A 56,349-nucleotide genomic window follows, 5' to 3' on the forward strand; every position below is an offset into this window, starting at 1 on the left:
ATCCGCCGCCGTGCGGCCCATGCGCGCGACGTGGACGTCGGCGGCGGCGATCGTCTGGTCCGCCGCCGCCGGCGCCGCCGCGCACCAGGCCAGCAACGCGGCGACGAGCGGCCGGCGCATCAGGCGCCTTTCTTCTTCAGGCGCAGCAGCAGGACGCCGTGCGAGGGCACGGTCGCGTCGAGGCGGCGGCTCGTGTCGCCCGTCTTGCCGGTCCACGCGTCGGTCCAGCGCCAGGTGGCCTTGCCGAAGTCGAGTTGGTGCTTGAAGACCTCGTCGTCGATCACGTTCTGCTTCCAGTCGTAGTGCAGCGGCAGCGCGGATTCGCCGCGGTTCAGCACCATGAACGCCCACTCGTCGTTGGCCAGCGGCTTGGCCCACAGTTCGACGGCACCCTGCTTCCAGAAGCGCAGCGCCGGCACGCCCAGCGGGTCCTGGTTGATGGCGATGACCTCGCGCCGGCCGATGATCTTCTCGACCGAGTCCGGCATCGAACGCAGGTCGTTGCCGAGGATGAGCGGGGAGTTCATCATCGCCCAGATCGAGAAGTGGGCGCGGTCCTCGTCTTCCGTCATGCCCATGCCGACTTCCAGCATGTCCATGTCGTTCCAGTGTCCCGGCCCCGCGTATTTGCGCAGGCCCGCCTGCATGTCGAGGATGCGCATCACGCCCCACCTGGACCAGGTATCGGCGCTCTTTTCGCAATCCCAGCACGGATAGATGTCGCCCGTCGTGCGCCACGAGTGGCCGACGTTGGCGCCCCACTCCCACGGCTTGTTGCTGCCCCACTCGCACATGCTGAACAGGACGGGGCGGTTCGCGGCGCGGATCGCGTCGCGCATCGTCGTGTAGGCGCCGACGGCACTCAGGCCGTCGCTTTCGCACCAGTCGTACTTCAGGTAGTCGACGCCCCAGGCGGCGTAAGTTTTCGCATCCTGATATTCGTGGCCGCGGCTGCCGGGACGGCCGCCGCAGGTGTGGTTGCCGACGTCGGAATAAATGCCCAGCTTGAGGCCGCGCGCGTGCACGTAATCGGCCAGCGCCTTCATCCCGGACGGGAAGCGCTGCGGGTCGGGGCGGATGTCGCCGTGTTCGTCGCGCGTACCTTGCCAGCAATCGTCGATGTTGATGTACTGGTAGCCGGCATCCTTCAGGCCCAGCTTGACCATCGCGTCGGCCGTTTCGCGGATCAGCTTTTCGTCGATGTTGCAGGCGAATTTGTTCCAGCTGTTCCAGCCCATCTGCGGCGTGGCCGCGAGGCCGTCGAATTTCTGCGCCCACGCGGCGGCGGGAGACACCGCGATGGCTGCGGCCAGGATCAGGTTCGCGCTACGTTTCATTATTTCTTGGCTCCTATCGTCTTCAGTCGTTTATCGTGGTCGGCGATCAACTTGAGTGTGCTCGCATCGCTGTCGAACACCGAATACAAGCCCTGCTCTTCCTGCGGCGGATCGCCGACGAAATCGTTCCCCGGCTTCCACCAGTAATCCGCATTGGCCGCGCGGCCCGCGCCGCCCCAGGCCCAGAAATTCCAGCCGGCGACCGGGTCGCCCGCGGCCGCGCGCTTCTCCAGCGTCGTGAAGACCGCGTCATAAAACCGGTCGCGCACCTTGGTCGACGCCTTGATGTCGAACGCGCCGCCGTCGCGGTTCAGGCCGAACTCCTCCAGCACGATCGGCTTGCCCAGCTGCTTGGCGTAGTCGACGTGCACGTTCAGGTAGTGGCTGGCCTTCTCCATCATGCCGTCCCACGTGGCGTCCGGCTTCTTCGGGTCGAACCAGCCCCAGTTCGCGGGCCACAGGTGGAACGTGAGGTAGGCGATGTCCGGCGTGCGGTGCGCGTCGAGGTAAAGCTGGGCGTCCTGCGCGGAGCCGGCGAGGCCCTCGCTGCCCGTGCTGACCATGTGGTTGCCGTCGAGCGAGCGGATGTAGTGGGCGGTGTCCGCGACCCACTTCACGTACGTCGCCTTTTCCTGCGGCGTCGCCTTGCTGTTGCCCGGCCGCGGTTCGTTCGCCAGCTGCCACGACAGGATGGTCGGGTCGTCGCGGTACGGCTTCTTCGTCACGGTGTTCGTGCGCTGGACGATCCTGGCGATCACGTTGCGGTATTCGTCCTGGGCGCGCGCGTTCGTGTAGAACGTCGCGTTCTCCGCCATGAAGCGCTCATAGTCCTTGCTCACGTTCGGGTCGTGCGCGGGCGAGCCCGTGAACCAGTTCAGGTACTGCGTCATCCCGCCGGACCACTGCCAGAAATTATTCAGGTAGAGCACGGCCGTCATGTCGCGCTTCGCCAGTTCGGCCATCAGGAAGTCCAGGCCCTGCAGCAGATGTTCGTCGTAGTGGCCGGGCGCGCTCGTCGTGGCGGGGCTGACGGCGCTCTTCATCGCGGTCTTTTCCGACACCGCCAGCACCCGCACGTTGTTGATGCCGAGGGCCTTGAGGCGGTCGAGCTCCTTCACGAGCCGGGCACGCTGCCCGACGCCAGTCGGCGCGCCGAGATAGCCGCCGTACCAGAAGTTGGCGCCGGCGATCATGTAGCGCTGGCCGTTGCGTTCGAAATGGCTGTCCTTGACGGCCACGAAGCCGCTCTTCCTGGCGCCGGCCGCGTGGGCCAATCCGATGGTGCCGGCGGCCAGCAGGGCCGCGGCCACGGCGATTTTGCCGAACTTGCGTTGCATGTAGTCTCCTCGCGCCTCTCGGGAAGCGTCGTTATGGTCGGTCATGCGCCGCCCGCCGGCACGGCGGGCGGCGGGAAGGTAACACTCAGCGCTGCGGGCGGCCGCGCACGTCCAGCACGGACGCCGGCAGGTCGACCGTCACGCTGGTCGCGTTCGTGCCCGCGGCGTCTTCGGCCAGCACCAGCTTGTACTTGCCCTTGGCGATGCGCCAGGTCTTGGACTTCTCGTCGAACATGCCGAGGATGCGCGGCTCGACGACGACGTCGATTTCTTTCGACTCGCCCGGCTGCAGCGCGACCTTGTCCCAGGCGGCGAGGCGCTTCGGCGCTTCCCACTTGGCGGCGAGCGGCGCCACGTACACCTGCGGCACGTCCTTGCCCGCGACATTGCCCGTGTTGGTGACCTTGAAGCGCACGTGCACGCGGCCGCCCTTCACCTGGCTCGCCAGGCCGGAGTACGAGAACGTCGTGTACGACAGGCCGTGACCGAACGGGAACAGCGGCTTGATGCCCTTGACGTCGAACCACTTGTAGCCGACGGCCGCGCCTTCCTTGTAGTCGACGGTGAAGCGCAGGTCCGGCTGTTTCGGATCGCCGTCCAGTTTCGGGCGCGGCAGCTGCTGCTCGGAGACCGGGAACGTGGCCGGCAAGTGGCCCGACGGATTCACGGCGCCGAACAGCACGCGCGCGATGGCTTCGCCGCCGCTGGTGCCCGGATACCAGGCTTCCAGCACGGCCGGCGTCTTCGCGACCCACGGCATGGCGACCGGGCCGCCCGTTTCCAGCACGACGACGGTGCGGGCATTGGCGCCGGCCACGCTGTCGATCAGCTTGTCCTGGTTATCCGGCAGCGACAGCGACGTCGCATCGTTCGCCTCGCCGATCCACTGCGTCGCGAACACGAGCGCGACGTCCGCCTGCGCGGCCACGCGCGCGGCGCGCGCGGGGTCAAGGCCGTCGTCGTACACGACCTTCGCGTTCGGCGCCAGCGCCTGGATCGAACGCAGCGGCGACGACGGGTGGTACACGACCGGGCCCGGCCAGGACTTCGGCTCGAGGCCCTTCACGGCCATGCCGCCGACCGGATACACCTGCGACGAACCGCCGCCCGACAGCACGCCCACGTCGGCATGGCCGCCGATGATGGCGATCGTCTTGACGTCCTTGGCCAGCGGCAGCACGCGGTTGTCGTTCTTCAGCAGGACGATGCCCTCTTCCTCGGTCGTACGGCTGACGGCGCCGTTCTTCGCGAAGTCGATGTGACCGCCCTGCGTCACCGGATTGTCGACGACGCCCTTGGCGAACATGGCGCGCACGATGCGCGTGGCCATGTCGGTAAGGCGCGCTTCCGACACGTGGCCGTTCTCGACGGCTTCCGCCAGCGCGGCGCCGAAGTACGGCGACTTGTCGAATTCCTGGCCCGACTCGCGGTCCAGGCCGTGGTTCGCGGCTTCCACGGTGCTGTGGGTCGCGCCCCAGTCGGACATCACGTAACCCTTGAAGCCCCAGTCCTTCTTGAGGACTTCGTTCAGCAGGTAGTCGTTCTCGCAGGCGTAGGTGCCGTACACGCGGTTGTACGAGCACATGACGGAGCCGGCGTCGGACTGCTCCAGCGCGAGCTGCATCGCGAGCAGGTCGGACATGCGCGACGCGGCCTTGTCGATGTGGACGTCCAGTTCGTTACGGCCCGTTTCCTGGTCGTTCAGCGCGTAGTGCTTGACGGTCGAGATCACGTGGTTCGACTCGATGCCCTTGACGGCATGGCCCACGATCGTGCCGGCCAGCAGCGGATCCTCGCCCGCATATTCGAAGTTGCGGCCGTTGCGCGGGTCGCGCATCAGGTTCACGCCGCCCGCCAGCATCACGTTGAAGCCGGAGGCGCGCGCCTCGGAACCGATCATCGCGCCGCCGGCGTAGGCGAGTTGCGGATCCCACGACGACGCCGTGGCGAGGCCCGACGGCAACTGCGTGCGCTCGCGCGGGGTCGGCGTGGCCTGGGTGGCGACGCCGAGGCCGGCGTCCGTTTCCCACAGGTCCGGCAGGCCGAGGCGCGGGTTACCCGGCACGTAGCCGGCGGAGAAGGGGATCGCGGCTTTCGGCGGCGTCGTGCCCTTGGGGGCGAACGCGGTGCCGAAATAGCCGAACACCCAGCGCAGTTTTTCCGCGCGGGTCATGGCTTTCACGGCGAGTTCGGCGCGCTGGTCGGCGCTCAGCGAACGGTTCATCCACGGCTGCTGGGCCGGGGCCGCGGCGTCTGCGGCGGATGCGAACAAGGGGAAGGCGGCGGCCAATGCCGCAACGAGGGTGAGGTGACGGAAACGCATGGACGGAGCTCTCTAGGGGGTCAATCGTTATAGTGTGCGATGCAACGCCGCCGCGTGGCAAGCACGCGGCGGCACGGGTCGGGTCAGACGGCCTTGACGTCCACGTACATGCGGGCGTATTTCGCGCCGAAGTACAGGATGTAGGCGTAGCAGACGGCCGGGATCAGGAACGACGGCTGCAGGCCGATGGCGTCCGCGGCCTGGGCCTGGATCACCGGCACGACGGCGCCGCCGGCGATGGCCATCACCAGCAGGCCGGAGCCCTGGCTGGTCTGCGGGCCCAGTTCATGCACCGACATGCTGAAGATGGTCGGGAACATGATCGAGTTGAACAGGCCGACGGCCAGCACGGCCCACATCGCGAAGTGACCATGGCCGAACGTGGTCGCGGCCAGCAGCGCGATGCACACCGCGGCGTTGAACGCGAGGACCTTGCCCGGGCTGACGGTGCGCATCACGGCCGAACCGATGAAGCGGCCGACCATCGCGCCGCCCCAATAGTAGGCGACGTAGTTGGCACCGACTTCGGGCGTGAAGCCGGCGATGGACGCATCGCCCATGTAGTTGATCAGGAAGCTGCCGATGCTGACCTCGGCGCCGACGTACACGAAGATCGCCAGCACACCCAGCATCAGGCGCTTGCGCTTCAGGATCGAACCGCCGCTCACCGAGCCGGTGTCCTCGTCGCGGATGATCGGCAGGCGGATCACGGCGAACAGGATGGCCAGGATCGCCAGCGTGGCGGCCAGGCCCAGGTACGGACCCTGCACGGCCTGCGCCTGCGCCAGTTTCTCGGCGGCGGTCATGTGGTTCGGATCGGCGACCGTCGAGATGTGCGACAGGATCAGGTAGCCGCCGATCGGGGGTCCAACGAAGGTGCCGAACGAGTTCAGCGCCTGGGTCAGGTTCAGGCGGCTCGACGCGGTGGCCGGCGCACCCAGTACGGTGACGTAGGGGTTGGCGGCCACCTGCAGGATGGTGATGCCGCCGGCCAGCACGAACAGCGCGAACAGGAACAGCGCGTAGACGCTGGTCGCGGCCGGGTAGAACAGCGCGGCGCCGACGGCGCACACGGCCAGGCCGACCACGGCGCCGGCCTTGTAGCCGATGCGGCGGATCAGCGCGCCGGCCGGGACCGACAGCAGGAAGTAGCCGCTGAAGAAGGCCAGGTTCACCATCATCGCCTGTACGTACGTCAGGTTGTAGACCGATTTCAGGTGCGGGATCAGGATGTCGTTCAGCGACGTCAGGAGGCCCCACATGAAGAACAGGGCGGTGACGACGGTGAGGGGAAAGGTGTAGTTCGTGGGCTGGGCCCGGTCGGCAGGCTCGATTGCGGCCGGTGATGCACGTTCCATGCAGGTCTCCTTGAGATGTTACCGCTAACTTATAAAACAGTAACTTTTTTGTAAAAAACATTCTGCATAAGCAGACTGGAAGGGTCAAACGCGACGAGCGATTCCGGGACGAGTTTAGTCGGTCGTCACTAAACACGCCCCTCCCTCTTATGAAATCGGTTTCTTAAATTGAGAATATACCGGTCAAACCGCTGTTTAGTAAAGCCGACTAAACTTGACTTGAAGTGCAAGTTCGCGTTTGACCAAGGCGATTTCGATATGCAAGACTCCAATCAGACAAGCGACGCCACTGGCGCTCGCGGCAACGATATCGGAGACAGTGTGAACCCCGACACCTCACTCACCCCAGCGGGCGGCAGCCCCGCGCCGGTCACGATCCGCGACCTGGCCAAGTATGCCGGCGTCTCGGCCGGGACGATCTCGCGCGCCCTGAAAAACGAGCCGGGGCTCACGGAAAGCACGCGCCAGATGGTGTTGTCGGCAGCCCACGAATTGGGGTACGACTTCTGCAAACTGCGCCGCAAGCGCATCCGCCGCCTCACGTTCCTGTTGCACCGCCAGCACAACACGGCCGCGAGCAGCCCGTTCTATTCGCCCGTGCTGCACGGCGCCGAGGAAGCCTGCCGCAAGCAGGGCATCGTACTGTCGTTCATGGCGGTCGGCCCGGCCGACGGCGTCACGGAGCAGTTGCGCATGCACGCGCCGGACGCCATCGTGTGCGCCGGCTTCTTCGAACCCGAGCTGCTGAACGCCCTGCGCGCCAGCGGCAAGCCCCTCGTCCTCATCGACATGAAGCTGCGCGGCTACAGCTCCGTCAATCCGGACAACCACATGGGGGGTTATCTCGCCACCCGGCACCTGATCTCGCTGGGCCGCGAGCGCATCGGCATGATCTCCGGTTCGCTCGGCCACTACAGCATCCGCGAGCGCAACCGCGGCTACCGCCAGGCGCTGTTCGAGGCTGGCATGCTGGCCGATCCGCGCCTGGAGACGTGCCTGCCGGACGGCATCGACCTCGAGACGGGCGCCTACGAGGCGATGCAGGCCCTGCTCGACCAGCCGCACCCGCCCGACGCCGTGTTCTGCTACAACGACGCCGCCGCCCTCGTCGCGATGCGCGCCTGCCTCGCGGCCGGGAAGACGGTGCCGCACGATATCTCGATCGTCGGCTTCGACGACATCCCGGGCGCCGTGCTGGGCCACCGGCCGCTGACGACGCTGCGCATCAACAAGAAGGAGCTGGGCGCGCTGGGCGTCGAGCTGCTGCTGCGCGGCCCGCAGGACCCGCCGCTGGAACAGGTGGCGCCCGTCGAACTGATCGTGCGCGCCAGCACCGTGTGCGAGGACTACCGCATGCGCAAATAACGCTCCAGCGTCATCCACCGATTCACTCATCACGACCGACCCATGCTTCCCGACTTCCATTCCCGCGCGACGCTGCTGCAGCACATCCGCCACACCCGCCAGTTCTACGATCCCCGCTGCGTCGACCCGAGCGGCGGCTTCTATCATTTCTACAAGGACAACGGCACGGTCTACGACGCGCGCACGCGCCACCTCGTGAGCAGCACCCGCTTCGTCTTCAATTTTTCGACGGCGTGGCGCCAGTTCCAGGAACCGGCCGACCGCGACCGCGTGCTGCACGGCCTGCGCTTCTTGCGCGACGCGCACCGCAATCCGGAGACGGGCGGCTATGCCTGGACGCTGGACTGGAACGACGGACAAAAACGCGTCACCGACGACACCAACCACTGCTACGGCCTCGCCTTCGTGCTGCTGGCCTATGCCCACGGGCTCATGGCCGGCGTCGGCGAAGCGCGCGCGTGGCTGGACGAAACGTACGACCTGATGGAGCGCCGCTTCTGGGAACCGGCGCACGGCCTGTATGCCGACGAGGCGAGCGGCGACTGGTCCACGCTGTACCCGTACCGCGGGCAGAACGCCAATATGCACGCGTGCGAAGCGATGCTGGCCGCGTTCGACGCGACGGGCGACACCAAATTCCTGTGGCGCGCCGAGACGCTCGCCCACAACATCACCGTGCGCCAGGCCGCACTGTACGGTAACCTGATCTGGGAACACTACCGCAGCGACTGGACCGTCGACCCGGACTACAACCGCGACGACAAGACCAACATCTTCCGCCCGTGGGGCTACCAGCCCGGCCACCTGACGGAATGGGCCAAGCTCCTGCTGATCATGGAACGCCACAAGGACAAGATGGCCGGCCCGTCCGACTGGCTGCTGCCGCGCGCGCGCCAGTTGTTCGACGCCGCGCTGGCCAAGGCGTGGGACGCGCAACACGGCGGCATCCACTACGGCTTCGGTCCGGAGGACGAGATCTGCGACGCCGACAAATACTTCTGGGTGCAGGCCGAGAGCCTGGCCGCCGCCGCCCTCCTCGGCGCGCGCACCGGCGACGCCGCCTACTGGACCTGGTACGACCGCATCTGGGCCTACAGCTGGGAGCATTTCGTCGACCACGAGCACGGCGCCTGGTATCGCATCCTCGGTCCGGCCAACGAGAAGCTCACCGACGAAAAAAGCCCGGCCGGCAAGGTCGACTACCACACGATGGGCGCCTGCTACGAGGTGCTGACCGTTCTGACCAAGGATTGACATGGCGGACTTTCCCGTATTCGTCGCGGCCGGTGAAGCCCTGACCGACATGATCGTCGACGACGCTGGCGCCACGCGCTGGCACAGCGTGACGGGCGGCTCGACGTGGAACGTGGCGCGCGCGATGGCGAAGCTGGGCGCGCCCAGCGCCTTCGCCGGCGCCGTCAGCCGCGACGTGTTCGGCGACCAGCTGTGGCGCGCCACGCTCGACGCGGGCCTGGACGAGCGCTTCCTGCAGCGCCTGGACAAATCGCCGCTGCTCGCGATCGTGCACCGGCTCGACCCGCCCAGCTATTTCTTCGTCGGCGACGACAGCGCCGACCTGCACTTCGACGCGGCGCAGCTGCCGCAAGGCTGGACGGCCGGCTGCCGCTGGGCGCACTTCGGCGGCATCAGCCTCGCGCGCCAGCCGCTCGCGGGCAAGCTCGTGCTGCTGGCCGAAACGCTGAAGGCGCAGGGCGTGCGCATCAGCTACGACCCGAACTTCCGCGCGCTGATGGACGAGGACTACGACCCGACCCTCAAGCGCATGACGGCGCTGGCCGACGTCGTGAAGGTGTCGGAGGAAGACCTCGTCGGCCTGCTGCGCACACACGACGCCGACGCGGCCTTTGCCACCTTGCGCGGCTGGAACCCGGATGCCAGCTACCTGTACACGAAGGGCGCGGCCGGCGCCTCGCTGCATACGCCGGACGGATCCTGGCAACAGGCGGCGCCGCGCATCACGCCCGTGGACACGGTCGGCGCCGGCGACGCCAGCATCGCCGCGCTGGCCTGGAGCATGCTGCATGCGCCCGAGCGCGACGGCCGCACCCACCTGCGCTTCGCCGTCGCGGCGGGCGCCGCGGCCTGCCTCGCGGCCGGCGCCACGCCGCCCACGCTGGCGGCCATCGATACGCTGCTGGCGGGGATGCACGCCTGACTCACCAGCAGTTTTCGAACGTGAGGCCGACCGTGTAGCCGGACAACGCCGTGCCGAAGACGCCGTTCGCGGCCAACGGATCGTTCGCGCGCGCGGCCGCGCGGGCCGCCTCGTTCCAGTGCGCGTGCGTGAAGAACAGGCGCAACTCGGGACGGTCGAAATAGCCGGGCGCGGTCGTCAGCGCGACGGCGGCCGTGAACTTGGTCAGCCGGCGCACGTCGCCGTTCTGCGGCGCGACGCGGTCGTGGCCCACGTCGGCCAGCAGCTTCACGTGGTCGGCCAGCGCATACGACAGCCTGCCGCCGGCCGACGCCCACGTCTTCACTTTCGCAGCGTCGTGCGCGGTATCCCGCTGCCAGACGCCGACGAGCTCCCCGCCGAAGCGCCGCGTGACCTGCGCGAACCAGCTCTCGACGACGCGCAGCCGGTGCACATCGCGGCCGTTCGTGATGTCGCCCGTCGCCCCGTTGTCCGTCCCCGCGCCCGTCCCCCACTGCACCGCGAGGCGATTCTCGCCGGCGCCGGCCAGGATGCGCTGGCGGTGCTGCACGGTCGCCATCGAACCGCCGTGGTGGCCACGCTCGCCGTCGCTGCGGATCAGCGCCAGGCCCAGTTCCAGCGTGCCGCCCGGGTTCACGGGCACGCCGCGCAATTGAAAGTCGTGGCGGTTCGCGGTGTCGCCGACGCGCATGATCGGCATCGTCTGCTGGTCGTCATGCAGGTAGGCGTAGCTGAATTTCATCGGACCCACCGGCACGTTCTCGATGCCCACGCCCATCCCGGACGGATTCCAGTACAGGAAGTCGTCCGCGTTCACCCCTTCGCGCTTGTAGTAGCGGCGCCCGAGCCACACTGCGGCGTCGCCCAGGCCGCTCACGTGTTCGATGGCGAAGTAGGCCTGCGGCAGCCCGATCTTCCAGCCGCCCTCCGGCCGTTTCGCGTTGTTGGACGCGGCCTCGTTGCCCAGGTTGAGCATCGCATAGGCCTTCACGTCCTCGCCGGCGTCGCCCCGCACCAGGTGCTGGCCCAGCAGCATCTCGCCGTAGACGCCGCACTCGTTACCGAGCCGGTACTTCGCGCCCGCGCCGGCCAGGGCGAAGCAGGTCTGGCCGCCGCCCGCGCTGTTGGCGGCCGCGTTGGCGCGCACATAATTCTGGACGTCCAGGGCGGACGCGGGAAAGCAGAACGCGAGCGCGAGCAGCGCCGGCGCCGGTGCAACGATGTGCATGCGCATGTGTAATCTCCTTTTTCTTTTTTTGGGCAAAGCGGATCCCGTCCGGCCGCGGCGCGATGCCGCGGCAGGTCGATGGAACGGGATCTGTTACTCGTAGGGTGGGCACCCGCGTTTGATGCCCCCGGCATCAAACGCCCACGCGTGACGTATGCGACGTGTTGGCGTTATCCGCCCAAGGCGTCGACTTCTTGCGCCGTGGGCGCATACGGCCCCGCGTGCATCGCGGCCGTGGCGGCCACCGCCGCGATGCGCGCGAGCCGGCGCGCCGGCGCCATCTCCGGATGGAGCAGCAGACCGGTGATCCACGCGGCCATCGATGCGTCGCCGCAGCCGACGGTGTCGACGACGTCCACGCGGCACGCCGGCGCGTCGAGCACGTGGCTGCCCTGGATCAGCGCCAGGCCGTCGGCGCCGCGCGTAAACAAGATCTCGGCGTCGGGCGCCAGCGCGCGCAGCGCGGCCAGCGCGTCATGCGGCGCGAGGCCCAGGAACAGGCCTTCCAGGTCTTCGTCGGACACCTTGATGTGGCTGGCGAGGCCCGCGACCAGCTCGAACGTGGGCCGGTACGCGGCGTCGCGCATCGCGGTGCGGAAGTTCGGATCGAAGGCGATGCGCTTGCCGGCCTGGCGCGCCATCAGGGCCTGCTCGACGAGCCGCCGCGCCAGCGGGCCGCGCGCCAGGGCGAGACTGCCCACGTGGATCACGTCGGCCGCCTCCAGCCAGCCGTCGGGCAGCAACTCCGGGCGGAAGTGCAGGTCCGCGCTGTTCTCGCCCAGGAAGACGTAACGGGGCGGATGGCGCGACGTCACCATCGCGATGAACGGCGGCGCGTCCACGCGCTGCAGGAAGCGCTCGTCCAGGCCCGCCTGCGCGCTCGCCGCGGCGATCTCGTCGCCGAAGGCGTCGATGCTGACGGCGCCCGCATAACCCGTGTGCACGCCGAGCCGGGCACCGACGCGCGCCACGTTCCAGCAGGAGCCGCCGGGCAGCGAGCGCCAGGTACCGTCGTCCTGGCGGATCATGTCGGTCAGCGCTTCGCCGAAGACCACGTAGCGGGGAAGTCGTTGTGCTTGCATGTCAGTTCGCCTGTTGTTGATAACGCCATTTATCGAGCATCACCGCGAGCACGATGACGGTGCCCTTGGCCACGTACTGCCAGAACGACGACAGGCCGAGGATCGTGAGGCCGTTGTTCAGCAGGCCGATGATCAGCGCGCCCGTGACGGTGCCCCACACCGTGCCCACGCCGCCCATCAGGCTCGTGCCGCCGAGGACCACCGCGGCGATCGCATCGAGCTCGTAGCCCGAGCCCCAGTTGCCGTTCGCGCCGTACAGGCGGCTCGCGGACATCGCGCCCGCCGTGCCGGCGCACAGGCCGGAGAACGCGTAGACGAACACGAGGACGAGGCCGACCTTGATGCCCGTGAGCCGCGCCGCCTGCGGATTGCCGCCCACCGCGTACACGTGCATGCCCAGCACCGTGCGGCGCAGGATGAACCACGCCGCCAGCACGAGCGCCGCGGCCACCCACACGAGCCACGGCAGGCCGGCGAACGAATCGTTGCCGATCCATTCGAAGGTCGGGATCTCGCGGTTCAGGATCGTGGTGCCGTCGGCCAGCAGGTACGCGACGCCGCGCAGCGCCGTCATCGTGCCGAGCGTGACGACGAACGGGTTGATCTTGAAGACGGCCACCAGCAAGCCGTTCAAGAGGCCCATGCCCAGGCCCGCGAGCAAAAAGATCGGCAGCGACAGCGCCGGCGCGTGACCGGGCAGCGACGCGATCATGCCCAGCACCGCGGACACCGCCAGCACCGAGCCGACCGACAGATCGATGCCGCCCGTGAGGATCACGAACGTCATGCCGGTCGCCAGCACGAGGTTGATGGAACTCTGGCGCAGCACGTTCATCGTGTTGGCCACCGTCGCGAAGTTCGACACGCCGTCTTCGGCGAAATACCCGGTCAGGAAGTAGAACACGATGTACAGCGCGACGAGCACGGGCAGCATGCCCATGGTCGCGAACATGCGCGAGAACGCCTGCTTGACGCCGCCGTGCGCGCCGGCGCCCGGCGCGGCGGGAAATGATGATTTGATGGTCTGCATGATGGTATCTCCTATGCGGCCTGGGCCTGCGTGGCCAGTGCCATGATGTTTTCCTGGGTGATGCGCTCGCCCTGCAGTTCCCCGGCGAGCCAGCCTTCGCGCATGACGAGCACGCGGTCGCACACGCCGATGATTTCCGCCAGCTCGCTCGAGATGCACAGCACGGCGACGCCGGCGTCCGCGAGCTCGTGGATGATCCGGTAGATCTCGTGCTTGGCGCCGATGTCCACGCCGCGCGTCGGCTCGTCGAGGATCAGCACGCGCGGGCCGATTTCCAGCCAGCGCGCCAGCAGGAGCTTTTGCTGGTTGCCGCCCGACAGGCCGCCGATGATGCCGTCCGGCCCCGCGCCGCGCGCGGACAGTTTCGCGATCGCGTCGCGCGTCACCCGCAGCAGTTCGCCGCGGTTGAGCACCCCGCAGCGCGCGTGCTTGCCGAGGACGTTCATCGTCACGTTGGCGAGCAGCGACTGCTGCAGGAACAGGCCCTGCCCCTTGCGGTCTTCCGGCACGTAGGCGATGCCGAGGCGGATCGCATCGGCCGGCGTGCGGATCGCCACCGTGCGCCCGTCGACGGCGATCGTGCCGCCCGTCATGCGATCGGCGCCGAAGATCAACCGCGCCAGTTCCGTGCGGCCCGCGCCGACGAGCCCCGCGAGGCCGACGATCTCGCCCGCGCGCACGTCCAGCGATACCGGATGCACCTTCGCGCCGCGCACGTCGGTCAGCTTCAGGCGCGCGGGGCCCGGCACGCGCCGCCCGGCATGTTCGTAGAAACCGCCGAGTTCACGGCCGACCATCATCCGCACCACCGTGTCCGGTGTCGCTTCGGCGCGCGTGAGTTCGCCGATCCACGTGCCGTCGCGCAGGACGGTCACGCGGTCGGCCAGCATGCGCACCTCGGCCATGCGGTGGCTGATATAGATGATCGCGATGCCGCGCTCGCGCAAGGTCCGCATCACGTCGAACAGGCGTTCCGTCTCGCGTTCGGACAGCGCGGCCGTCGGCTCGTCCATGATCAGCACGCGGCTGTCGTGCACGAGGGCGCGGGCGATTTCCACCTGCTGCTGGTCGGCGATCGACAGGCCGCTCGCGATGCGCGTGGGCGAAAAGGTCGCGCCGAGGCTTTTCAGGACCTCCGCCGCGCGCCGGTTCATCTGCGCCGTGTCGACGACGCCGAAGCGCCCGCGCGGCTCCGCGCCCATGAAGATGTTCTGCGCGACCGTGAGATTGGCCGCGACGGACAGCTCCTGGTAGATCAGGTTGATGCCGCAGGCGCGGGCGTCGGCCGGACAAGTGATGCGCACAGGCTGGCCGCCCACGCGGATCGTGCCGGCGTCCGGCCGGTACACGCCGGCCAGGATTTTCATCAGCGTGCTCTTGCCGGCGCCGTTTTCGCCCATCAGCGCGTGGATTTCGCCGGCGCGGACGGTCAGCTGGACGCCGTCGAGCACCGTGACGGCCCCGAACCGCTTGCGGATGCCGGCGACCTCCAGCACGGCGGGTGGATCGATTGTTGCCATGTCTCCTCCATCGAGGGAATTTGCGCCGGCCGACGCGGCCGGCAGCCTTTTAGTGGCTGGCCCAGCCTTTGTAGGCCAGTACGTTCTGCTTGGTGATCGCTGGGGTGGGGATCAGCACGACCGGATTGGCCGGCCGCTTGCCGTTCATGATCCCGTAGCCGATGTCGACGGCCATCGCGGCCATCTTGTAGGGGTCCTGGGCGGCGGTGACGGCGAAGATGCTGTTCTTCGATTTGAGCGCCGCCTCCGCGTCCGGCGCGCCGTCGACGGACGCCACCATCTGCACGTCCGCGCGCCCGGCCTGCTTGACCGCGAGTTCGGCGCCGATGGCCGACGGGTCGTTGATCGCGAACACGGCGTCGATGCGGCGGTGCGCGATCAAGAGGTTCGTCATGACTTCCATGCCGCCATCGAGGCTGCCCTTCGCGTCCTGGTTGTCGGACACGACGCGGATGCCCGTGCCGGCGAACGCCCGCTTGCAGCCGGCCACGCGCGCCGTCACGGCGGTGACGGGCGGACCGTTGACGATCACGACGTTGCCCTTGCCGTGCAGGCGTTCGACGATGCGCTTGCAGGATTCCGTGCCGGCCATCGTGTTGTCGGACATGACCGTCGCATCCGCGTTGTCGGCGCCGACGTCGACGGCCATCACGACGATGCCGGCATTGCGCGCTTTTTGCAGCACGGGCGCGATGCCTTTCGGGTCGGACGCGTTGACGATGAGGATGTCGACCTTGTTGGCGATGAAGTTTTCGATCTGGCCGACCTGGATATTCAGGTCGTATTTGCTGGAGACGGTCGTGACCCGGACCTTGTCCCCGCCGATCTTCCTGGCCGCGTCGCCGGCACCCTTGCCGATGGCGACGAAATACGGATTGGCGAGGTCGCTGACGGCCACGCCGACGGATTTCAAAGGCCGCGCGGCCTCGGCCTGGCCACCCAGGGCAAAGGCGAGCGCGCCGATGCAGGCGAACACGGCTGGTCTGTTCATGGCGATGTCTCCGAGCTGTTTTGTGTATTGAATGCTGCGTGATGAAACAACTTTACACGTGTCGACTTTTTGTCGTCAACAGATTTTTTTAAAGATTTTTTAATAGTTGATAGACCACAACAGCCGACTGTGCATGGTGCCGGAGCCGCGCCTGCACTTGGCGTATCGATGCCCTGATTGCACGCAAGTATTTTTGCTATGATGGTGACGCGCCTGCCGGTGGCAAGCCAACTTTACACGAGTCAACAAACTGATGAAAACTGCGCCGAATGCCAACGCCTCTCGTGGCCCCGCCTCTCGTGGCCCGGTCACCATGCACGACGTCGCCGCGCGGGCCGGCGTGTCGCGCGCGACGGTGTCGAAGTATTTCAATGACCGCGAGGGATTGAAGGCGGACACCCGGGCCCGCATCGAACAGGCATGCCGCGAACTCGAATACGTGCCCGACCCGCACGCCGTGAGCCTCGTGCGCGGACGCTCGCGCATGGTCGGCGTCATCCTGCCGGTCGTGAACGAACCCTTCTTCGCCGAAGCCCTGCGCGCGATCGAAGCCAAGGCCAAGGCGCTGGGCATGGACGTGATCATCCAGTGCTCGTACAACGACCCGGCCGAGGAAGCGGCGGCGCTGATGACAATGCGGTCGATGAAGGTGGCGGGCGTGATCCTGACCGCGGTCGCGTCGAAGGCGAACCTCGACCTGTTGCTGCGGCTGGAGCAGGAAATGCGCATCGTCTACATGGACAGCTATGTGCACGAAGACTGCAACTACGTCATGAACGACAACCGGCAAAGCATGGCGATGCTGACCCGCTACCTGCTCGGCCGCGGCCACCGTCCGGCGTATCTGGGGGCGCCGCCCGTCGCGCATCCGTCGCCGGAAGAGCGGCTGGCCGGCTACCTGGAGGCGATGGAGGAAGCGGGCATGGCACCGCACGTCGTGCCCGGCAGCACGCAACCGTCGTGGGATTTCGAAGCGTACGCCTTCCGCCACGTGCTCGACTGGCTGGCGAGCGGCGCCTGGAAGCGCGCCGGCGTCACGGCGCTGGCCTGCGGCACGGACAGGCTCGCGATCGGCGCGATGTCCGCGTGCCGCCGCTTCGGGCTGGAACCGGGCAAGGACCTGGCCATCGTGGGCCACGACGACCTGCCCATTTCCGCCTACCTGTATCCGCCGCTGACGACGTTCCGGCAGGACGTCGCCGCCATCGGCGTGGCGGCGATGGCATGCCTGCAGGCGCAGCTCGACGGCACCGCCGTAACGCCCTACCGCAAGCGTTTTACGGGCGGCCTGGTGCCGCGCGAGTCGGCCTAGCCCGCGTCCGACAAGGACGTCAGCGGCAGGCCCGGCGCCGGGTTGGCGGCCGGCGCGGCGCGTTTGCCGCGGGTCACCAGGAAAATACCCAGGATCGACAGGCTGCCCCCCGCGATCGATGCCGCGCCGCGCACCTCGTGGAACAGCAGGAAGCCGAACAACATCGTGAACACCGGCACCAGATAAAAGTAGGACGCGACCAGCGTGGCCGACTGGCCGCGGATCAGCAGGAACAGCAAGGCCACCGCGCCCACCGACAGCACGACGGCCAGCCAGGCCAGGCTGGCAATGAAACCCATGCTCCATTGCACGGTGAGTTTTTCCGTCATCAGGGCCGCGGTGCCGGTCACCGCGAAGCACGTCAGGTACTGGATCAGTGCCGATGGCAGGATCGCGGCCTGGGCGCTGTAGCGCTTTTGATAAAGCGTGCCGAGCGTCAGTCCCAGCAAGCCGATCACGGCCGGCATCACCTGGCGTTCCACCGACTGCACGCCGGCGATCAGGTTCAGGCCGTTGGACAGCACCGCCACCGTGCCCGCCAGGCCGAGTGCCATGCCCAGCCATTGGCGCGCCGACAACGACTCACGGCCCGTCGCGACGGAGATGACCGCGGTCAAGACAGGCTGCAGGCCGATCACGAGCGCCGTCAAGCCGGCCGGCAGGCCGTTGTGGATGGCGTAGAAGATCCCGCCCTGGAAACACACGTGCATCAGCAGGCCGCTGACGCAAATGTGCGCGTATTCGCTGGCCGTCCTGGGCATGCGCTGGCGGAAGACGGGTATCAGGCAAGCCACGACGACCGCGGCGATCGCCATCCGGATCGCGATCAGCACGAAGGGCTCGGCATAGGGCAAAGCGCCTTTCCCTGCGATGAATCCGGTACTCCATAACAAAACAAATACTAACGCGGCAAATGACATCTTATTCTCCAAAAAATACGAATCGCATCTGCGCGAATCAAGGCAGGGAGGCGGGGAGAACGGAAAGGCGGAGGAAAGGATCTATTTGCCGCGGGGGCGCTTTGCTGTACGAAAAATATGAAATACAGCAAAAACCCGCCTTAACATGCCTGGGAAACGTATTTATAATGACAACGCATTCGATAAGAAAATGCCGTGCCCATCCACGCTTGGGCAAGCCGATTCGATTATTCTTCACCGGGTCTGTTCCGCGCTCCCGCCGATCGCCCTCGGAATTGGTTCGAATATTCTATACCCGGGGTTTCATCAAGAATAATGACAAGTTATGAACGATACGTTCACTTTTAGAGAGGCAATGAAGCGTGGATTTGCACATGCTCAGAATATTCAAGGCGGTGGCGGATGAAGGCGGCGTCGCGCGTGCGGCGGAACGCCTGCATTGCGTCCAGTCGAACGTTTCGACCCGCTTGACGCAATTCGAGAAAAAGCTCGACGTCAAGCTGTTTCACCGCGTGGGCAATCGTCTGATCATTACACAGGATGGCGTACGTCTCCTCGATTACGCGGAGCGCCTGCTGCAGCTGGCGGAAGAGGCGAAGGCGGCCGTTACCGGCAAAGGCGCCCCCAGCGGCCCGCTCCGGATCGGATCGATGGAAACGGCCGCCGCCTTGCGCCTGCCCCCGATCCTGGCCAAGTATCACGAGCAATATCCGCAGGTCAATTTAGAGATACAAACCGGACCGACCCATTTTATGTTGGAGCAAGTGCTCAACCACATGGTCGATATCGGCGTGGTGGCCGGCCCGATCAATTGTCCTGATTTAAACCAGCAGAATATTTTCGAAGAAGAATTGGTACTGGTAACCGAATTGGGCCACGGACCAGTGACCACGGCCGCCGATGTCGCATCGTCGACGATCCTGTCGTTCCGGGCCGGCTGCGCTTACCGCTATCGCCTGGAGCAGTGGTTTACCGAAAGCGGTATTCAACCGAAAATCGTCGAGTTCGGCGCTTTCGAAACGATCCTGGCATGCGTCGGCGCGGGCATGGGGGTGTCGCTGATGCCGGTCGCGCTGCTCATCAAGCGCAATTTGCTGTCATCGGTGCGCATCCATACGCTGCCGCGTCGGCTGGCGCGGGTCGACACCATGCTGATCTGGCGCAAGGATATCTGCCGCCACGCCGCGCGCGACGCATTCATCGCGCATTTCCCGAATGCGCCCGAGGTCCCGGAACACGTCAATTGAGCGGACACATCAACGCCGAAATGTCAGCCATTTGACGGCCGCGCGCGCATTCGCCTTGACCGTGTAATCGATCTTGGCGATCTGCTCTTCCAGCGCCTCGGCCAGCACGCTGCCCGGACTGGGTGGCGGCAGGTGCAGGTTGGCGTCCGCCTCGCCGTAGTCGCGGCGGATCTCCATGCCGGCCTTCTTTGCGATGTGCATCATCGTGCGGTTCGACGACAGGCACTGCATGTACAACGTGTCGACGTCGGAATTGCGGCAGTGGATGGCCGCGCGCTCGAACAGGCGGGTGCCGATGCCCTGCCCCCGCGCCGATTTCGACACGGAGACGCCGAACTCGGCCACCTTTTCCTTGTCCGTGTAATGGAGGCTGTCCGGATGCGCGTCGCGCGACGTGAACGCGAGGTGGCCGACGCCGACCAGCTGGAACACGCGGCTGTAGACGCCGAACACGATGTCCCTGGAAAAATCGAGTTTCGCGACGTACGCCTCGACCTGCTCGTCCGGCAATACGCTGCCGAAGCGCAGCAGGCGGTCGTCCCGGTCGAGGGCCAGGAAGTGGCGCCGCACGCGCCGCCGGTCGCGTTCGCCGAGCTCCTTGACGAGCACGGTCCGGCCGTCCTTCTTGCCGAAGAAGGTGTTCAGCCAGTGGCGGAGGGGATGGTCCTGCATGATGAGTCGATTGTGCGCCGCAGCAAAAAACTCACCTATTGTAACGGATGCGCGCCGGACTCAGCGGCCGTCGATGCCGCTCCGGTCCACCACCGTGTCTTCCGGCCCCAGCGGGCGGCCGTCCTGGGCATGCACGTCCACGGGCCGTAGCGGCTGCCCGCGTGCGCGATCGACCAGCCGGACGTGCGCCTCGCCCGGCGCGAAGCAATACGCCTCGCCCCATTGACGCAGCGCGACGAGCAGCGGGAACAAGGCCCTGCCCTTGTCGGTCAGCCGGTACTCCAGGTGGGCGCCGCCGTCGGCCGCCGGCACGGCCTCGAGGATGCCGTGGTCGACCAGATGGCGCAGCCGCGCCGCCAGGATGTTCTTGGCGAGGCCGAGGCTGCGCTGGAATTCGCCGAACCGCGTCAGCCCGCCGAAGCAGTCGCGCACGATCAACAGCGACCACCCGTCGCCGATCGCGTCCAGCGGCCGCGCCACGCCGCACGGCACGTCCTGGTGGCTGGTGCGCTTGACCATCATCCCTCCTCGCTGATTTTAGGTTGCATCTTAAAACCACATGACGTATAAAGCAAATGGTTTCATTTTAAAACCATACTGACGAACCGATACTGACAACCTGTGAGAGCGCAATGATCCGACCAGACGACACTTTCGACGGCACGTTCCCCTTCCGCCCCCATTTCACCGACGCGCCCGGTTTCAGGATGCACTACGTCGACGAAGGGCCGCGCGACGGGGAGATCATCCTGTGCCTGCACGGCGAGCCCACCTGGAGCTATCTGTTCCGCCACCTGATCGCCAGCCTGTCCGGCACCTACCGCGTCATCGCGCCGGACCACATGGGGTTCGGCAAGAGCGCCACGCCGCGGGAACGTACCTATTGGCTGCAAGACCATGTCGACAATCTCGAGCGATTCGTGCTGGCGCTGGACCTGCGCGGCATCACGCTGCTCATGCACGATTTCGGCGGCCCCGTGGGGATGGGGCTGGCGGCCCGGCATCCGGAGCGGATCGCGCGGATCGTGTCGGCCAACGGCCCCACGCCGTTCGGCCAGGACAGCCTGCCGGCCAGGCTGGCGGCGAACGCGCGGGAATCCCCGTGGTTCCAGTGGATCCTGAAAGCGAACGAAGAACACCGGCTGGAGACGGTGCTCGGCGAACTCGGCTTCAATATCCTCAGCACGCTCAAGCTCAACGGTTTCGAGAACCACGCGCTGATCGACGACACGTGGCTGCGCGCCTACGGGTCCCGCTACGCCACGCCGGCCGACTGCGCCGGCCCGATCGGCTGGGCCAAGGGATTCGCCACCGGCGCGCACCGGTTCGAGACGCCGGATGCGGCGGCCAGGGAAGCGATCCGCGCCAGGCCCGCCCTCGCGATCTGGGGACAGGCCGACCGCACGCTGCATGCGCAGCATTTCCTGCCGCTGTTCCGCGACCTGTTTGCGCGGGCGGACGTGCACACGCTGCCGGGCGTCGGACATTACTGCATCGAAGACGCGCCCGCCGCGATCGGGACGCTGGTGACGGAATTCATGCGCGCCACCTGAGCGGCGGCACCCGGATGGTCAGTCGCCCGCCAGCCGCAACGCGGCCTTGACGGCCGACACGCGGGCGGCATGCACGGCTTCCGGAATTTTTTTGGGATTGTCCGCATGGCGCGCCGCCACCTCGCCCGCGTTCACGGCGCGCGCCGCGTCCAGCGCGCGCAGCAGGTACGGCGCCTGCGGGTAGTCGCGATTGCGCATCTCGTGCCGCTCGTCCCCGCGTCCGCGCGCGTCGCATTCGAACGCCAGCAGCATCTGCGCGAAGCGGTCCGGCTTGCGGAAGGCGTCGCAGCGTTCGAACAACGTGACGATGGTGTTCGCGCGCAGCTCGAGCGCGCGGCTGACGTTGCCGTGCTCGCGCGCCGTCATGACGGCCAGGTCGCGGCACTCCGTCGGCACGCGCAGGCGCTTGGACAGCTCCGTGATCAGGCGCGGCCCCTCGCCTTCGTGGCCATGGTGCCTGGGCCATTCCTCGGGCGGCGTCGCGCCTTTGCCCACGTCGTGCATCAGCGCGGCGAAGCGCACGGGCAGGTCATGGCCCCGCTCGGCCGCGACGTCGATCACGAGCATCGTGTGCACGCCCGTGTCGACTTCGGGGTGATGGGACGGCGGCTGCGGCACGCCCCACAACGCGTCCAGCTCCGGCAGGATGCGCGCCAGCGCGCCGCAGTCGCGCAGCACGGCCAGCATGCGCGACGGCTTTTGCTCCATCAGCCCGCGCGCGAGTTCCTGCCACACGCGCTCCGGCACGAGGGCATCCACCTCGCCCGCCTCGACCATCCGGCGCATCAGCGCGAGCGTCGTGTCGGCCACCGTGAAGTCGGGAAAACGCGCGGCGAAGCGGGCCAGGCGCAGTATCCGCACCGGGTCCTCGGCGAACGCGGGCGACACATGGCGGAACACGCGGTCGCGCAAATCCTGCAGGCCGCCGTACGGATCGACGATGCTGCCGTCCTCGGCGCGGGCCATCGCGTTGATGGTCAGGTCGCGCCGGACCAGGTCGTCTTCCAGCTTGACGTCGGGGGCGGTGTGGAAGACGAAGCCGTGGTAGCCGGGCGCCGTCTTGCGCTCGGTGCGCGCGAGCGCGTATTCCTCGTGCGTGTCCGGGTGCAGGAAGACGGGGAAATCCTTGCCGACGGGCCGGAAGCCTTGCGCGACCATGTCCTCGGGCGTGGCGCCGACGACGACCCAGTCGTGGTCCTGGACGGGCAGTCCCAGCAGCTCATCGCGGACGGCGCCGCCGACGACGAAGGCCTGCATCGTCAATCCGGCAATTCGTCTTCGTGGGCGCCGGCGATTTCCGTTTCGGCCATCGCCTCCTCGATCCAGCGCGCGACGGCCGGATGCGCGAGCACGCGTTCGCAATAGGCTTGCAGCGCGGGCGCCAGCGCCACGCCATACGTCCGGAAACGGCACACGACCGGCGCGAAGAAGGCGTCGGCGATGGAAAAGTCGCCGAACAGGAATTGATGGTGGCCGAAGCGGGACAGGCATTCTTCCCAGATCTCGCAGATGCGGCCGATGTCGGCCTGTGCGCCCGGCGTGCGGCCGCGGCCCGGCAGCCGGGCCTTGATGTTCATCGTCATCGCGGTGCGCAGGTCGGCAAAGCCGGAATGCATCTCGGCGGCGACGGAACGGGCCATGGCGCGGGCCGCCACGTCCTGCGGCCACAGATGCTTTTCCGGGAACTGCTCGGCCACGTATTCGCAGATCGCCAGGCTGTCCCAGATCGTCATCTCACCGGCCAGCAGCACGGGCACGCGGCCGGCGGCCGAATAGCGTGCGATGTTCGCGGACGTGTCCGGCGTGTCGAGCAGGACGCGCACTTCCGTGAACGGGATGCCGGCGGCGGTGAGCGCCACCCACGGCCGCATCGACCACGAAGAATAATTCTTGTTGCCGATGACCAGGGTCAGGCCGGCCTGGCGTGCGTTGTCGAGGGTCTGCGTCAATGTCGGGTCGAGTTCGAGAGTCTGCATGGTGTGGCGTGATCGTTGAGGTCAGCGCCCGGCACGGGCGCGCAGGACGTCGAGTCCGCCGGGCGGCGCCAGGTACTGCGGCGCGACGGCCTCGAGCGCCGTGAGCTTGATTCCCAGCGCCGCTGTTGTCAAGACTTTATTGTCCCTGGACGGCTGGATGACGTTGTCGATCTTCATCGAATCGAGGTTGTCGCGCGTGATGACGGGCTCGCCGGGCAGCAGCTCGAAGAAGGCGGCCTGCAGCCGCGCCAGCGCGTCCGGCAGCGGGACGACCTTGCGCTCATGGCCGGCATAGCGGCCCGCCAGCCGCACCAGTTCCGCCAGCTCATACACTTGCGGCCCGCCCAGTTCGTAGATGAAGCCAGCCGTGTGCGGATCGAGCAACACGCGCACGAACGCCTCGGCCACGTCGCCCACGTACACGGGCTGGAAGCGCGCGTGGGCGCAGGCGAGCGGGACGACGGGCAAGTGCCGCTGCAGGCGCGCGAACATATTGAGAAAATGGTCTTCCGGGCCGAACACGACGGACGGCCGGAAGATCGTCGCCGCGACACCCGGCTGGCTCGCCACGGCCGCCTCGCCGTCGGCCTTCGAGCGCTGGTACATCGACGGCCCGTGCGGGTCCGCCCCCAGCGCGCTCATGTGCAGGTAACGCGGCACGCCTTCGGCCGCGCACGCGGCGGCGATGCGGCGCGGCAGCTCCACGTGGACGCGGCGGAAGTCCGGGCCGTACGGATCGCCGCGGCGTGAATGCAGGATGCCGACGAGGTTGATCACGGCGTCGCGCCCGGCCACGAGACGCCGCAAGGCCGCGTCGTCGTAGGGGTCGGCCTGCACGATGTCGACGCCCAGCGGCATCAGGTGCATCGCATGGCTCTCGTGCCGCGTGGGCACGACGATGGACACGGCGTGCTCGGCCAACCGCGCCGCCAGGTGGCTGCCGATGAATCCGGTCCCGCCGAACAATACGACCGACTGCGCGTGCATATCGTCTCCTCGCTCCGTGTGCGCCGCCGCGGTCACGGCAGGCCGATGCCGCTGCCGCGCGGCGTGATCGTTCCCAGGCGCGCCTTGAGCGATTGCGGGCGCTTCTCGAACAAGGCGGCATAGTTCGTCGCGTTCGACATCACGTTGCGCACGTAGTTGCGCGTTTCCTCGAACGGGATGGTCTCGACGAAGACGGCCCCCTCCATCGGCGCCGTCAACAGGCCGCGCCACGTGCGGATCCGGCTCGGGCCGGCGTTGTAGGCGGCCGTCGCCAGCACCTGCGACCCGTCCGCATTGTTCAGCACCATGTTCAGGTAATTGGTGCCGAGCACGATGTTCGTCCGGATATCGTTGAGCATGCCGTGGCCGTAATCCGTCAAGCCGATCTTTTCCGCCACCCACTTGCCCGTCGACGGCATCACCTGCATCAACCCGGCCGCGCCGACGCCGGACTGGGCATCGGACACGAAACGCGACTCCTGGCGGATGAGGCCATACACCCACGCCTGGTCCAACCCGAGCCCCTGCGCCGTCGGATGCAGGATGTCGTTGTGCGGCGCGGGGAAGCGCTGGGTGTAGTCGAACTCGGTGCGCGTGCGTTCGGACGTGGACAGCATGCGGTCGAGGATATCGTTCTGGCGCGCGAACTCGGCGGCGGCCAGCAGCTGGCGTTCCGTGAAGCCGTTGAGCGCCCAGTTCCACTCGCGCGTACCCTCGAAGCGCATGCGCATCGAAAAGAATTTCAGGGCGCGCTTGAAACCGGGATTGGCGGCCATCTGCGCCAGCTCGGCCGGCGTGGGCGGTGCCGCGCTGGGCGGGATGCTGATCTGCATGCCCAGCTCTTCCATCGCCAACTGGCCATAAAAACTGTTCTGGTCGGCGATGCGGCGGAACAGCACCTGCGCATCCTCGCGCCGGCCCTCGGCCAGCAGGGCGCGGCCCAGCCAATAGGTCCAGACGAGCTCCTCGTGTTGCGGCGTGGACATCGATTCGATCGTCGACCGCACCGTCTTCCAGTCGCCGCGGCGCAGCGCGGTGCGCGTCTTCCACTCCAGCTGGTTCCACGTCAGCGGCGCCCCGGCCGCCTTCTTCCAATCGTCATAGGCCTCCGGCGCCAGGGCCACCGACGCGGCCAGCGCGATGTTCGCCCAGCCGATCGCCCTCTCCTCCGCACTCAGCCTGGACGCATTCCGGTTCAGCGCCACCGTCGCCAGCTTCAGGCTCGTGCGCGCCATGCGGCCGATGGCGACGAGGTAGATCTCATGGTCGGCGCGCGTCTTGCCGATGCCGCGCGCCATCGCCAGGGCCGGCAGGTCGACGGCCTGGGCCGCGCGCGTGTCGGACGCGCCCAGCAGCAGCGCCGTGCGGCGCGACGGGCCGGTCGCGTGCATTTCGCCGGCCAGGCGCAGCTGGACCAGCAGATCGTTGGCCGTGAACTGCCCGGACTGGACGAGCTGGTTGACGAGCGCGGCGCAGGCTTCGCCGTACTGCGGTGGATTGTCCAGCAGCAGGCGCGCCTCCGCGGCCACGTTCTGCCCCTTCGAGGCGCGCGACAGCAGCGCGTAGCACTTGACCTGGTAGTCGTCGTTCTTGACGAACAACGGCAGCTCGCGATCGAAATCGGACCAGTCGCGCTTGCGGCCGAGTTCCAGCAGCCAGTCGTTGCGCAGGCGGTCGGCGATGGCGCTGCCGTCATAGCGCTTCAGGAAATCCTGGATTTCCTCGTTGGAAGCGTCGCGCAGCCGCGGTTTCAGCCGATAATAGTCGACGTAGGACGGGATCGCATAGTTCGGCAGGCGCGCCGCCAGTTCCGCCGCTTTTTCCGCGTCGTTCTTGCGGGCGGCATTGCGCAGCTGCGCAAAGATCTCGTCCTGTTCGCGCATGGCCTCCGACTGCGGCGCGGCAACCGGCGCGACAACGGGCGCGGAGGGCGCAGGCACGCCGGGCGCGACGGCTGCGGGCTGTGCCATGCCGGGCGATGCGGTCTGGGCCGCGGCGCCGGGCGACACGAGGAAGAGCAGGCTGGAAGCGGCGGATACAGTGCCGGCAATCAGTTTCTGCGACATCGATAATGCAATATTCAATGTAGGCTTCATTTCATCCATGACCGGCGAATCAAGAATACCATGCCCCTCGAACCCCAGCGTGGCGGACGAGAAACAGGCGGCGAAGACGGCATTGCGCAAGGCGCTCAGGACTTCACGTGGGGCGCTTGACCCGGCAATCAAGGTCCAATGGGATGCGCACATCGGCGCGCAGGTCGTCGCCTGGTGGCGCCTGCGCCAGGTGAGCGTCCTCGGCGTGTACTGGCCGCTGGCCGGCGAGCCCGACCTGCGCGCGGCCTACGCGGAATTGCACCAGGCCGGCGTACGCCTCACATTGCCTGTCGTCATGGAACGGGATGCCCCGCTGACGTTCACAGAATGGACGCCCGGCGAAGCGATGCTGCCGGACGAGGCCGGCGTACAGGTCCCGGCCCAGCTGCGCTTCATCGAACGCCCGCCGGCCCTGCTGATCCCCTGCCTCGGTTTCAATGCGGAAGGCTATCGCCTCGGCTACGGCGGCGGCTACTACGACCGCACCCTCGAACTGCCGCCGCGCCCGCACACGCTGGGCATTGCCTACAGTAACCAGGAAGCCGTGTTCTCGCACGCGCCGCACGACGTGCCGCTGGATGTGATCGTGACGGAGACCACCAACGTCACTTAATGGCGGAAAGATGTTGACGCTATGCGTAGGGTGGGCACCCCGTGCCCACCTTTGCATGCATATCGATGACGCTTGGTGGGCACGGGATGCCCACCCTACAGCAGGGAGCCATCGTATCGGTTCAGGCGCCCGTGATGCGCTGCCAGATCGCAGTCGTGGCCGCCGCCTGGTTCATGCTATAGAAGTGCAGGCCGGGCGCGCCGCCCGCCAGCACGCGCTCGCACAAGCCGCTGACGACATCCAGGCCGAACGCCTTGATCGACGCGGAATCGTCGCCGAAGCTGGCCAGCTTCAACCGGATCCAGCGCGGAATCTCGGCGCCGCACATGTCGGAGAACCGCATCAGCTGGGTGTAATTCGTGATCGGCATGATGCCGACCACGATGGGCACGTCCACGCCCAGCTTGCGCGCATTGTCGACGAACTGGAAATACGCGTCCGGATTGTAGAAATACTGCGTGATCGCGGCATTCGCGCCGGCCTGCACCTTGCGGGCGAATGCCTGCAGGTCGTCCTGCGGAGAACGGGCTTGCGGATGCATTTCCGGATATGCGGCCACTTCGATGTGGAACCAGTCGCCCGTTTCCTGGCGAATGAACTCGACGAGGTCGCTGGCATAGCGCAACTCGCCGGCGCCACCATAGCCGCTCGGCAAGTCACCCCGCAGGGCCACGAGGCGGCGGATACCCTTGGCCTTGAATTCCTGCAGGATCGCGCGGATCGATTCGCGCGTGCCGCCCACGCACGACAAATGCGGCGCGGCCTCATGGCCTTCGGCCAGGATCTCGAGGACGGTGGACAGCGTGCCGTGCTGGGTGCTGCCGCCGGCGCCGAACGTCACGGAAAAATATTTTGGATTCAGCTCGACCAGCTTCTGGCGAGCCACGCGCAGTTTTTCCGCGCCCTCGGGGGTCTTGGGCGGGAAAAACTCGATGCTGATGTTAGGGGTTTCCATCTTTGTTGAGTAATAAGGTAGAAAGCGCCCACGAAATGACACTGTACAGGATCGCCGCCAGGAAAGCCGACCAGAACCCGGCCACGTGGAAACCCGCGACGAGGTGCGCGACGAGCCAGAACAACAGCGCATTGATCACCAGGATGAACAGGCCGAGCGACACGACCGTCACCGGCAACGTGAGCACGACGAGCACGGGACGGATCACCGTGTTCACGAGGGCCAGGACGAGGGCGGCCACGAGGGCCGCGCCGAGATTGTCGACCGATACCGAGTGCATCAGGTAAGGCAAGGCCATCAGGGCCGCGGCATTGATCAGCCAGGTCAGGAGCAGGCGCATGGTTGTGTCTTTCGTGAGAAGTTATCGGCACCGCCGACGATGGAACCCGGCGGTGCGCTATATCAATTTCACGGAAGAGCTTACCAGATCAATAACGGTAATGTTCCGGCTTGTAAGGGCCTTCCTTGCTCACCGAGATATAGGCAGCCTGCTCTTCGGTCAGCTCGGTCAGCTGGGCGTTGAGCTTCTTGAGCTGCAGGCGGGCGACTTTCTCGTCCAGCTTCTTCGGCAGCGTGTACACGCCGACCGGGTAGGCGGCGGTATTGGTGAACAGTTCGATCTGGGCGATGGTCTGGTTCGCGAACGACGAGCTCATCACGTACGACGGGTGACCCGTGCCGCAGCCCAGGTTCACGAGGCGGCCTTCGGCCAGCAGAATGATGCGCTTGCCATCCGGGAAGATGATGTGGTCAACCTGCGGCTTGATGTTTTCCCACTCGTACTTGCGCAGCGCGGCGACTTCGATCTCGTTGTCGAAGTGGCCGATGTTGCAGACGATCGCCTGGTCCTTCATGCGCAGCATGTGCTGCTCGGTGATCACGTGGTAGTTGCCGGTGCAGGTGACGAAGATGTCGCCGTGTTCGGCCGCCATGTCCATCGTCACGACGCGATAGCCTTCCATCGCGGCCTGCAGCGCGCAGATCGGGTCGATTTCCGTGACCCACACCTGGGCCGACAGGGCGCGCAGCGCCTGCGCCGAACCCTTGCCCACGTCGCCATAGCCGGCAACGACGGCGATCTTGCCGGCGACCATGACGTCCGTCGCGCGCTTGATGCCGTCGACCAGCGATTCGCGGCAGCCGTACAGGTTGTCGAACTTCGACTTGGTGACGGAGTCGTTGACGTTGATGGCGGGGAACGCCAGCTTGCCGTCCGCGTGCATCTGGTACAGGCGGTGCACGCCGGTCGTGGTTTCTTCCGTCACGCCCTTGATTTGCGGCAGGCGTTTCGAATACCACTGCGGATCGCGCGCGAGGCGGCCCTTGATGGCGTTGAACAGGCAGATTTCTTCTTCCGAACCCGGCTTGTCCAGCACCGAGATGTCCTTCTCGGCGCGCACGCCCAGGTGCAGCAGCAGCGTGGCGTCGCCGCCGTCGTCCAGGATCATGTTGGCGTAGACGTCATCGCCCCATTCGAAGATGCGGTGGGTGTAGTCCCAGTACTCGTCCAGGGTCTCGCCCTTGACGGCGAACACGGGCGTACCGACCGACGCGATGGCGGCGGCCGCGTGGTCCTGCGTCGAGTAGATATTGCACGACGCCCAGCGCACTTGCGCGCCGAGGGCTTCCAGCGTGCGGATCAGCACGGCGGTCTGGATGGTCATGTGCAGCGAACCGGCGATGCGCGCGCCCTTCAGCGGCTGGGCGGCCGCGTATTCGTCGCGGATGGCCATCAGGCCCGGCATTTCGGTTTCGGCGATGCGGATTTCCTTCTCGCCCCACGAGGCGAGGCCGATGTCGGCAACGAGGTAGTCCTGGGTGGTGTCTTTGAGTACGGCGCTCATCACGCCCTCCTTTCAAGTTAAGAAAAAAGTAACGTGAGCGCGGTGTTGATATCCGAGCCTGGCGAGATGGGGAATCTCGTCGCAACGCTCCTCGGAATGTAGAGTTTAGCACGGTGGGCATGGTCATGCCCACCGGCTGCAGCGTTTTACAACGCCGTGGGTATTACGCCAGGCCCGCTTCGGCGCGCAGCAGCGCGGCCTTGTCGGTGCGCTCCCACGTGAATTCCGGCTCTTCGCGGCCGAAGTGACCGTAGGCGGCCGACTTGGTGTAGATCGGACGCAGCAGGTCGAGCATCTGGACGATGCCTTTCGGGCGCAGGTCGAAGTGTTCCATCACCAGTTCGGCGATCTTGTCGTCCGGGATGACGCCCGTGCCTTCCGTGTAGACCGTGATGTTGATCGGGCGGGCCACGCCGATCGCGTAGCTGACCTGCACCTGGCACTGGCGCGCCAGGCCGGCGGCCACGACGTTCTTGGCGACGTAGCGGGCGGCATAGGCGGCCGAGCGGTCGACCTTGGACGGGTCCTTGCCAGAGAACGCGCCGCCGCCGTGCGGTGCGGCACCGCCGTAGGTGTCGACGATGATCTTGCGGCCCGTCAGGCCGCAGTCGCCTTGCGGGCCGCCGATGACGAAGCGGCCCGTCGGGTTGACCAGGTAGCGGGTGTCCTGCAGCCATTCGCGCGGCAGCACGGGCTTGATGATCTCTTCGATCACCGCTTCCTCGATCTGGCTGTGGCTGACTTCCGGCGCGTGCTGGGTCGACAGCACGACGGTGTTCACGGACACCGGACGGCCGTTGACGTAGCGCAGCGTGACCTGGGACTTGGCGTCCGGGCGCAGCCACGGCAGACGGCCGTCCTTGCGCAGCTGCGACTGGCGCTCGACGAGGCGGTGTGCGTAATAGATCGCCGCCGGCATCAGTTCCGGCGTTTCGTCGCAGGCGTAGCCGAACATCAGGCCCTGGTCGCCGGCGCCCTGGTCGAGGTCGATACCGGCGCCTTCGTCGACGCCCTGGGCGATGTCCGGCGACTGCTTGTCATAGGCGACGAGCACGGCGCAACCTTTATAGTCGATGCCGAAGTCGGTGTTGTCGTAACCGATGCGCTTGATGGTGTTGCGCGCAACTTGAATATAATCGACGTTTGCGTGCGTCGTGATCTCCCCGGCCAGGACGACCAGACCCGTGTTGCACAGGGTCTCGGCGGCCACGCGCGCGCGCGGATCCTGCTCGAGGATGGCGTCGAGGATGGCGTCGGAAATCTGGTCGGCGACCTTGTCCGGATGGCCTTCCGAGACGGACTCGGAAGTGAAGAGGTAGTCGTTGGAAGACATTGAGGCTCCTGATACTGTTATGAAAATTGCCGCAGCACCAAGGCCTGCGACGCTTTAGCGAGATTTATATTCCGCTTCGCAAGTTGTCATTAACTCCGCGGATGCTACAAAGTGGTATTTTACGCTCCTCCAAAAATTCTGGCACAGCAACTCATCGCTTCTCTACCCTAAATCAATAAATGCTCGTCCTTTTGTTTCGAATCCTGTCGTTTTTGCCGCTGCGCGCGCTCCACGCGCTCGGCGCCGCGCTCGGCTGGATCGTCTACCTCCTGTCCCCATCGCATCGCCGGCGGCTGCGCGAGAACCTCGAACGGGCCGGTTACACGGGCCACCTGCGCGCCGCGATCGCCGAATCCGGCAAGGCCATCATGGAATTGCCGTTCGTCTGGTGCGCGCCGCAGGCGCGCGTCACCCGCCACGTCACCATGGAAAACTGGGAACTGGTCCAGCGCCAGCTCGACGCCGGCCGCGGCATCGTCTTCCTCACGCCGCACCTGGGCTGCTTCGAGCTGACCGCCCAGCAAGTCTCGCTGCGCGTCGAACTGACGGTCATGTACCGTCCGCCGCGCCAGAGCGCCCTGAAACCCCTCGTCGAAGGCGCGCGCGCGCGCCAGCACATGCATCTCGCGCCGGCCAACCTGTCCGGCGTGCGCATGCTCGTCAAGGCGTTGCGGGGCGGCCAGCCGGTGGGCGTGCTGCCCGACCAGGTGCCGCAGGAAGGCGAAGGCGTGTGGGCGCCGTTCTTCGGGCGCGAGGCCTATACGATGACCCTGCCCGCCAAGCTGGCGCAGCTGGGCAAGGCCGACATCCTGACCGTATACGCGGAACGCCTGCCGCGCGGCCGCGGCTTCGCCATCCGCTTCGTGCCGTTCGAAGGCGCGCTGGAGGGCGACGCAAGCCAGCAGGCCGCCGCCATCAACCGCCAGATGGAAAAACTCATCGCCTTCTGCCCCGCCCAGTATTTCTGGAGTTACAACCGCTACAAGAAGCCGCAAGGCGTTGCAGCCCCCCAAGCCGAGACCGTCGCATGAGGTTCCTGATTTTCCTGTTGTGGTTGCTGCACTTCCTGCCGCTGCCTGTCCTCGGTCGCATCGGCAATGCCGTCGGCTGGCTCATGTATTACGCGATCCCCAAGCGCCGGAGAATCGCGCTGATCAACCTGCGCCTGTGCATGCCGGAACTGGGCGAAGCGGAGCGGGTCCACATCGTCAAGCGCCATTTCATGGCCTATTCGCGCAGCATCCTGGAACGTTCGCTGATCTGGTGGGCGCCGTTCGAACGCATCCACGGCCTGATCGAAGTCGTCCCGCAGGTGCCGAAGGCGCAGATGGAAAGCGGTCCGACCATCCTGTTCTGCCCCCACTTCGTCTGCCTGGACGTGGGCGGCGTGGCGGCGCGCGTGGTGCCGCTGTCGAGCATGTATGCGCCGCAAAAGAACAAGGCATTCGACGATTTGTTGCGCTATGGCCGCGAACGCTATGGCCCCGTGCGCCTATTCGCGCGCAGCGACGGCATCAAGCCGATCATCCGCGCGCTGCGCGAAGGCCTCCCCTATTTCATGCTGCCGGACATGGATTTCGGCGAGAAAGATGCGAGCTTCGTCCCCTTCTTCGGCGTCCCGGCCGCCACGTTGACGGCGATGGGCCGGCTGGCGGGCGCGACCGGCGCAAAAGTCATCCCGGTCGTCGCCACTTTCTTGCCCAACTACAAGGGATACCGGGTAGAGTTCTATCCTGCATGGGAAGATTTTCCGGGCGACGACATCATCGCCGCCACCCGCCGCATGAACGCCTTCATCGAGGACCGCGTGCGCGAACATCCGGCCGAGTATTTCTGGACGCACAAACGCTTCAAGACCCGGCCGCCCGGCGAGCCTTCGTTCTACGATTAATGACAGATACCATGAAACTCAAGTTCACCAAGATGCATGGCGCCGGCAACGACTTCGTCGTCATCGATGCGATCAACCAGCACATCGACTTTGGCCCGGAACAATGGCGCCACATTGCCGACCGCCGCTTCGGCATCGGCGCCGACCAGATCCTGGTCGTCGAGCGGCCGGCGACGGCAGGCAGCGATTTCCGCTATCGCATCTTCAACAGCGATGGCGGCGAGGTCGAGCAGTGCGGCAACGGCTCGCGCGCCTTCGTGCGCTTCGTCAGCGACAAGGGCCTGACGGACAAACGCAGCATCCGCGTCGAGACGATGGGCGGCATCATCACCCCGCGCCTGGAAGACGACGGCAGCATCACGGTGGACATGGGTGCCCCGATCCTGGAACCGGCCCGGGTGCCGTTCGATGCGGCCGGCCTGGAAGGCGTCGCCGAAGGACGGGACACGCTGTGGCCGCTCACCGTGTCGCATCAGGGCCAGGAAGAGACCGTGCTCGTGTCGGCGGTATCGATGGGCAATCCGCATGCGGTGCAAGTCGTCGCCGACGTCGACGCGGCGCCCGTGCTCGAAACGGGCCCGCAGATCGAGCACCACCCCCGCTTTCCGCGGCGCGTCAACGTCGGCTACCTGCAAGTGCTGGACCGCGGCCACGTCAAGCTGCGCGTGTTCGAGCGCGGCGTCGGCGAGACGCTGGCCTGCGGCACCGGTGCCTGCGCCGCGGTCGTGGCCGGGATCCGGCGCGGGCTGCTGGACGCGCCGGTGCAAGTCCAGGCGCGCGGCGGCAAGCTGACCATCAACTGGGCCGGCGAAGGCCAGCCCGTGATGATGACCGGTCCGGCCGAGACCGTGTTCGAAGGCGAAATCGAGATCTGATGGTCCGCTGATGCCGCCCTGGCCGCGCCCTTCACGCGGCCAGCGAATAATCCCCGTCCGGCGCCGGGGCGGCCTCGTCGCCCTCGTCCTGCGCAGCTGCGGTCGCCTCGGGCAGCAGGCTGCGCAACCGGTACAGCCGCTGGCGGTAATTCCCTTCCGGACCGCCCGGACCGCAATCGACGTGTTCGAACACGAGTGCGACGCGGTCGAGCAACTGGCGTTCCTGCGCCGTTTCGACCGAGATCAGGCGGCGCCGGCTGCGACCGTAGCTGGCGCGGATGTCGATCACCAGGCAGTGGCCGCGGTCGGCGTTGCGGATGTCCAGCAGCAGCGCCTCGGCCCGGCTCAGGCCGAACGCCACGGCCAGCTCCAGGCGCGCAGCCAGCAGCGGATGCGAGGCCAGGTCCCGTCCCGCCGTCAGCGCAGCCAGGTCGGCCCAGGCGCCGGGCTGGCGCGGCGCCAGCTTGCGCAAGGCGGCCGCCGCCTTGGGACACCCCTGCGCCGCCGCCTTCTGCAGCCAGAACAGGGCGCGCACGTCATTGCTTTCGTTTTCGCGCCGCGCCCGCCATGCCGCGTTCCCGCATTCGAGCTGGGCATCCCGATAGCCCATCTCCGCCGCACGCTCCAGGTATTTCTGCGCTTCCAGGACATTGCGCTGCGAAAACTCCGGTTTTATATAGATGCGCGACAAGGCATACCAGGCCTCGGCCAGGCCCTGCTCGCCCGCCAGCGTCAGCCAGCGCACGGCCTTCTTGAAGTTGGCCGCGCCATGGCTGCCGGGAATGCGCTTGCCGTCGACCCGCATGCGGGCGCACCACAGGCCGAGTGCGAACTGGGCATGGCGGTCCTGCTCGTCCGCGGCGATTTCCCAGAACCTGAGCAATTCTTCCTGGCCGACGTCGTGCGGCGCCTCGTTCCCCTCGACCAGCCGGGCGCAGCGCGACAGCAGCAGCACTTCGTCCGGCGCCAGCCGGGCGGCCGTATGGTCCTGGGCCGCGTCGGAACCGGCCAGGGTGCGCGCCAGCGGGAGCGCGCGTTCCAGCCAGGCGGCCCAGCGGCCCGCCTGCCAGTCCTGTTCGAGCAGCGCGAACTGGGCGGCGCCGACGCCGCTGTCGGCCGCCTGGCGCAGCCAGCGCTGACCGGCCGGGCTGGCCAAGGGCGGACGGGCCGCCGGTGCGTCCGTCTCGGGCGGCGCGGCGCCGTGTTCGCGCGCGAGCAGCCACTGCGCTTCCGGAAAGCCGGCCCGGGCCGCGTCTTCCAGGGCCAGCAAGGCCTTGGCGCGCTCGGCCGGCGTGCACTGGCCGCCGCGCGCCGCGCCCAGCACCAGTTGTGCATAGACGAGTCCGGCGCGCACGAGGCCGCCGTCGTACGCGCGCTCATACCAGCCGGTCACCGGCTGCGGATTGTCACGGGCGAGATCGACCGGGATATGGTTACCGATCAATTGCCACGCTTCGACACAACCTTGCTGTGCAGCACGGTCGAGCCAATGAAGGGCCGTGGGCAGGCTCCTCGGCAGACCGGCACTGCCGAACAGATAGAGCCGCCCCAGGGCCAGTTGCGATTCGGCGCGTCCGGCACGTGCGCCGCGGATGACCGCCAATTCTTCACGATTTGCCATCGTTCTCTTCTGGATGTTGAGACGCCTAAGAAATATACGCAACATAATGCATGCAGATGCACGCAAGATCGCCTGCGATGTGCTACCGATGAGCTCATGTGGCGCGCAATGCGGCAGCAATGGACGTCGGATGGGGCAGAGTCTAAAGCCGCGTCGGCGCGATTCGCCTGCGATTCCAAAGGCCTTTGAGCCAGCACAAACCCTGCCGTGGCACGGGGACAGAATGATGATGTTTGGAAACTTAAACGGGGCTTAAGGTGCGCGCGTGGGGGCCGCAGCCGCGTTTCAAAAATACAACAGCACGATTGGATTTATTGGCTTTCGACCAAGTGCAACAGTCATAATTGACAAATCAAACAATCTTGACGCATTAAGCATTTAAGGTTCACACATCCGAGTGTTCAGCAACTAATAAAAATCTCAATGCTCTCTGGATTCCTCCGATTCACTTTTTAGGATAAAAATAGATGAAAAAAACCCTCGTAGCAGCCGCTCTGCTCGGCGCATTCGCCAGCGTGGCGCAAGCCCAAACCGCTGTGCAAATCTACGGCACGGTCGACGTCGGCATGATCAAGCGCACCGGCGAGACCATGAACATCGGCAAGCGCGCCTCGAACACCCTGGGCTTCAAGGGTACCGAAGACCTGGGCAACGGCCTGAAAGCGCTGTTCCAGGTTGAAATGCGTTACGACCCGGACACCGGCACCACCGAAAACAACGGCCGTCCGCTGTTCCAGGGCCAGACCCGCGTCGGCCTGCAGGGTGACTTCGGTATGGTCCGCCTGGGCCGTGGCCTGACCCCGTTCCAGGAAGTCGTCGGTTCGTTCGAACCGTGGCACGGCCTGGCAAGCCCGGCCGGCTTCTACACCGACATCTCGGTCGCCGGCTACAAATCGGCTCCGCTGGACGTCGGCGGCGTCGGTCCGAACAGCAACCGTATCTCGAACGCGATCTTCTATAACTCGCCGGTCACCAACGGCTTCCAGGTGAACGCTGCCTGGGCCACGAAAGAAGCCAACGGCGGCGGCGTGACCGGCGTCGGCGCCGGCGCTGCCACCTACGCTCCGGGCGCACAGGCTTCGGCCAACCCGTTCTCGATCGCCGGTACCTACAACAACGGTCCGGCCGCCGCGATGCTGGCTTACGAGCGCAACGCCGTCGAATCGAAGGTCTGGTCGGTCGCAGGTTCGTTCTCGGTGACCCCGGAACTGAAACTGATGGGTACCTACTCGCACCAGAACATGGAGCACACCAACACCGAGCGTCCGACCATCAAGGGCGCGGAACTCGGTGCAACCTACGCTGTCGGCCCGGGCAAGGTGCTGGCTGGCTTCGGTCTGAAGAAGCAGGAAGAAAACGTCCGTCTGCACGACCTGATCACGCGCCAGTACTCGCTGGGCTACGAGTACAGCCTGTCGAAGCGTACGTACCTGTACGTCGACGCATCGCGCAAGACGAACATCTTCAACCAGGCGACCGGCGCCTCTGCTGCCAACTCGACCGTCAACCACTACGACGTGGGCCTGAACCACTCGTTCTAAGCTGACACCGCGGGGGCAACCCCGCTTCAGCCTCCGCAAGGGCGGACTCGGGCAACCGGGTCCGCCCTTGTTGCATCCGGCACCGCGATGCTGATGCGGCGACGGTACAGTGCCAACAGGAAATCTGTGCCGACCCATTGCTGTCGGTTAAAATGAACGGTCTACCCATCTCGCAAGCCGCACATGACCGCCGCAACATTGGATTCCACTGCCGTCGCCCAATACCTGGTCGACCATCCGCAGTTTTTCGTCGAGCACGCCGCCCTGCTGGGCGAAGTAAAGCTGTCGAGCCCGCTTACCGGACGTACGGTATCGCTGCAGGAGCGCCAGATGGAAGTCATGCGCGACAAGTACCGGGCCCTGGAACTGCGCCTGTCCGAGCTGGTGCGCCACGCCGAGGAAAACGCGGCCATCGCCAACCGCTTCCACGGCTGGACCCGGCAATTGCTGCGCACCCGCGCACACGCCGACATCCCGAGCGCGGTGGCCGACGGCCTGGTCGAGCACTTCATCGTGCCGCAAGCCACGCTGCGTCTGTGGAAACTGCCCGCCGAACATGCGGATGCGTGGTACACGAACGGCGTGTCCGAGGACGTGCGCCTGTTCGCCAGCAGCCTGCGCGCGCCCTACTGCGGCCCGAACAAGGAATTCGAAGCGGTGGGCTGGCTGGCCGGCGCCGAACCGGCCGGCGCGGACACCGTGCGCTCGACCGTCCTGCTGCCGTTGCGTACCGGCGCCAGCGCCTTCGGCCTGCTCGTGCTCGGTTCGCCGGATCCGGACCGCTTCAGCGCCGCCATGGCGACGGATTTCCTCGTCCACATCGGCGAGACGGCCAGCACCGCCCTCGCCCCGCTGCTCGGCTGACATGGACACGCCGGCCGACGACTGGACCGGCCGCTACCTGGCGGAGCTGAAGACGCAGCGCCAGTTGTCCGGACACACGATCGCCGCCTACGGCCGCGACCTGGCCGAACTTGCCCGGCTCGCCGGTCTGCCGGAGCAGGCCGACTGGACCCGACTGACCCATTTCGACATCCGCCGCTGCGCCGCGAAGCTGCACGCCGAAGGACAAAGCGCGGCGTCGATTGCCCGCAAGCTGTCCGGCTGGCGCGGCTTCTTCGACTGGCTGGCGCGCCACCTTCCCCTGGCGGCCAACCCGGCCGACGGCGTGCGCGCGCCGCGCCGCGCCAAGCGGCTCCCCAAGGCGCTGGCCGTCGACGCCGCCGTCCAGCTGATGGAGCAGGCGGCGCCCGGCGCAGGGACGCCCGGCCATGCCGAACCCGCGGAACTGTGCGACCGCGCCATGTTCGAGCTGCTGTACTCGAGCGGCCTGCGCGTATCCGAGCTGGCCGGCCTCGACGTGCACCACGTCCCCGCCAGGGACGGCATGCCGGCCTCGCTCGGCTGGCTGGAACTGGAGGCGCAGGAAGTGGTCGTCACCGGCAAGGGCAACAAGATGCGCCGCGTGCCCGTGGGCGGTCCGGCACGCGCGGCGCTGGAAACCTGGCTGGCCGCGCGTCCGCCGGCACGCGACGGCAGCGCCGCCCTGTTCCTGTCGACGCGGGACACCCGCATCACCCCGCGGGTCGTGCAATACCGCCTGAAGGCCCATGCGCAAAAGGCCGGCATGCCCGTCCACGTGCACCCGCACGTGCTGCGCCACTCGTTCGCCTCGCACCTGCTGCAATCCTCGGGCGACCTGCGCGCCGTACAGGAACTGCTGGGCCACGCCAGCATCACCTCGACCCAGATCTACACGTCGCTCGACTTCCAGCACCTGGCCGCCGTCTACGACAAGGCCCATCCACGCGCAAAACGCAAATAAGCGGCAAATAAAGCACCCGCCAGGCAGGCACGGCGTGGCAGGTGGTGACGAGTCGCAAATTCCGGCATAATCTTCCGATTCCCCGCAGCCGGAACGGCTCACACCATTGGACAGCGACATATGGAATTGATCCCTAGCACTATCCTGACCGGCTTCCTCGGCGCCGGCAAAACCACGTTGCTCAATCGTATCCTGCAGGAAGAGCACGGCATGCGCATCGCCGTCATCGAAAATGAGTTTGGCCAGGAAAACATCGACAACGAAATCCTCGTGCAAGACTCCAGCGAGCAGATCGTCGAGATGAACAACGGCTGCATCTGCTGCACCGTGCGCGGCGACCTGATCGTGGCGTTAACTAACCTGGCGCGCAAGCGCGAGGCCGGCGAGATCCGGTTCGACCGCGTCGTCATCGAGACGACGGGTCTCGCCAATCCGGGCCCGGTGGCCCAGACGTTCTTCGTCGACGAAGAAGTCGGCGCTCACTATCTGCTGGACGCCGTCGTCACCGTCGTCGATGCGCGCCATGCCATGGAACAGCTGGACCGCCACGAGGAAGCCCAGCGCCAGGTCGGTTTCGCCGACAAGATCCTGCTGTCCAAGCTCGACCTCGTGGACACGTCCGCCGCGGAAGAGCTCAAGGCCCGCATCCGCCGCATCAACCCGCGCGCGCCGATCAGCACGTCGGATTTCGGCCGCGCGCCGATCGGCGACGTGCTCGACCTGCGCGGTTTCAACCTGAACGACAAGCTGGAGCTGGACCCGGCTTTCCTCACCGCCGACGAGGCGCACGATCATGAGCATGGTCACGACCACGACCACGTGCATACCGAAGCCTGCGACCACAGCCACGATCACCACCATGGCCACCACAGCGACGACATCGCGGCCTTCGTGTTCAAGAGCGAACGCGCGTTCGACCCCGAGCGTCTGGATCAATTTCTCGGTAGCATGGTCCAAGTATTCGGCCCGAATATGCTGCGTTATAAAGGCGTGCTGTCGATGGCCGGCGCGGATCGCAAGGTCGTCTTCCAAGGCGTGCATCAAATCATGGGCAGCGACCTCGGTGCAAAGTGGGCGGATGGCGAACCACGCGGGAGTAAGATGGTGTTTATTGGTAAAAATTTACCTAGAGATGTCTTTATTCGCGGATTGGAACAGTGTTTGGTATAAACTACTCCGGTTCTATGGTGCATGCACCGAGTGGTTTGAACGACTGAACAACGGTCAAGGCAGTTGGCCCGGCACGCACACCGAAGCAACGGTGGCCGCTGAGTTAGCTGATAAAATGGAAACTCTGTCGTATCAAAGGTAAGTGAAGTCATGACTAAAACAACGAAACCGAATCCCGTTGCGCAGCCCGAAGAACGCCTCCTGACGGAAGAAGAAATTCGGGCCATGAGCGACGACGACTACATGAACCCGGCCCAGCTGGCGTTCTTCAAGAACCGCCTGCAGGAGCTCGAAAAGGAACTGCTGAAAAACGCAGGCGAAACGACGGAACACCTGCGCGAAACGGTGCTCGTTCCCGATCCGGCCGACCGCGCCACCATCGAGGAAGAACACGCGCTGGAGCTGCGTACCCGCGACCGCGAGCGCAAGCTGCTCAAGAAGGTTCAGCAATCGCTGGCCGCGATCGAGTCCGGCGAGTACGGCTGGTGCGAGGAAACCGGCGAACCGATCGGTATCCCGCGCCTGATCGCCCGCCCGACGGCGACGCTGTCGCTGGAAGCCCAGCAGCGCCGCGAGCTGAAGCAGAAACTGTACGGTGACTGATCGCCGTGCGCTCCCATGAAAAAGCATGCGCTCGCCGCATGCTTTTTTACTTTTGGGGCCCATCTGCCGGGCACGGTTTCGTGCGCACGGATTATTTCCTATCGGATACACTAGTGGGATCGCCGCTAGGTTGACGCAGCTCAGGCGTGCGCACGGTATCATCCGCGCCGCCATGCTAATGTCTCGACCGGCACACGACGGCAGACAAGGACGGGATGGGGCTCTTCGATTTCCTGAAGAAAAAAAGCGACGCACCGCTTGCGGGTGCGGGCGCACGCCCGCGCCGCCACGATAGTCCGCTCACGGCGGGTCCCGTCACGCGGCAGGCACTCGATACGGAGGCGGAACGCGAACGCCAGCGTGAAATCGCCCGCGCCACCGCCGCCAAGATCGACGAGATCGAACTGGAGATGACGTCCGCCATCTTCGACGACGACGCCTGGGCCGGCAGCCGGCGTCCTCCGGCTGCCGCGGCGTCCGGTGCCATCGGTACCGACGGTACGCCCCAGGCCGACCAGAACACGGATATCCTGCTGGGCCCGGACGACTTGCCGGACGCGGCCGCCATCCCGTCCACCGCGCCCGTCGTCGAGGAAGCGGCGATCCTGTACGCCAACGACCAGCTCGAGGCCGCCGCCCTGCTCCTGCGCACGAGTGTGCACGACCAGGGCGGCGGCGCGGGCGAACGCCTGCCGTGGTGGATGCTGTTCGACCTGTACCAGATCCTGGGCCTGGAACACGATTTCGAGAGCATCGCGATCGACTACGCCAGCCATTTCGAAACGTCGCCGCCCACCTACCATCCGTTTGCGCAGACGCCACGCACCCTCGCCGGCTCCGCGCTGGACACGCAGTTTTCCGGCGCGATCCCGACCGCGAGCCTGTCCGGCCGCCTGGACGACGGCGCCGATGCCCGTGCGCAGCTCGCGCGCGCGCTGGCGGCCTCGTCGAGCCCGCTCGTGCGGCTCGAATTCCAGGCGGTGACCGAAGTGACGCCGGCGGGCTGCGTGCTGCTGCTGGACACGCTGCAGGCCCTGCGCAAGGCGGAACGCGAGCTGGTGCTGGCGGGCGCCGAACACCTCGTCGCCGTGTTGCGCCCCATGCTGGCCATCGGCGACCGCGCCGCCGGGGAAGCCCCCTGGCTGCTGTTGCTGGAACTGTTGCTGCTGACGAACCGCGAAAAGGATTTCGAAGAAACCGCGATGGATTATTGCGTCACGTTCGAAGTCTCGCCGCCGTCGTTCGAGGCGCCGAAACGCAGCGTCGCGAACGGTGTCCGGCATCCGGCCGCCGGCCCGGCGACGGCCAGCGACCGCTTCCTGCTGCCGGCCGTGATCCGGGGCGACAGCACCGCGCTGCTGGCCGCCATCGCCGGCCACGCGACGGGCTCCCTCGTGCTGGACGGCTCCCGGCTCGCGCGCATCGATTATGCGGCCGCAAACGCCCTCGCCGTGCAGTTGCGGACCTTGGCGCAGGACGGGCGCGAGGTCGTGTTGCGCGACCTGAACCATCTCGTCGCCGTCCTGCTGCGCCTGCTTGGCATCGGCGACCAGGTGCGCCTGTACGCGCACAAGTATTGACGTCACCGGAGGTGTGCCGGGTATCAATTGACGCTCAGATATGATCCAGTCTTGCAATTTCGTCTGACATCCCCACTTGCGGTGGGCAGATCAACCACGAGGCAAATATGGAACAATTTCACGGCACGACGATCGTCAGCGTACGGCGCGGCAACCAGGTCGCGCTCGGCGGCGATGGACAAGTCACCCTGGGCAACGTCGTCATGAAGGGCTCCGCGCGCAAGGTGCGCAAGCTCTACCAGAACAAGGTGCTGTGCGGCTTTGCCGGCGGCACGGCCGACGCCTTTACCCTGCTCGACCGCTTCGAAGCGAAACTGGAAAAACACCAGGGCAATCTGCTGCGCGCCTCGGTCGAACTGGCCAAGGACTGGCGCACCGACCGCGTGCTGCGCCGCCTGGAAGCGATGCTGCTGGTGGCCGACCGCGAAAAGACCCTGATCATCACCGGCAACGGCGACGTGCTCGAACCGGAAGACGGCATCGGCGCGATCGGCTCGGGCGGCATCTACGCCCAGTCGGCCGCCAAGGCCTTGCAGGAAAACACGGATCTCGCCCCGGCCGACGTGGTCAAGAAAGCGCTGACCATCGCGGGCGAACTGTGCATCTACACGAATATGTCGCACATCATCGAGACGCTGGAATAACGGCCTCTCCCGCAAGCAAGCATTCATGAGCACAACTATGAACATGACTCCGTCCGAAATCGTCTCGGAACTCGACAAACACGTCGTCGGCCAAGGCAAGGCCAAGCGCGCCGTATCGATCGCGCTGCGCAACCGCTGGCGCCGCCAGCAGGTCGAGGAACCGCTGCGCCACGAGATCACCCCGAAAAACATCCTCATGATCGGCCCGACCGGCGTCGGCAAGACCGAGATCGCGCGCCGCCTGGCCAAGCTGGCCGACGCGCCGTTCATCAAGGTCGAAGCGACCAAGTTCACCGAGGTCGGCTATGTCGGCCGCGACGTCGACACCATCATCCGCGACCTGATCGACATCGGCATCAAGCAGACCCGCGCCAGCGAAATGAAGAAGGTGCGCCAGCGCGCGGAGGACGCGGCCGAGGACCGCATCATCGACATCCTCGTGCCGCCGGCGCGCGACTTCGGCTTCAACGTCAGCAACGACAGCAAGGACGGCGGCGACGCCACGCGCCAGACCTTCCGCAAGCGCCTGCGCGAAGGCGCCCTGGACGACAAGGAAGTCGAGATCGACGTGGCCGAGTCCGCGCCCCAGATGGAAATCATGGCGCCGCCGGGCATGGAAGAAATGACGGAACAGATCAAGTCGATGTTCGCCGGCGTCGGGGCCGGGCGCAAGAAGCCCCGCAAGATGAAGGTGAAGGAGGCGATGAAGCTGCTCGTCGACGAGGAAGCCGCCAAGCTCATCAACGAAGACGAGATGAAGCAGAAGGCGATCGCCAACGTCGAGCAGAACGGCATCGTGTTCCTGGACGAGGTCGACAAGATCGCGTCGCGTTCGGAACACGGCGGCGCCGACGTCTCGCGCGCGGGCGTGCAACGCGACCTGCTGCCGCTCGTCGAAGGCACGACGGTCAACACGAAATACGGCATGATCAAGACGGACCACATCCTGTTCATCGCCTCGGGCGCGTTCCACCTGTCCAAGCCGTCGGACCTGATCCCCGAGCTGCAGGGCCGCTTCCCGATCCGCGTCGAACTCGAATCGCTGTCGATCGACGATTTCAAGAGCATCCTGACCTCGACCGACGCTAGTTTGACCAAGCAGTACGAAGCCCTGCTGGCGACGGAAGGCGTGCAGCTGGAATTCTCCGGCGACGGCATCCACCGCCTGGCGGAGATCGCGTATTCCGTCAACGAGCGCACCGAGAACATCGGCGCGCGCCGCCTGTACACGGTGATGGAAAAGCTGCTGGAAGAGATCTCGTACTCGGCCACCGACAAGTCCGGACAGACCCTCGTCATCGACGCGGCCTACGTCAACGAGCGCCTGGACGCGCTGGCGGTCAACGAAGACCTGTCGCGCTACGTGCTGTAACGCGGCGCAAAGGCGGCGGCGATGGCGAACAAGGCCCTGGCAACCCGGCAGAAAATGCGGCTGCGCATCGAGCCGTCGCCGCCGCTCAAACCCCGCAACCCGTTCGCCGGCTTCGCCAAGGCGCGCGCGGCCGGCTCGCACGCGAAGACCACGGCCAGCGAACGGCTGGCCGCCAAGCGTGCGCTCAAAAAGGTCAAGCTGGAGCCGGACGAGGACTGAGCGCGCCGGCATGTTTTGATTCGCATCAGGACGCTAACCGGACCCAACAAGCGGTCCCGCTCCCGCGCGGGCGATGGCCCCTTGCTGGACTCGACATTTCTTGAACTGGCCTGCCTTCTTCTGTACATTCGTTAGCGTCGAGTTGACGAACGAAAACACTGAAACGGCCCCCCATGAGCTCCCCCGACATGTTGCTGGACGTGCTGCGCGCGGAACTGCGCGCGGCCGGGATCACCTACAAGATGCTGGCCGACCGCATCGCGATGAGCGAATCGAGCATCAAGCGCATGTTCGGCCAGAAGGACATGACCCTGTCGCGCCTGGCCCAGATCTGCCAGGCGGCCGGCATCGCCATGGAAGACGTGCTGCGACGCGCCGCCGATGCGCGCCCCCAGGCCGACACGCTGACCCTCGTCCAGGAAACGGCCCTCGTGGCCAATCCGCGCCTGCTGCTCGTCGCGATCTGTTGCCTGGGGCATTGGAGCCTGGAGCAAGTGGTCGAGACCTATCGTTTGACCGAACCGGAATGCATCGGCCTGCTCGTGGAGCTCGACCGGCTCGGCGTGATCGAACTGAAGCCGCTGAACCGCTACACGCTGCGGGTCTCGAACGCCTTCCGCTGGCTGCCGGACGGGCCCGTGCAGCGCTTCTTCCGCACGCACGTCGTCGAGGATTATTTCACGGGCCGCTTCGACGGTGCCGGCGAAACGTTGATGTGCCTGCCCGCGCGCCTGTCGTTGGCAAGCGCCGCCGAGCTGGCGGAAAAAATCCACCAGTTGGCCGGCGAACTGGCGCGCATGCATCGCAACGACCGCCGGCTGCCCCCGCAGGAGCGCGACGGTTTTACGTTGCTGGTGGGATTTCGTTCGTGGGAATTTTCCGCGTTCACCGCGCTCAGGCGTTAAAACGCCGAGCGCCGCTCACTGCGTATTCGGCTGTCCGGCCGGATTCTCGGTGCCGCGCGTCTGCGGCGGCATCGGGACCTGGTTCGGCGTTCCATTGATCGGGTTCGGATTCGCGGGCGGCGGATTGTCGTGCGCGCCGACGTCGCCCGGATTCGTCATCGACGGCTGGGGCTGGGGCTGGACGGCACCCGGCGCCATCGGCGGTTCCGGCACGGCCGCTTCATTCACCTGCGTCGGCTGCACGGCCGGTGCGACCGTGATCGGCTGGGGCTGCGGGAAGTTCGGCTGGGCATTCGGCTGTTGCGCACCCGGCGGGGCGGCGCCCGGGCCGTTCATCGGTGCCGCGGGCTTCGTATCCGTGGCCAGGTCGACGCGCTTCATCACGCCGCCATCGGACAGCATCACATAATGGGGGTGGACTTCCGCCAGCGTGACGCCCGGCGCCAGTTCCTTGCCCACCTTCAGCGCTTTCGGCGGCGAGCCTTCGGCGACGATGATCGCCACGCTGCTGTTCCCGTCCGCCACCACGCCCGTCAACTGGTAATTGGCCGCGCTCGCCACCGGCTGGCCACCGAACAGCGTTGCGGCGGCATCGATGGCCGGATCGGGCTGACCGGTCTGCGGCACCGCCGCGAGCGGACGCTGCGGCGGTTGATACAGTTGCAGGATCCAGTACGCGAGCGACGCCGCCAGCAGGATCACGCCCAGCAGGCTCAGGAGTAAGGGCAAGCGTTTGTTCATCAGTTTCCTTGTCACTGCACCAACTGGTTGATTTCAATGATCGGCATCAGCACGGCCAGCACGATCAAGAGCACGACGAGACCCATGGCCAGGATCAGCACCGGTTCCAGCAGGCCGGCGATGGTCAGCGTGCGCCGCTCGAGCTCGGCCTGCTGCGAATTCGACGCCCGTTCGAGCATGGCCGGCAACTCGCCCGTGATCTCGCCCGCGCGGATCATGTGCACCAGCATCGGCGGAAACAGCTTTTGCGCCGACAGTGCGCGCGCCAGGCTGACGCCTTCGCGCACGCTGCCCGTCGCCTGCTCCACCAGGTCCTTCATCGCCACGTTCGACAACGTGTCGCGGCTCGTTTCGAGCGCGCGCAGGATGGGCACGCCCGAGCCGGTCGTGATCGCCAGAGTGCTGGCGAAGCGGGTCGTGTTCAGGCTGCGCTCGAACTTGCCGTACACGGGCGCGTTCAACAGCCACGTATGCCAGGCGTGCTTGAGCGTCGGGTTCTGCAGCGCGCGGCGCCACGCGAACCAGGCCGCGATGACGACCAGCGCAACATAGATCCCGTAAGCGCGCGTAAAGTTCGACACGCCGAGCATGAGGATCGTCAGGAACGGCAGCTTCTGCTTGGTGTTCGCGAACACCGAGACGATCTGCGGCACGACATACGTCAGCAGGAAGATCACGATCGCGAACGCGACGACCGTGACGATGGCCGGATACGTGAAGGCCAGCCGCACCCGCTGCACGAGGGCATTGCGGCGTTCGATGTAGTCGGCCAGGCGCGACAGCACGCGCGACAACTGGCCGATCTGTTCGCCGGACGCGACGAGGGCGCGGTAGATCTCGGCGAAGTCGCGCGGATGGCGCGCCAGCGCGCTGGAGAACGACGCGCCGCCCATCACTTCGGAGCGGATCGACGCGATCAGGTCGCGCACGTACGCGCGCTCGGCCTGTTCCAGCAGCGCCGTGAACGCTTGCTCGAGCGGCAGGCCGGCTTCCAGCAGGCTGGCGAGCTGGCGCGTGAACAGGGCGAGTTCGACCTGGGACAGGCGCTCGCCGAAGCCGCGCGCGCGCGCCGCCCCGCTTTCGTCGACCTGGGCCGCGATGGCTTCCACGGTCAGCGGCGTCAATCCCTGCAGGCGCAGGTCGGCGCGCGCGGCACGGGGGCTGTCGGCGTTCAGGACGCCCTTGCGGGTGACGCCACCGGCGTCGACGGCTTCGTAGCGGAAGGCTGGCATCGATCAATCCGCCTTGGTCACGCGGACCAGTTCGGCTTCCGTCGTGATGCCTTCGCGCACCCACCGTTCGCCGTCGTCGCGCATGGTCTTCATGCCGCATTTCAGCGCGGTGTCGCGGATTTCGGCCTCGGCAGCCTGGTTGTGGATCTGCGAACGGATCTGCTCGTTCGTCTCCAGCAATTCGTACACGCCGACCCGGCCGTGGAAGCCCGTGTGGCCGCAGCGCTCGCAGCCGACCGCCACCCACTGCCCGCCTTCCTGGCGCTTGCAATGGGGGCACAGCTTGCGCACGAGACGCTGCGCCATCACGCCCAGCAGCGACGACGACAGCAGGAACGGTTCGATGCCCATGTCCAGCAGGCGGGTCACGGCCGCGGCGGCGTCGTTCGTGTGCAAGGTCGCCAGCACGAGGTGGCCCGTCAGCGACGCCTGCACGGCGATCTGGGCCGTTTCGAGGTCGCGGATCTCGCCGATCATGATGACGTCCGGGTCCTGGCGCAGGATCGCGCGCAGGGCCTTACCGAAGGTCATGTCGATGCGGGCATTGACCTGCGTCTGGCCGATGCCGGGCAGGTCGTATTCGATCGGGTCTTCCACCGTCATGATGTTGGTGGTGCTCGAATTCAGGCGCGACAGCGACGCGTACAGGGTCGTCGTCTTGCCGGAACCGGTCGGGCCCGTGACGAGGACGATGCCGTGCGGTTGATTGATCAGCTTGTCGAACTGCGGCAGCATCTGCCCGCTCATGCCCAGGTGGCTCAGGTCGAGCCGGCCCGCTTCCTTGTCGAGCAGACGCAGCACGGCGCGCTCGCCGTGGCCCGTCGGCAGGGTCGACACGCGCACGTCGACGGGCTTGCCGCCGATGCGCAGCGTGATGCGGCCGTCCTGGGGCAGGCGTTTTTCCGCGATGTCGAGCTGGGACATGATCTTGATACGCGAGATCAGCGACGCGTGGATGGCCTTGCGCGGCCGCACGATGTCGCGCAGCGCGCCGTCGATGCGGAAACGCACGACGGACGTCTGCTCGAACGGTTCGATGTGGATGTCCGACGCGCCTTCGCGCAGCGATTGCGTCAGCAGCGCGTTGATCATGCGGATCACCGGCGCGTCGTCGGACGACTCCAGCAAGTCCTCGATCGCGGGCACGTCCTGCAGCAGCTTGGTGAGATCGAGGTCGGCGTCGAACTCGTCCGCGACCTGCGACGCGTCGCCGCCGGCAGACTGGTAGGCGGCGGCGATGGCCGATTCCAGTTCGGCGCGTTCCATTCGCCGCAGCGTGATGCGCCCGAAGCGGCGCGAGACCTCGGCGATCGCCGCGGGCTTGGTCGCGTTCGAGACCAGCACTTCGACGGCTTGGGCCGGGTCGCCGTTGGAACGCGCCAGCACGCCGTAATCACGGGCGAACGCGAAGGGCAACAAGTTATTCATCGTCTGTCAGTTCTGTTGGGCCGGTGTCGCCGGCCGGTATTCGGGCTGCGCGGGCTGCACCGGACGGAACTCCGGCACGCTCGGTGCGGCCGGCGGCTTCGGCTGGCTCGTGCCCGGCCCGGTGGCGGCGCCGGGACGCGCGGTGACGGGCGCCGGCGGCGGCATCGCGGCCATCGCGCCGCCCGCGGGCGGCTGGCCGTTGGTCAGCTTGGGTAGCAGCGGCGCGCCGACGTTCTTCAGCAGCACCGTGTCGTCGACCGGCTGCGCCATCTCGCCGGCGGCGTGCATGTATTCGTAGCGGTCCATCGAGATGCTGTCGTTCTGCTCCTTGCTGCGCACGACGACCGGGCGCAGGAACACCATCAGGTTGCGCTTGGTCCGGGTCCGCGTGCGGTATTTGAACAGATTGCCGATGATCGGAATGTCGCCCAGTCCGCGCGTCTTTTCGTTGTTCTCGGCTTCGTCGTCCGAGATCAGGCCGCCCAGCACGATGATCTGGCCATTGTCGGCCAACACATTGCTCTCGATCGCGCGCACGGTGGTCACGATGCCCGACGCCGAGCTGACGGAAGTGTCGATGCCCGAATTCTCATGGTAGATCGACAGCTTGATGGTACCGCCTTCCGAAATCTGCGGGCGCACCTTCAGCAGCAGGCCCACGTCCTTGCGGTCGACCGTCTGGAACGGGTTGCTCGCCCCGCTCGCGCCCGTCGTGAACGAGCCGGTGATGATCGGAATGTTCTGGCCGACCTTGATCGTCGCGAGCTCGTTGTCCAACGTGATCATGGTCGGTGTGGACAAGATGTTGGCGTGTCCCGTACTTTCAAGGGCATGCGCGATCGCACCCAGGCCCAGCTCGCCGTTCACCTGCTTGAACAGGCCGATCGACAGGCCGGTCGGGTTCGGAATGCCGGCGGCGCCGGTGGCGGCGCCGCCGGCCGAGCCGCTGATGCCCGTCGCCGCGGCCAGCGCCAGGTTGACGATGTTGTTGCTGCTGCCGCCCAGGTTGAACGACTGCAGGCCACCCGCGCGGTAGGCGCTGTTTTTGTTGCCGGTCAGGCCCACCCACTGCACGCCGAACTCGGACGCGTCGTTCGACGTGACCTCGACCACCAGCGCCTCGATATAGACCTGGGCGCGGCGCACGTCGAGCTGGTCGATGACGGCGCGCAGGTTGCGGTACACGGCGTCCGGCGCCGTGATGATGAGGCTGTTGGTCGACGCATCGGCCTGGATGAAGCCCGAACCCTGGCCGCCGCCGGCGCCGCCGGCCGTCGCCTGGCCCTGCTGCGCGAAGGTACCGCCCGTGCCGCCCATGCCGACACTGCTCTGCTGGCCTTGCTGGCCGCCCAGCCCGCCGGCGCCGGTGCCGCCGGTGGCGGTGGACTGGATCGAGCCGCCCGACGTGCCCTGCTGCTGCACCGGCACGGCCGACGCATCCTGCGAGACGACCGCACGCAGCGTCTGCGCGACCTTGCTGGCATCGGCGTTCTTGAGGTAGACCACGTGGATGTTGCCGAGTTCCGCCGTCGGCTGGTCCAGCTTGGCGATCAGGTTCTTCGCCATGTTCGCGCGGGCCGGGGTCGGCGCGCGCACGATGACGGAATTGGTGCGCGGATCGGCCAGCACGGTGACGCGGCCGGCATCGCCGCCGGCGGCCGGCTCCATCAGGCGCGTGACGAGCGTGGCGACGTCGCTGGCGATGCCGTTGCGGATCGGGACCACATCGAGGTCGCCCGTGGCCGGCGCGTCGAGCGCGGCGATGATCTTCGACAGGCGGCGCAGGTTGTCGGCGTAATCCGTGATCACGAGGCTGTTGTTGCCCGGATCGGCCATGATCGAGTTGTTCGGCGAGATCAGCGGACGCAGCACGGCCGTCAGGTTGGCGGCCGACTCGTGCTGCAGGCGATAGACCTGCGTGGCGATCTGGTCACCCTTGGCCCTGGAGCCGCCGATGCCGACCTGCGTGGGCGACGATTGCAGCTTCGCTTCCGCCTCCGGCACGACCTTGGCATAGCCGTCGCCCATGACGACGGCATATCCCTGCAGGCGCAGCGCCGAGGTCAGCAGGGCGAATGCCTGGGCCTTGGTCAGCGTCTTTTCCGATACCAGGGTCAATGTGCCCTTGACGCGCGGGTCGATGATGAAGGTCGTCCCCGTGTAATGGCCGATCGCCTTGATCACGGATTCCATGTCGGCGTTGACGAAGTTGAGCGCCGCGCCGCCGTTCTGGGCGAAGGCGGGCACGGCCGGGACGCTGGTGCCGACGAGGCAGCACACCATGGCCGCGGCCACGATGCGGCGCACGGCCGGGGGTTGCTTGGTGCTGCGGTAGCCAACTGGGTGGTTTGTTTTCATCATCTGAACTCTAACGCGATTATGTTCTTGCCGTTCACCATACGCCGTTGCCCCAGCAGGTTGAGCAGGTTGCCCAGCGTGTCTTCGTACTTGTCGGCCGCCGCTGCCTGTCCCGAGAAGTGCAGGCGACCATTTTCTAATGCTCCATTACCAGACAGCAAGAGCGCGCCGCTCACCGTACGCAGCACCACGTCGGCCCGCTGACCGTGCCAGTCCATGTCCATCTCGTAGCTGCCGAGCGGTTTGATCGGGCTCATACGCGATCCCATGTCGGTCAGCGAAAGCACCGTGTGTCCGCTCACCGCCACCGTATTGCCCTGACGAACGATGTCCAGCAAATTCCACGACAGCTTGATCGTGCCCGAGAGCGCGAGGGTGTTCAGGGGCGCGCCCAACCCGGCCAGGCCTTCGGCCGGCAACAGCAGCTGGCCGGCGCTGACCTGCCATTGCGACCAGCTGCCGCTGACGTGCACCGGCTGCGCCAGCGCCCGGTCGTTGGCGAGGTCCATGCTGACGTCGCCGAACAGCACCAGCGGCGACAGGCGCCAGGTAAAGCGTCCGGGCAGCAGCGGCGTGACGGCGCCGCCCTCGCCCGGCGCGCCACCGACAAAGGCTGAGCCGCGCCAAAGCGTACCCTGCGCATCCCCCAGAGTCAAACGACCGCCGGTCTGGCGTTCGACCATCGGGCCAATCCAGGCGGCCGGCAGGCATGCCAGCACGGTGACGATCACGGCCAGCGTCGGCAGCGCGATCCAGGCGAACGCGCGCTTCATTGGCCGCTGCCGGTGTTCTGGCGCAGCGTCAGGCTGGCGTCGACCTGGCCGGCGGCGGGCAGTGCGGTGACGGTGGCGTCCTGCACCAGCAAGCGATTGGCGCGGCGCTGCTCGTCCAGCCACGTGGCCAGGTTGGCGAACGATGCGTTATTCAGTTGCAGCTTGATGTACTCGCCGTTGATCGACAGCGATTCCGGATTCAGGCCGCGCCCCGACAGGCTGCTGCTGACGGCTTCGCGCGTGAGCGGCACGACGTGAACCTCGGGCGCCTGCGCCAGCGTGGTCGCTTCCTGGGCCATGGCCTGCAGTTCGGCGGCCTGCTTGTGCAACTGCGGCAACTGGCGGCGCAGTTGGGCGCGCCCTTCGATGGCCGGATCGACCAGCAGCAGATAGAGCAGCGCGGCCAGCACGACGGCGCCGCCGACCGCCAGGAAACGGCGCTCCTGCTCGGTGCGCGCGAGCCAGAGCGCCGTGGCGCGCTCGCGGTACTGGGCAATGGTGGTGACGATGCTCATGATTTGGCTCCCGTGCTGCGGATGACCCAGTTGCCCGGCGCCGCTTCTTCCAGCGTGAGCCGACGCGTGGCCAGGGCCGTGCGCAACTGCGCGGTCAAACCGGGGTCGACCGTTTCCGGTTTGACTTTGACGGTCAACGCGCGTTCGTGGTACTCGATTGACGTAATTCCAACCGGGCGACCAAGCGAGCGCGTCGCTTCGCCGAGCGCCGAGGCGAGATACGTGAATTCGTCGGGTGCCACGTCGCCCGTGTTGGCGCGCGCGCGGGCGATGTTCTGGCGCATCTGCAGCACCGGATCGAGAATCGTCGTCTCGCGCGGATAGACGTTGCGGAAGGTCTGCATCATCGACTGGCGGATCGTGGTGGCCTCGCGGCGCAGGCGCAGCCAGTCGACGTTCAGGCCGATCAGGTTGACGGCGACGGCCAGCGCGGCGAGTGCGATCGGCCAGCGCCAGCGGCGCCAGTCGCGCGTCGGGCTGCCGGCCGCGCCCAGGCCGCTCACGAGGTCCAGCGCGGTGGTCTTGGAGCCGGCGATCCAGTGCGTCCAGTCGTCGGCTTCGAGCAGGATGCCGGGGCCGGCATCCTGCGCCAATGCCTGGTATTCGCCCAGCTGGGCGGGCGGCACGTACAGCACGAGCGGCGCGTCGCCGCTGAACGCGCGCGCCGTCTGCAGCACGACGGACGGGGTGGCGTCGAGCGCGAGGCCGAAGCCCTGGAACAGGCTTTGGCGCAAGGTCAGCTCGACACCGGAAATGGCGGCCGCGACGCTGCCCGGCTGCAAAGGCAGGCACAGTTGCGCGGGCACGGCGGTGACAGCGCGCGCGCCCTGGACCAGCAGGCTTTTCACGATGGCTTCCAGCCAGTCGCGCTCGACGACGGCGATCGGCCGCGTGCCGTCGGGCTGCTCGGGCGCGGCCACGAGCACGGTGTCGAGGGGGTCGCCGAGGATGTGTTCTTCGACCAGGCCAGGCAGCGCGGCCTTCAGGCGCGCGCCGGACAGCGGCGGCGCCTGCACCGACAGCAGGGTGACGTCGGCCGCGGCCAGCAGCAGCACGATGCGGCGGCTCGTGCCGACCAGGTCGCCCAGGTTGCGCAGCGAACCTTCGCCATGCTGGTCGATCGCGCCGCCATCGGTAACGAGGGCGAAGCGGCACAACGCATGTTCACCTTCGGCGCGCGCAGGGTGCCGGATATAAAGTGTACTCAAACTGTCTCGCTTTCTCGATCTCTTGTTGGTCGTTTTAACATGCCCTGCGCTATCCCTCGAGACTTCCGTTAAACGTCAATTCAATACTGGCGGATCCACTCGACCTTCGGCCCGCCGCCCGCGACCAGCGTTCCAGAGCGGTGGATCAGCGCCTGCGCATCCAGCGCCGCGCGGTCCAGGCGGATGCGCGTGTCGACCAGGAACCATTCGCTTTTCACATCATACGTTTCATCCGTAAGCGGGCGGCCGTTGTCGCTGTTCACCTCGGACGAAAAATAGTTCTTGCCGCGCCACGCCGCCTGCTTGCGGCGCACGATCAGCGTGTTCGCTTCCGACACCGACATGTGCGGCACCAGGGCCGCCAGCACTTCCGCCGGTGCCGTGTTCACGTTGACCGGCGCCGGGTCCGGCAACACCGTCACGAACGGCCGTAGGCGCTCGACGATGGCCGGCGTCACGCCCGGCACCGCCAACAGGTCTTCCACTTCCAGTATCTTTACCGGCGCCCCGATCACGGGCGTGGCCTGCGGCTGCGTCGCCTGATCGCCATCCGGCGGCGCCGCGCCCGGCGGCAGCCCGGCTGCCACGAACGCCGCCACGCGCCGCGCAAGTCCCTGGTCCAGTTGCAGGTTGCGCAGCAGGCGCTCGAACACTTCGACTGCCACCTCGTTCGGATGCCCCTTGCTTATCCCCAGGTTGCGCAGATTGTAACGCGAGCATGCGTCGGTAATGTTGCCGGACAGGCTGGCATCGAACGTTTCGCCTTCGACGCGCTGGCGCTCCACGTATTGGTCGAGACGCGTTTCCGCCAGCGGCGTCGCCCACACCTGGTCGAGCGACGTGTATTGGCGGTGATCGATGCCGTCCTGGAACAGGACCAATGTCGCCCAGTCGAGCGCGCCGCGCAGGATCCACTTGGTCTGCAGGTGCAGGCGCTGGTTTTCCATCGAACGTACCTGCACCTGCTGTTGCCAGAACAGGCTGGCGACGATGGAGATGGCCAGCGTGGTGAGGAGCAGCGCCGTGATCACGGCCACGCCGCGTTCGCGCCAGGGCTGGTGCCGCAATCTCATGGTTCCCCCAGCAGGAAGGATTTGACCATCGGTGCCTGCAGGCCCTGGGCCTGCAACGCCACTTGCATGCCGGTCGGTTCGTTGGTCGGCTGCTGCGGTTGCGCCTGGTCGGACTGCTGCAGCGGCGCGGGCGCGATCGCGGCCTGCGCCGTGCCCGCGGCATTCGCGCCGGGATCGACGCCGCCCTGACGCCACGCATTATTGAGCCAGGTCGCGACCTGCATGCCCGTCACGCCGGTCTGCAGGGCCACGGCCGGGTTGGCATCGGCATCGCTGGTGACGGCCTGCCACAGCGCGTCGAGCTGGACCAGGTCGCGCGTCGGCGGCGACTCGCGCCGGATCAGCGTGCCGTTGACGATGCGGTAGGCCACCACCTGCAGCCGCGACGGCTGGTTTTCCGTGAACACTTCGCGCACGAGCGTAAAGCGGTCGGCGCCGATGAGGAGATAGGGCCGCTGGTCGACCACGTCGCGCTGGGCGATGTGCTCGCAATCGCTCTGCATCTGGGCGAAGGCCAGCTGCATGCCGCGCGTCGTCTCCATCTGCTGGGTGAGGGCCTTGCGCGCACGCACGATGCTGTCCAACCCGCGCCAGCCGAGCACGGCCACGATGGCCAGGATGCTGATCGCCACCAGCAGCTCCACGAGGGTGAAGCCGCGCGGCCGGAAGGAAGTCGTCATCGCCACGGTTTCAACACCAGTTGCACCAGCTTGACGATACGCCGGTTGGGGTTTTCGATGTTGAACACGGAGACCTCGACGCGGCGCAGGCGCGGGTTCGGGCTGGCGATGACTTCTTCCTGGCACACGAGGTGCAGGTCGCCCTGCGGGCAGTCGAAGCCGTGCTTGCCGATCTCCGGAAATTCCTTGCCGAGGCGGATCTGCACGAGCCGGTTCTCGGCCGACCACGTCGCCATCATCGAGGCACGCAGGTCGGCGCTGTTGGCCGTCAGGCTGCCGACGGCGCGCAGGCCCGCGCCCAGCGCCGTGCCCACGATGACGAGCGCCACGAGCACTTCCAGCAGCGTGAAGCCGCGGTGCCGGGTCGAAGATCGCATGCGCATGCTGTTCATCATCGGCCTGTTCATTCCACCGTGAAGTGTCCGACGCCGTCGGCGCGGATGGCGACGTGGTCGTTGCCGCTGGCCAGCGTGAGCACGAACGGCTTGTCGACCGGCTCCCTGCCGAACGTGATGCGCAGCGGATTGACGGTGCCCGCGCTGATCGGGTCCAGGAGCAGGTTCACCGGAGGGTTCTTGAAGTCGCGCTCGCGCAGCAGGTCGTCGTTCGTGATCGGCTGCCAGCGCGTTTCGGTGCGCACGAGGAAGTGGTAGCGCTCGGGCGTGGCCTCGAAGGCGACGAGGCGGTTGCGCACGATGGCCTCGTCGCGCGCCAGCTGCAGCAGCAGCGCGATACGCTGCGCCTCCTTCTGCAGGTCCTGGCGCGGACTCGGAATGGCGTTGAGGCTCGCGAGTCCGAGCGTGATGCCGATGATGACCATCACGACCATGATCTCCACCA

At 66.6% G+C, this 56,349-nt stretch carries 53 protein-coding genes and 1 riboswitch (2 of these 54 only partly in view); of the genes, 20 read left to right on the top strand and 33 right to left on the bottom strand.

Translation table 11 applies throughout. The features are described from left to right. The 5 genes from axe2C to ISF28_RS15345 form a co-directional block, all read right to left on the bottom strand. Positions 1-120: the 5' portion of a bifunctional acetylxylan esterase/glucomannan deacetylase AxeC2 gene (gene axe2C, locus ISF28_RS15325; protein WP_198118031.1), read on the bottom strand. 936 nt of this gene lie to the left of the window's left edge; the window shows 120 of its 1,056 coding nt (coding positions 1-120); the start codon lies at positions 118-120; the stop codon falls past the left edge of the window. Beyond that, positions 120-1,337, bottom strand: coding sequence for a glycoside hydrolase family 27 protein (locus ISF28_RS15330; RefSeq protein WP_198118032.1), 1,218 nt, complete (start codon positions 1,335-1,337; stop codon positions 120-122). The genes axe2C and ISF28_RS15330 overlap by 1 nt, the downstream gene beginning before the upstream one ends. After that, positions 1,337-2,674: a glycoside hydrolase 5 family protein gene (locus tag ISF28_RS15335; RefSeq protein ID WP_198118033.1), complete on the bottom strand. Its 1,338-nt coding sequence runs from the start codon at positions 2,672-2,674 to the stop codon at positions 1,337-1,339. The genes ISF28_RS15330 and ISF28_RS15335 overlap by 1 nt, the downstream gene beginning before the upstream one ends. Positions 2,675-2,759: 85 nt before the next feature. Next, a complete protein-coding gene (locus ISF28_RS15340; RefSeq protein ID WP_198118034.1) occupies positions 2,760-4,997 on the bottom strand; it encodes a glycoside hydrolase family 3 C-terminal domain-containing protein in 2,238 nt (745 codons plus the stop codon). Positions 4,998-5,080: 83 nt separating this feature from the next. Further along, entirely contained in the window at positions 5,081-6,355 is a 1,275-nt protein-coding gene (locus ISF28_RS15345; RefSeq protein WP_198118035.1) for a sugar MFS transporter, read from the bottom strand. Positions 6,356-6,676: 321 nt separating this feature from the next. On the opposite strand from ISF28_RS15345, the gene ISF28_RS15350 reads away from it, so the two are divergent. The 3 genes from ISF28_RS15350 to ISF28_RS15360 are packed head-to-tail and all read left to right on the top strand — an operon-like array spanning position 6,677 to position 9,896. After that, complete coding sequence (locus ISF28_RS15350; protein ID WP_370663440.1) at positions 6,677-7,720, top strand: LacI family DNA-binding transcriptional regulator; 1,044 nt, start codon at positions 6,677-6,679, stop codon at positions 7,718-7,720. Between the two features lie 42 nt (positions 7,721-7,762). Then, entirely contained in the window at positions 7,763-8,974 is a 1,212-nt protein-coding gene (locus tag ISF28_RS15355; RefSeq protein ID WP_198118037.1) for an AGE family epimerase/isomerase, read from the top strand. Position 8,975: 1 nt separating this feature from the next. Next, the gene (locus ISF28_RS15360; RefSeq protein ID WP_198118038.1) at positions 8,976-9,896 is read left to right on the top strand and encodes a carbohydrate kinase family protein; all 921 of its coding nucleotides are present in this window, start codon (positions 8,976-8,978) and stop codon (positions 9,894-9,896) included. A 1-nt stretch (position 9,897) separates the two neighbouring features. On the opposite strand, the gene ISF28_RS15365 is transcribed toward ISF28_RS15360, so the two are convergent. The 5 genes from ISF28_RS15365 to ISF28_RS15385 all read right to left on the bottom strand — a co-directional run bounded on the left by ISF28_RS15365 (position 9,898) and on the right by ISF28_RS15385 (position 15,747). Continuing rightward, positions 9,898-11,130 carry a maltoporin gene (locus ISF28_RS15365; protein ID WP_198118039.1) on the bottom strand — a complete coding sequence of 411 codons (1,233 nt, stop codon included), beginning with the start codon at positions 11,128-11,130 and terminating at the stop codon, positions 9,898-9,900. A gap of 164 nt (positions 11,131-11,294) precedes the next feature. After that, positions 11,295-12,206 carry a carbohydrate kinase family protein gene (locus ISF28_RS15370; RefSeq protein WP_198118040.1) on the bottom strand — a complete coding sequence of 304 codons (912 nt, stop codon included), beginning with the start codon at positions 12,204-12,206 and terminating at the stop codon, positions 11,295-11,297. A 1-nt stretch (position 12,207) separates the two neighbouring features. Next, positions 12,208-13,239 carry an ABC transporter permease subunit gene (locus tag ISF28_RS15375; protein ID WP_198118105.1) on the bottom strand — a complete coding sequence of 344 codons (1,032 nt, stop codon included), beginning with the start codon at positions 13,237-13,239 and terminating at the stop codon, positions 12,208-12,210. An 8-nt stretch (positions 13,240-13,247) separates the two neighbouring features. Continuing rightward, positions 13,248-14,756, bottom strand: a complete 1,509-nt coding sequence (locus ISF28_RS15380; protein ID WP_198118041.1) for a sugar ABC transporter ATP-binding protein — start codon at positions 14,754-14,756, stop codon at positions 13,248-13,250. A 49-nt stretch (positions 14,757-14,805) separates the two neighbouring features. Beyond that, positions 14,806-15,747 (bottom strand): ABC transporter substrate-binding protein, encoded by a 942-nt coding sequence (locus ISF28_RS15385; RefSeq protein ID WP_198118042.1) that lies wholly within the window; start codon positions 15,745-15,747, stop codon positions 14,806-14,808. Positions 15,748-16,060: 313 nt separating this feature from the next. Between ISF28_RS15385 and ISF28_RS15390 the strand changes: the two genes are divergently transcribed. Beyond that, on the top strand, positions 16,061-17,059 hold the full coding sequence (locus ISF28_RS15390) for a LacI family DNA-binding transcriptional regulator (RefSeq protein ID WP_198118043.1): 999 nt from the start codon (positions 16,061-16,063) through the stop codon (positions 17,057-17,059). Here the strand turns inward: ISF28_RS15390 and ISF28_RS15395 are convergent. Further along, positions 17,056-17,979, bottom strand: a complete 924-nt coding sequence (locus tag ISF28_RS15395; protein WP_198118044.1) for a DMT family transporter — start codon at positions 17,977-17,979, stop codon at positions 17,056-17,058. The two genes, ISF28_RS15390 and ISF28_RS15395, sit on opposite strands and share 4 nt — an antisense overlap. Positions 17,980-18,353: 374 nt before the next feature. Here ISF28_RS15395 and ISF28_RS15400 point away from each other — a divergent pair, with 374 nt between their 5' ends. Continuing rightward, positions 18,354-19,226, top strand: a complete 873-nt coding sequence (locus ISF28_RS15400) for a LysR family transcriptional regulator (protein ID WP_229519107.1) — start codon at positions 18,354-18,356, stop codon at positions 19,224-19,226. Between the two features lie 9 nt (positions 19,227-19,235). On the opposite strand, the gene ISF28_RS15405 is transcribed toward ISF28_RS15400, so the two are convergent. Together ISF28_RS15405 and ISF28_RS15410 are read right to left on the bottom strand one after the other, a co-directional pair. Next, on the bottom strand, positions 19,236-19,898 hold the full coding sequence (locus ISF28_RS15405) for a GNAT family N-acetyltransferase (RefSeq protein WP_198118046.1): 663 nt from the start codon (positions 19,896-19,898) through the stop codon (positions 19,236-19,238). Positions 19,899-19,958: 60 nt separating this feature from the next. Continuing rightward, a complete protein-coding gene (locus ISF28_RS15410; RefSeq protein ID WP_198118047.1) occupies positions 19,959-20,417 on the bottom strand; it encodes a winged helix-turn-helix transcriptional regulator in 459 nt (152 codons plus the stop codon). 113 nt (positions 20,418-20,530) lie between these two features. On the opposite strand from ISF28_RS15410, the gene ISF28_RS15415 reads away from it, so the two are divergent. Next, complete coding sequence (locus ISF28_RS15415; protein WP_198118048.1) at positions 20,531-21,451, top strand: alpha/beta hydrolase; 921 nt, start codon at positions 20,531-20,533, stop codon at positions 21,449-21,451. Positions 21,452-21,469: 18 nt separating this feature from the next. Here ISF28_RS15415 and ISF28_RS15420 read toward each other — a convergent pair whose 3' ends face one another. The 4 genes from ISF28_RS15420 to ISF28_RS15435 are packed head-to-tail and all read right to left on the bottom strand — an operon-like array spanning position 21,470 to position 26,480. Continuing rightward, positions 21,470-22,708, bottom strand: a complete 1,239-nt coding sequence (locus ISF28_RS15420; protein WP_198118049.1) for a multifunctional CCA addition/repair protein — start codon at positions 22,706-22,708, stop codon at positions 21,470-21,472. Positions 22,709-22,710: 2 nt separating this feature from the next. Continuing rightward, the gene (locus ISF28_RS15425; protein WP_198118050.1) at positions 22,711-23,427 is read right to left on the bottom strand and encodes a glutathione S-transferase family protein; all 717 of its coding nucleotides are present in this window, start codon (positions 23,425-23,427) and stop codon (positions 22,711-22,713) included. 21 nt (positions 23,428-23,448) lie between these two features. Beyond that, positions 23,449-24,414 (bottom strand): complex I NDUFA9 subunit family protein, encoded by a 966-nt coding sequence (locus ISF28_RS15430; RefSeq protein WP_198118051.1) that lies wholly within the window; start codon positions 24,412-24,414, stop codon positions 23,449-23,451. Positions 24,415-24,446: 32 nt separating this feature from the next. Next, positions 24,447-26,480, bottom strand: coding sequence for a lytic transglycosylase domain-containing protein (locus ISF28_RS15435; RefSeq protein ID WP_229519108.1), 2,034 nt, complete (start codon positions 26,478-26,480; stop codon positions 24,447-24,449). 79 nt (positions 26,481-26,559) lie between these two features. Here ISF28_RS15435 and ISF28_RS15440 point away from each other — a divergent pair, with 79 nt between their 5' ends. Then, positions 26,560-27,123, top strand: a complete 564-nt coding sequence (locus ISF28_RS15440; RefSeq protein ID WP_370663441.1) for a 5-formyltetrahydrofolate cyclo-ligase — start codon at positions 26,560-26,562, stop codon at positions 27,121-27,123. A gap of 121 nt (positions 27,124-27,244) precedes the next feature. Here ISF28_RS15440 and metF read toward each other — a convergent pair whose 3' ends face one another. The 4 genes from metF to metK form a co-directional block, all read right to left on the bottom strand. Further along, positions 27,245-28,078: a methylenetetrahydrofolate reductase [NAD(P)H] gene (gene metF / locus ISF28_RS15445; RefSeq protein ID WP_198118053.1), complete on the bottom strand. Its 834-nt coding sequence runs from the start codon at positions 28,076-28,078 to the stop codon at positions 27,245-27,247. Then, positions 28,065-28,418 carry a phage holin family protein gene (locus tag ISF28_RS15450; protein WP_198118054.1) on the bottom strand — a complete coding sequence of 118 codons (354 nt, stop codon included), beginning with the start codon at positions 28,416-28,418 and terminating at the stop codon, positions 28,065-28,067. Before ISF28_RS15450 ends, metF begins: the two co-directional genes overlap by 14 nt. A gap of 88 nt (positions 28,419-28,506) precedes the next feature. Further along, complete coding sequence (ahcY, locus tag ISF28_RS15455; RefSeq protein WP_198118055.1) at positions 28,507-29,922, bottom strand: adenosylhomocysteinase; 1,416 nt, start codon at positions 29,920-29,922, stop codon at positions 28,507-28,509. A 28-nt stretch (positions 29,923-29,950) separates the two neighbouring features. Beyond that, a riboswitch (S-adenosyl-L-homocysteine riboswitch) is annotated at positions 29,951-30,021 on the bottom strand. A 64-nt stretch (positions 30,022-30,085) separates the two neighbouring features. Further along, positions 30,086-31,255 (bottom strand): methionine adenosyltransferase, encoded by a 1,170-nt coding sequence (metK, locus tag ISF28_RS15460; protein ID WP_198118056.1) that lies wholly within the window; start codon positions 31,253-31,255, stop codon positions 30,086-30,088. Positions 31,256-31,434: 179 nt separating this feature from the next. Between metK and ISF28_RS15465 the strand changes: the two genes are divergently transcribed. From ISF28_RS15465 to dapF, 3 genes are read left to right on the top strand one after another with little or no spacing between them, the layout of a single operon-like run. Further along, positions 31,435-32,286, top strand: coding sequence for a lysophospholipid acyltransferase family protein (locus ISF28_RS15465; RefSeq protein ID WP_198118057.1), 852 nt, complete (start codon positions 31,435-31,437; stop codon positions 32,284-32,286). After that, positions 32,283-33,146: a lysophospholipid acyltransferase family protein gene (locus ISF28_RS15470; protein WP_198118058.1), complete on the top strand. Its 864-nt coding sequence runs from the start codon at positions 32,283-32,285 to the stop codon at positions 33,144-33,146. Before ISF28_RS15465 ends, ISF28_RS15470 begins: the two co-directional genes overlap by 4 nt. An 11-nt stretch (positions 33,147-33,157) precedes the next feature. Beyond that, positions 33,158-34,021 carry a diaminopimelate epimerase gene (dapF, locus tag ISF28_RS15475; RefSeq protein WP_198118059.1) on the top strand — a complete coding sequence of 288 codons (864 nt, stop codon included), beginning with the start codon at positions 33,158-33,160 and terminating at the stop codon, positions 34,019-34,021. 31 nt (positions 34,022-34,052) lie between these two features. Here the strand turns inward: dapF and ISF28_RS15480 are convergent, their stop codons facing one another. Then, positions 34,053-35,642: a tetratricopeptide repeat protein gene (locus ISF28_RS15480; protein WP_198118060.1), complete on the bottom strand. Its 1,590-nt coding sequence runs from the start codon at positions 35,640-35,642 to the stop codon at positions 34,053-34,055. Positions 35,643-36,109: 467 nt separating this feature from the next. Here ISF28_RS15480 and ISF28_RS15485 point away from each other — a divergent pair, with 467 nt between their 5' ends. From ISF28_RS15485 to ISF28_RS15530, 10 genes are all read left to right on the top strand, one after another. Continuing rightward, on the top strand, positions 36,110-37,183 hold the full coding sequence (locus tag ISF28_RS15485) for a porin (RefSeq protein ID WP_198118061.1): 1,074 nt from the start codon (positions 36,110-36,112) through the stop codon (positions 37,181-37,183). 183 nt (positions 37,184-37,366) lie between these two features. Then, positions 37,367-38,047 carry a DUF484 family protein gene (locus ISF28_RS15490; protein WP_198118062.1) on the top strand — a complete coding sequence of 227 codons (681 nt, stop codon included), beginning with the start codon at positions 37,367-37,369 and terminating at the stop codon, positions 38,045-38,047. Position 38,048: 1 nt separating this feature from the next. Continuing rightward, positions 38,049-39,008, top strand: a complete 960-nt coding sequence (locus ISF28_RS15495; protein WP_198118063.1) for a tyrosine recombinase XerC — start codon at positions 38,049-38,051, stop codon at positions 39,006-39,008. Between the two features lie 120 nt (positions 39,009-39,128). Further along, positions 39,129-40,178 (top strand): CobW family GTP-binding protein, encoded by a 1,050-nt coding sequence (locus ISF28_RS15500; protein ID WP_198118064.1) that lies wholly within the window; start codon positions 39,129-39,131, stop codon positions 40,176-40,178. A 150-nt stretch (positions 40,179-40,328) separates the two neighbouring features. Further along, a complete protein-coding gene (dksA, locus tag ISF28_RS15505) occupies positions 40,329-40,781 on the top strand; it encodes an RNA polymerase-binding protein DksA (RefSeq protein ID WP_198118065.1) in 453 nt (150 codons plus the stop codon). A gap of 215 nt (positions 40,782-40,996) precedes the next feature. Beyond that, positions 40,997-42,361 carry an STAS domain-containing protein gene (locus ISF28_RS15510; RefSeq protein WP_198118066.1) on the top strand — a complete coding sequence of 455 codons (1,365 nt, stop codon included), beginning with the start codon at positions 40,997-40,999 and terminating at the stop codon, positions 42,359-42,361. Positions 42,362-42,468: 107 nt separating this feature from the next. Further along, a complete protein-coding gene (gene hslV / locus ISF28_RS15515) occupies positions 42,469-43,005 on the top strand; it encodes an ATP-dependent protease subunit HslV (RefSeq protein ID WP_036231052.1) in 537 nt (178 codons plus the stop codon). 37 nt (positions 43,006-43,042) lie between these two features. Then, positions 43,043-44,377, top strand: coding sequence for an ATP-dependent protease ATPase subunit HslU (gene hslU / locus ISF28_RS15520; protein WP_198118067.1), 1,335 nt, complete (start codon positions 43,043-43,045; stop codon positions 44,375-44,377). A 21-nt stretch (positions 44,378-44,398) separates the two neighbouring features. Next, entirely contained in the window at positions 44,399-44,596 is a 198-nt protein-coding gene (locus tag ISF28_RS15525; RefSeq protein ID WP_198118068.1) for a hypothetical protein, read from the top strand. 173 nt (positions 44,597-44,769) lie between these two features. Then, positions 44,770-45,501: a helix-turn-helix domain-containing protein gene (locus tag ISF28_RS15530; protein WP_198118069.1), complete on the top strand. Its 732-nt coding sequence runs from the start codon at positions 44,770-44,772 to the stop codon at positions 45,499-45,501. A 15-nt stretch (positions 45,502-45,516) separates the two neighbouring features. On the opposite strand, the gene ISF28_RS15535 is transcribed toward ISF28_RS15530, so the two are convergent. From ISF28_RS15535 to ISF28_RS15585, 11 genes are all read right to left on the bottom strand, one after another. Next, the gene (locus tag ISF28_RS15535; protein WP_198118070.1) at positions 45,517-46,242 is read right to left on the bottom strand and encodes a type II secretion system protein N; all 726 of its coding nucleotides are present in this window, start codon (positions 46,240-46,242) and stop codon (positions 45,517-45,519) included. Between the two features lie 11 nt (positions 46,243-46,253). After that, positions 46,254-47,474, bottom strand: a complete 1,221-nt coding sequence (gene gspF / locus ISF28_RS15540) for a type II secretion system inner membrane protein GspF (RefSeq protein WP_198118071.1) — start codon at positions 47,472-47,474, stop codon at positions 46,254-46,256. Positions 47,475-47,477: 3 nt separating this feature from the next. After that, positions 47,478-48,902: a type II secretion system ATPase GspE gene (gene gspE / locus ISF28_RS15545; RefSeq protein WP_198118072.1), complete on the bottom strand. Its 1,425-nt coding sequence runs from the start codon at positions 48,900-48,902 to the stop codon at positions 47,478-47,480. Positions 48,903-48,908: 6 nt separating this feature from the next. Next, the gene (gspD, locus tag ISF28_RS15550) at positions 48,909-51,263 is read right to left on the bottom strand and encodes a type II secretion system secretin GspD (RefSeq protein WP_229519109.1); all 2,355 of its coding nucleotides are present in this window, start codon (positions 51,261-51,263) and stop codon (positions 48,909-48,911) included. After that, positions 51,260-52,033 carry a type II secretion system protein N gene (gene gspN / locus ISF28_RS15555; RefSeq protein ID WP_198118073.1) on the bottom strand — a complete coding sequence of 258 codons (774 nt, stop codon included), beginning with the start codon at positions 52,031-52,033 and terminating at the stop codon, positions 51,260-51,262. The genes gspD and gspN overlap by 4 nt, the downstream gene beginning before the upstream one ends. Then, positions 52,030-52,548, bottom strand: a complete 519-nt coding sequence (locus ISF28_RS15560; protein ID WP_198118074.1) for a type II secretion system protein M — start codon at positions 52,546-52,548, stop codon at positions 52,030-52,032. The genes gspN and ISF28_RS15560 overlap by 4 nt, the downstream gene beginning before the upstream one ends. Then, positions 52,545-53,756, bottom strand: coding sequence for a type II secretion system protein GspL (gspL, locus tag ISF28_RS15565; RefSeq protein WP_198118075.1), 1,212 nt, complete (start codon positions 53,754-53,756; stop codon positions 52,545-52,547). The genes ISF28_RS15560 and gspL overlap by 4 nt, the downstream gene beginning before the upstream one ends. An 80-nt stretch (positions 53,757-53,836) precedes the next feature. Beyond that, positions 53,837-54,829 carry a type II secretion system minor pseudopilin GspK gene (gspK, locus tag ISF28_RS15570; RefSeq protein ID WP_198118076.1) on the bottom strand — a complete coding sequence of 331 codons (993 nt, stop codon included), beginning with the start codon at positions 54,827-54,829 and terminating at the stop codon, positions 53,837-53,839. Beyond that, the gene (locus ISF28_RS15575; RefSeq protein WP_198118077.1) at positions 54,826-55,509 is read right to left on the bottom strand and encodes a PulJ/GspJ family protein; all 684 of its coding nucleotides are present in this window, start codon (positions 55,507-55,509) and stop codon (positions 54,826-54,828) included. Before ISF28_RS15575 ends, gspK begins: the two co-directional genes overlap by 4 nt. Further along, positions 55,506-55,892, bottom strand: a complete 387-nt coding sequence (gene gspI / locus ISF28_RS15580; protein WP_229519110.1) for a type II secretion system minor pseudopilin GspI — start codon at positions 55,890-55,892, stop codon at positions 55,506-55,508. Before gspI ends, ISF28_RS15575 begins: the two co-directional genes overlap by 4 nt. A 20-nt stretch (positions 55,893-55,912) precedes the next feature. After that, positions 55,913-56,349: the 3' portion of a GspH/FimT family pseudopilin gene (locus ISF28_RS15585; RefSeq protein ID WP_198118078.1), read on the bottom strand. Its footprint extends 67 nt past the window's final position; the window shows 437 of its 504 coding nt (coding positions 68-504); its start codon lies beyond the right edge, outside the window; the stop codon is at positions 55,913-55,915.

Origin of the sequence: Massilia rhizosphaerae, from assembly GCF_016093545.1 — a bacterium.
Lineage (GTDB): Bacteria > Pseudomonadota > Gammaproteobacteria > Burkholderiales > Burkholderiaceae_D > Telluria > Telluria rhizosphaerae.

Excerpts from the sequence above, each read along its gene's own strand:
- ISF28_RS15360 (WP_198118038.1), top strand. The coding sequence starts at position 8,976 with ATGGCGGACTTTCCCGTATTCGTCGCGGCCGGTGAAGCCCTGACCGAC.
- ISF28_RS15410 (WP_198118047.1), bottom strand. The coding sequence starts at position 20,417 with ATGGTCAAGCGCACCAGCCACCAGGACGTGCCGTGCGGCGTGGCGCGG.
- ISF28_RS15510 (WP_198118066.1), top strand. The coding sequence starts at position 40,997 with ATGGGGCTCTTCGATTTCCTGAAGAAAAAAAGCGACGCACCGCTTGCG.
- dksA (WP_198118065.1), top strand. The coding sequence starts at position 40,329 with ATGACTAAAACAACGAAACCGAATCCCGTTGCGCAGCCCGAAGAACGC.
- gspN (WP_198118073.1), bottom strand. The coding sequence starts at position 52,033 with ATGAAGCGCGCGTTCGCCTGGATCGCGCTGCCGACGCTGGCCGTGATC.
- ahcY (WP_198118055.1), bottom strand. The coding sequence starts at position 29,922 with ATGAGCGCCGTACTCAAAGACACCACCCAGGACTACCTCGTTGCCGAC.
- ISF28_RS15330 (WP_198118032.1), bottom strand. The coding sequence starts at position 1,337 with ATGAAACGTAGCGCGAACCTGATCCTGGCCGCAGCCATCGCGGTGTCT.
- ISF28_RS15420 (WP_198118049.1), bottom strand. The coding sequence starts at position 22,708 with ATGCAGGCCTTCGTCGTCGGCGGCGCCGTCCGCGATGAGCTGCTGGGA.
- ISF28_RS15435 (WP_229519108.1), bottom strand. The coding sequence starts at position 26,480 with ATGTCGCAGAAACTGATTGCCGGCACTGTATCCGCCGCTTCCAGCCTG.
- ISF28_RS15370 (WP_198118040.1), bottom strand. The coding sequence starts at position 12,206 with ATGCAAGCACAACGACTTCCCCGCTACGTGGTCTTCGGCGAAGCGCTG.
- ISF28_RS15535 (WP_198118070.1), bottom strand. The coding sequence starts at position 46,242 with ATGAACAAACGCTTGCCCTTACTCCTGAGCCTGCTGGGCGTGATCCTG.
- hslU (WP_198118067.1), top strand. The coding sequence starts at position 43,043 with ATGAACATGACTCCGTCCGAAATCGTCTCGGAACTCGACAAACACGTC.
- metK (WP_198118056.1), bottom strand. The coding sequence starts at position 31,255 with ATGTCTTCCAACGACTACCTCTTCACTTCCGAGTCCGTCTCGGAAGGC.
- hslV (WP_036231052.1), top strand. The coding sequence starts at position 42,469 with ATGGAACAATTTCACGGCACGACGATCGTCAGCGTACGGCGCGGCAAC.
- gspI (WP_229519110.1), bottom strand. The coding sequence starts at position 55,892 with ATGCGCATGCGATCTTCGACCCGGCACCGCGGCTTCACGCTGCTGGAA.
- ISF28_RS15490 (WP_198118062.1), top strand. The coding sequence starts at position 37,367 with ATGACCGCCGCAACATTGGATTCCACTGCCGTCGCCCAATACCTGGTC.
- ISF28_RS15415 (WP_198118048.1), top strand. The coding sequence starts at position 20,531 with ATGATCCGACCAGACGACACTTTCGACGGCACGTTCCCCTTCCGCCCC.
- ISF28_RS15560 (WP_198118074.1), bottom strand. The coding sequence starts at position 52,548 with ATGAGCATCGTCACCACCATTGCCCAGTACCGCGAGCGCGCCACGGCG.
- ISF28_RS15390 (WP_198118043.1), top strand. The coding sequence starts at position 16,061 with ATGCACGACGTCGCCGCGCGGGCCGGCGTGTCGCGCGCGACGGTGTCG.
- ISF28_RS15345 (WP_198118035.1), bottom strand. The coding sequence starts at position 6,355 with ATGGAACGTGCATCACCGGCCGCAATCGAGCCTGCCGACCGGGCCCAG.
- ISF28_RS15495 (WP_198118063.1), top strand. The coding sequence starts at position 38,049 with ATGGACACGCCGGCCGACGACTGGACCGGCCGCTACCTGGCGGAGCTG.
- ISF28_RS15525 (WP_198118068.1), top strand. The coding sequence starts at position 44,399 with ATGGCGAACAAGGCCCTGGCAACCCGGCAGAAAATGCGGCTGCGCATC.
- ISF28_RS15395 (WP_198118044.1), bottom strand. The coding sequence starts at position 17,979 with ATGTCATTTGCCGCGTTAGTATTTGTTTTGTTATGGAGTACCGGATTC.
- ISF28_RS15575 (WP_198118077.1), bottom strand. The coding sequence starts at position 55,509 with ATGACGACTTCCTTCCGGCCGCGCGGCTTCACCCTCGTGGAGCTGCTG.
- ISF28_RS15355 (WP_198118037.1), top strand. The coding sequence starts at position 7,763 with ATGCTTCCCGACTTCCATTCCCGCGCGACGCTGCTGCAGCACATCCGC.
- ISF28_RS15380 (WP_198118041.1), bottom strand. The coding sequence starts at position 14,756 with ATGGCAACAATCGATCCACCCGCCGTGCTGGAGGTCGCCGGCATCCGC.
- ISF28_RS15530 (WP_198118069.1), top strand. The coding sequence starts at position 44,770 with ATGAGCTCCCCCGACATGTTGCTGGACGTGCTGCGCGCGGAACTGCGC.
- ISF28_RS15400 (WP_229519107.1), top strand. The coding sequence starts at position 18,354 with ATGCTCAGAATATTCAAGGCGGTGGCGGATGAAGGCGGCGTCGCGCGT.
- ISF28_RS15365 (WP_198118039.1), bottom strand. The coding sequence starts at position 11,130 with ATGCGCATGCACATCGTTGCACCGGCGCCGGCGCTGCTCGCGCTCGCG.
- metF (WP_198118053.1), bottom strand. The coding sequence starts at position 28,078 with ATGGAAACCCCTAACATCAGCATCGAGTTTTTCCCGCCCAAGACCCCC.
- gspF (WP_198118071.1), bottom strand. The coding sequence starts at position 47,474 with ATGCCAGCCTTCCGCTACGAAGCCGTCGACGCCGGTGGCGTCACCCGC.
- gspK (WP_198118076.1), bottom strand. The coding sequence starts at position 54,829 with ATGAGATTGCGGCACCAGCCCTGGCGCGAACGCGGCGTGGCCGTGATC.
- gspE (WP_198118072.1), bottom strand. The coding sequence starts at position 48,902 with ATGAATAACTTGTTGCCCTTCGCGTTCGCCCGTGATTACGGCGTGCTG.
- ISF28_RS15340 (WP_198118034.1), bottom strand. The coding sequence starts at position 4,997 with ATGCGTTTCCGTCACCTCACCCTCGTTGCGGCATTGGCCGCCGCCTTC.
- ISF28_RS15485 (WP_198118061.1), top strand. The coding sequence starts at position 36,110 with ATGAAAAAAACCCTCGTAGCAGCCGCTCTGCTCGGCGCATTCGCCAGC.
- ISF28_RS15450 (WP_198118054.1), bottom strand. The coding sequence starts at position 28,418 with ATGCGCCTGCTCCTGACCTGGCTGATCAATGCCGCGGCCCTGATGGCC.
- dapF (WP_198118059.1), top strand. The coding sequence starts at position 33,158 with ATGAAACTCAAGTTCACCAAGATGCATGGCGCCGGCAACGACTTCGTC.
- ISF28_RS15425 (WP_198118050.1), bottom strand. The coding sequence starts at position 23,427 with ATGCAGACTCTCGAACTCGACCCGACATTGACGCAGACCCTCGACAAC.
- ISF28_RS15335 (WP_198118033.1), bottom strand. The coding sequence starts at position 2,674 with ATGCAACGCAAGTTCGGCAAAATCGCCGTGGCCGCGGCCCTGCTGGCC.
- ISF28_RS15430 (WP_198118051.1), bottom strand. The coding sequence starts at position 24,414 with ATGCACGCGCAGTCGGTCGTATTGTTCGGCGGGACCGGATTCATCGGC.
- ISF28_RS15405 (WP_198118046.1), bottom strand. The coding sequence starts at position 19,898 with ATGCAGGACCATCCCCTCCGCCACTGGCTGAACACCTTCTTCGGCAAG.
- ISF28_RS15470 (WP_198118058.1), top strand. The coding sequence starts at position 32,283 with ATGAGGTTCCTGATTTTCCTGTTGTGGTTGCTGCACTTCCTGCCGCTG.
- ISF28_RS15500 (WP_198118064.1), top strand. The coding sequence starts at position 39,129 with ATGGAATTGATCCCTAGCACTATCCTGACCGGCTTCCTCGGCGCCGGC.
- gspD (WP_229519109.1), bottom strand. The coding sequence starts at position 51,263 with ATGATGAAAACAAACCACCCAGTTGGCTACCGCAGCACCAAGCAACCC.
- ISF28_RS15480 (WP_198118060.1), bottom strand. The coding sequence starts at position 35,642 with ATGGCAAATCGTGAAGAATTGGCGGTCATCCGCGGCGCACGTGCCGGA.
- ISF28_RS15465 (WP_198118057.1), top strand. The coding sequence starts at position 31,435 with ATGCTCGTCCTTTTGTTTCGAATCCTGTCGTTTTTGCCGCTGCGCGCG.
- ISF28_RS15385 (WP_198118042.1), bottom strand. The coding sequence starts at position 15,747 with ATGAACAGACCAGCCGTGTTCGCCTGCATCGGCGCGCTCGCCTTTGCC.